Origin of the sequence: Microcoleus sp. AT8-B5, from assembly GCF_036705565.1 — a bacterium.
Taxonomy (GTDB): Bacteria; Cyanobacteriota; Cyanobacteriia; order Cyanobacteriales; family Microcoleaceae; genus Microcoleus.
In genome coordinates this window covers 185,263-242,933 of sequence record NZ_JAUBUY010000004.1, presented here as the reverse complement: position 1 = coordinate 242,933, position 57,671 = coordinate 185,263, and the positions used below count along the sequence as shown (strand labels likewise).

Sequence of the window (57,671 nt, the reverse complement as noted above, 5' to 3'; positions counted from 1 at the left end):
TCAAATTTTTTTTCACAGAGTTTGGAGCAGTCGAACTATTCTCAGCAGCAGATATGCTTGATTTACGGGAACTTGAGGTAACGACCTGCGGGCAAATTATCACTATTATATAATGCTATATTAACTAACTGATTCAGGAAATTTGCATCGTTTTTATCATAACTTAAAAATAATCCTCTGTCAATCCCCCAATCTTGAAGAGTTTGTTGCCAATTATGATATTTTTGTTCAGAGAATTCATCCGAAAGAGTTGTGACTTGAATGCAGAGGGGCTGCTGTTGGCGGCTACTAACGATCGAATCGGTTGCCATAGAAAGATCTGCAACATATCGATACAAAACAGTGCCTTGGCGATCGACTATTCGGGCTGCGATCGCACGAATCACGATATCATCACCCGGATCGAATTGGCCGGCCTTGAGTTTTTGTTTCCAGATGTAAAATTTGCGATCGTTTTCGCTCAGCCATTTAGGAAATAGATAGCTGTACCAATACCTTTCCCCCGGCGTCATTAACTCAAACGCGGCTTGCTGTTCTCTTTCCGAAGGTAGAGATTGAACTGCCAGCCAAACCTGAGAATCTCGGATAAGCTGCAGCAAAAAAGCCATCACAAATTTTTTAGCAGTTAGCGAACCGGGTTTAACATCTTTCACCCAGCGATTGATTTCATCCAATCTTCTCGCCAAACTCGGATCTATTGGATCTGCGGCGCTAATTAGGGAGTTGAGCTTATCCTTAATCTCTTGTGCTTGCAAACGACGACCTACTGTACAGACTAAAGCAGAATTGTTGACACCTCGATTTTATTATAGAACCGCGCCAAATTTTCACCGCTGATGAGGTTGAACGCATTAGACTTGTTGCAAAATTCAGAATCGGAAATTTTTAACCGCAGATCGACGCCAATTCACCCAGATGGGTATTGGCTGTGGCAAAATGTTTATTTTTAATTGTCCTGTGCCTCCGAACTCGAAAAAGTTGCTAGCAATAATGTTAAGTCATCATCGGTGCGTTCGGAAACGCGGGGCGATCGCAAAAATGACTCTAACTGCTGTTTCGCATCTTCTTCTTCTTTCCACTCGCCCGAAAACCGAAACAAAGGCGCAAAAAACGGCTTGTGCGGCGTGCCTTCTGGGATTTTGAGGGCTAGCATTTGCAACCCGTCGGAAAACACGGCTAAGTGCTGCAGTTTTTCCCGCAGTACCTGAAATTGCGCTGTTTCAATTGCATTCGGCGAAATCAAAAAGATAGTTTCGTTGATGTATTCGCCACAGGGGGGTACTGTCAGGGCGATCGCATTTCCTGCACTATCACCTGCTACCGCCGCACCGTCGCCGATTTGAGCAACGGCGATTAATTCCGGCGTAGCAACAACAGCAATTAAAGTGCAGGCTAAATCTCTCGCAGCCACTTCCCGCACTGCCGCTTCTGCTTCCACCTGCGCCCGCGCAACTTGCAGTGATGCTGTCAAGAATACCTGCCATTCATCGTCATTTTGAGGCAGCCTTTCCTGTTGCTGGCAAATCGTTTCGACAACCGCTTCCACAGCAATTTTTGCCCCAACTTCTGCGAGTGCTGCCGAGCCCGCACCATCGGCAACCGCTGCCGCTAAAACACCGTTTGGCAAGAGACGCCAGCAGTGGGCATCTTGACAAGGCTGCGATCGTTTTTCGTGGCTCGTACCTATCACCGATGCCGCTACAACTTGCCAATTAAAGGATGAATTCTGCATTAATAACTCTTTAACTCAAAACTTCGTAAATTCACAACTATGCAAAGTCTGGACGGGTTTATTTATCCCTAATTAGGTAGGGCGATGCACACCACACTTTACTAATTTGGTAGGGCGATGTACACCACACATTACCGCTTGTCACATACTAATGACCAATGACCAATGACCAATGACCAATGACCAATGACCAATGACCAATGACTAATGACTAAACAGTTCCCCATCCGGGTGGGGGCAGTGCTACTTGTTCATCAATTTTTGAGTGAGAAACTCTCTGCATACTAGCCGACAGCCAGATGAACATCTCTCTAAAGTCTAATCCTCTCAATTTTACAGGCGTGCGCTCGACAATTTGCGCGAGACGAGGAATATTAGCACCTTCCACTCCGACTGCAAAAAATGCCACGCGCTTGTTAATTTCTTCCTCTTTAATCCGCTGTGCTGCTATTTCCACAACATCGTCGGATTCACCTTGAGGTTCGCCGTCAGTAATCATAAATACCCACGGGCGGTAGTAGGTAATGCCGTTGTTGCGGTATTCCGATTTGCGGGCCGCAATGGTATCTAATGCTAGCTGAATGCCGGCGCCCATGTGGGTTTGTCCTTGAGCTGTCAGCAGTGGCGTCTCGAACTGGTCGGCGGTAACGAAGTCTTGCACGATTTTGATTTGATTGTCAAATGAAATAATCGCGACTTCGACTCGCTTTTTAGCTAGTTCGTCTTTAATTAGGTCATTCCTAAAAATTTCCAGCCCCTCATTCAAGGCATCTATGGGTGCGCCTTGCATGGAGCCGGAGGTGTCCAGCAGGAGGACGCAGGGACAGCGCGGCTCTGGGTTTTCGGCAAATTCTACGGCTTCGTCTAGTCTCATGGTTCGGGGTTGACCTGGGAGTGGCTCGATTTCTAGGTTTGTTACTTTCTACCCTAGCAAGTAGGTGACATATTTAACTCAATCTGCCCGCTGGCGATCGTATTTTACCATTTACGTGAATCGATTTTTGATTTTTGATTGTATATTTTAGATTTTAGAATTGGATGTCTGCCGTCAAAAAAACAAAATTCTTCCTGCCTGTGGTAATATAGGCTAATAGTATTACTGCAAAATAAGGATAAATCTTATGATTGCAACAGTCACACAGCAATTAACCTTTGACCAATTCCTTGTAGAATGTCCAGAAGATGGACGTTATGAACTGGTAAATGGAGAAATAGTAGAGATGAATTCCACAAGAAATCATGATGATGTTGCTAATTTCCTGTTATTTGGCTTCAACGATGAAATCCGGCGACTAAATTTGAATTATGTAGTCAACACTACAGCCGTTATCAGAACTGTAAGTAAAGCCGGCATCGAACAAGGGCGGAGACCGGATGTCAGCGTCATCGATCGCGATTTGTGGCGATCGAACCGTTCTGCTTATGCTGCAATGCGGGAACCAATTCAACTGGCAGTGGAAGTAACATCAACAAATTGGGAGGACGATTATATAGACAAATTGGACGAATATCGGCGCCTCGGAATTCCTGAGTATTGGATTGTCGATTATTTAGCAATTGGCAGCAGGGAATTTCTGGGAAATCCCAAAATTCCAACTGTATTGGTTCACCTTTTGGATGCAGATGGCAATTATCAAAGAAGCGCGTTTAAAGGCAGCGAACGAATTGTGTCGCGGACTTTTCCCGAATTAACGCTGACAGCAGAAGATGTGATGAATGTTTAACTTCGGTTAATCCAGCTACCCAGACTATTATCCCTAAAAAATTACTAAAAATATGAAATCTATTTCTGATAATAAACTTTCTAATCAAAAAGCTATTAGTCCTTGGAGTTACAAACCTTGGTGGTGTCAGCCTTGGTCGATTCTTTTAACTGGTACTAGCCTGATTAGCGGTAGTTGGTTTTTATTAAAAACTGTTTGGATAACGGTTTTAGTCGCGATTCCTTTATTAGCTTGGATGGGCTTTTTCTTGTTAGTTTGGCCGAGGTTGATGCTGTCTAGCGGAGTTTTGGATTCCGATGCAGATTAGGTTTTGGTGACGCGCACCTTATGTTTAGGGTAAGGTGCGCGGTCATTGGTGTGAACTTAACGTTAAACCCTCAGTCCGGCAGGGTTTGAAACAACAGCCTCAAAGCGAAAGTCCTCGCTATGAAGACTAATGAGTTCTTCAGTCCTCTTTGAGAGGACTTTCGCTATCAGACAGGGAATTCATTCCCTGGCGGACTGCCGGGTGAGCCGGAGGACTGGCGGACTAAAAGCTTCAGTTGACACTAATAGTGCGCCCTGCACACCCTACCTTTGAGTGTTTCCCAGTCTAGGCTTGCGGGTAATAGTCTTGAATTGCTTTTACTTCCATCGGGTGAGATTTGAGCGATCGAATTCCCGCTGCTGTCGCTTTGGCACCGGCTATTGTGGTAATAATCGGGATTTTGTAAGTCAAAGCTGTGCGGCGGATAAAGATTCCGTCGGCCCGGGATTCTTCGCCGGAAGGTGTGGTGATAATTAGTTGAATTTTCTCATTTTTGATCGAATCCAACAAATTCGGCCGCCCTTCGTGCAGTTTCAATTCCAAATCTACCTCTAAACCTTGCTCTCGCAAAACTTTGCGTGTCCCGTGAGTTGCGACTACTCGGAAACCCAATTCTAAGAATTCCTTGACAACGGGTACAACTGCTAGTTTGTCCCGATCGCGCATCGAAACCAACACGGTTCCAAACAGCGGCATCATTTGTCCAGCACCTAATTGAGCTTTGGCAAATGCTTTACCAAAATCGGTGTCAATTCCCATGACTTCGCCGGTCGATCGCATTTCTGGCCCTAACAAGGTATCAGTTCCTGGGAACTTAGCAAAGGGCAATACAGCTTCTTTTACCGAAACATGAGTGGGTATAATCTCTTCAGTAAAACCCAAAGCTTCTAGAGTTTTGCCAGACATGACTCGCGAGGCCATTTTTGCTAAGGGAACTCCGATCGCCTTGGAGACAAAAGGCACTGTTCGAGAAGCGCGCGGGTTAGCTTCCAAAATGAAAACTTCTTCCCCTTGAACGGCAAATTGAATATTCATCAACCCGATTACTTTCAGGGATTTTGCTAATTCTACAGTCCAGCGACGGATTGTTACCAAAGCTGCATCAGAAAGTGTTTGGTAAGGGATAGAACAAGCAGAGTCGCCGGAGTGGATTCCCGCTTCCTCAATGTGCTCCATAATACCGCCGATCGTCACATTGCCAGTAACATCGGCGATCGCATCGACATCAACCTCGATCGCATTCTCCAAAAACTTATCAATTAAAATCGGATGATCGGGTTCTACCAGCACGGCATAGGTCATGTAACGTTCCAATTCCGTATCGGAATAAACAATTTCCATGGCTCGGCCGCCTAATACGTAACTCGGTCGCACCACTACCGGATAACCTATGCGTTGAGCTACTATTAAAGCATCCTCAAAACTACGGGCCAAACCGTTAGCAGCTTGCTGAATATCCAACTCGCGCAGAATCTTTTCAAATCGCTCCCTGTCTTCAGCAGTATCAATGGAATCCGGCGAAGTACCCCAAATTTTTGTTTGTACATCGGGGTGATTTTCGAGGGCTTTTTGTAAAGGAAGCGCTAATTTCAGTGGGGTTTGTCCGCCAAACTGAATAATTATTCCCTCTGGATTTTCGGCTTCGATGATGTTGAGAACATCTTCTTTTGTTAGCGGTTCAAAATACAGGCGATCGCTCGTATCGTAATCCGTCGAAACCGTTTCCGGGTTCGAGTTGACCATAATTGTCTCAAAGCCATCTTCTCCTAGGGAATAGGAAGCGTGACAACAGCAGTAATCAAACTCAATTCCCTGTCCGATCCGGTTGGGCCCGCCACCTAAAATCATCACTTTTCGCTTGGTAGAAGGCAAAACTTCCGACTCCGGCGCGAGACTGTGGCCCACAGGCGAAACTTTCTTTTCTTCATCGCCCAATTCCCAAATAGCCGCACCCGCTTCGTAGGTGGAATAATAATACGGTGTAAACGCTTCAAATTCAGCGGCACAGGTATCGACTGTTTTGTAAATCGGAATGACGCCTAACTGTTTGCGGTAAGCGCGAACTTGATCTTCCGATGTTTTGGTGGCGTAAGCAATTTGGCGATCGCTAAAACCCAACTGCTTTACTTCAAACATTGTCTCTTTTGTCAACTGTTCCAACCGCGTTCGTTTCAAGAACTTCTCAGTTTCCAGCAATTCCTGCATTTTATCCAAAAACCAAGGATCGATTCCTGTAAACTCGAAGATATCTTCCACCGACATTCCCATCATCATCGCGTGGCGAACTGTAAAAATGCGATCGGGATTTGGCGTCCGCAATCCGGCGCGAATTTGTTCCAAACTCGGCAACTTTTCCGGTTTGTCGCAGCCGAAACCCGCGCGGCCTGTTTCCAATCCCCGCAGGGCTTTTTGGAAGGATTCGTTGAAGCTGCGCCCGATCGCCATTACCTCCCCAACTGACTTCATTTGCGTTGTCAGAGTCGGTTCGGAACCGGGGAACTTTTCAAAGGCAAATCGGGGAATCTTCGTCACCACGTAGTCAATTGTCGGCTCAAAAGACGCCGGAGTTTTCTTGGTGATATCGTTGGAAATTTCGTCTAGGCTGTAACCTACCGCTAATTTTGCCGCCATTTTGGCAATAGGGAAACCAGTTGCTTTCGAGGCCAAGGCGGAGGAACGGGAAACCCTAGGGTTCATTTCAATAACGATGAAATCTCCGTTGACTGGATTGACGGCAAATTGAATGTTGGAACCGCCGGTTTCAACTCCGATTTCGCGAATAATTTTCACCGAAGCATCTCGCAGGCGCTGATATTCTTTGTCTGTGAGAGTTTGCGCCGGGGCGACGGTGATCGAATCGCCGGTGTGGACGCCCATCGGGTCGAGATTCTCGATCGAACAAATAATCACTACATTATCTGCCAAATCTCGCATTACTTCGAGTTCGTACTCTTTCCAACCAATCAAAGATTGTTCGATCAAAATTTGCGAGACTGGACTGGCATCAATCCCGCCTTGTGCCATTTCTTCAAATTCTTCTTGATTGTAAGAAATGCCGCCTCCCGTGCCGCCCATTGTAAAAGCAGGACGAATAATTAACGGATAACTGCCGATTTGGTGACCAATGGCTTTGGCTTCGTCGAGAGTGTTGGCAATTCCCGAAGGGCAAACGGCGACACCAATTCGCGCCATCGCTTCCTTAAATAATAGCCGATCTTCTGCCATTTCAATTGCTGGCAATTTAGCACCAATCAACTCGACGTTGTATTTTTCTAAAACGCCATTTTTAGCGACGGCAACTGCTAAATTTAGCGCCGTTTGACCGCCCATAGTCGGTAAAATTGCTTGAGGTCTTTCTTTAGCGATGATTTGTTCGAGGATGGCCGGCGTTAGAGGTTCGATGTAAATGCGATCGGCAGTTTCCGGATCGGTCATAATCGTTGCCGGGTTGGAATTCACCAACACTACTTCAAAACCTTCTTCTCGCAAAGCTTTGCAAGCTTGTGTCCCTGAATAGTCAAATTCGCACGCTTGACCGATAACAATTGGGCCGGAACCAATGAGAAGAATCTTTTTTAAGTCTTGACGACGGGGCATAGGTTCGTAATTGGTAATTGGACAAGGTTGAGGATTAATTGATATTTTGCATCACTCTTAGAAACAGGCTTTCTAAGCTGTTCCCCCAAAAGCTTACTCAAAAAAGTGCAAGTTTTGTTGTTAATTTGAAATTGTGCACCATTCTCAGCCTTTTGGAAGCAGAACCTAGCAACTCCGGCCCACAGACACCCCCAGCTAACCAGAAATATTGATGAGAAAAGGGTGCAGTCGATCGGTAAATCAAGACTATTTTAAGTGTTGCGGTCAAATCGTGTTCTAAAATACACAATCCATTTATTCCGCCAGATTAATCATTGTAGGGACACTCCAAGAAGCCATTGGTGTCAACTTAACGTCAAACCCAATCACAGACTGTTGTTTGAGTATTAAATCTAGATCCCCCCTAGCCAACCCCTACTCCCCTTAAGAAGGGGGGGACAAGAGTCTTCTCAAAGTCAACCCCTACTCCCCAACAATCAGGGGGATTTAGGGGGATCTAGACTTAGCTAAAAGCTAGATTTATCAATGGTTTCAGGCGATTGTTGACACAACGAAAGACACGGTTTCCCTACCGTATTTCACCCTATTTTTAGGCTTTGCGCGATCGGCGAATGAGTACGCTTATAACTTGTCCCGGCTGTGCGCCTCGCTGGGGCGGACTCCAATCCCCGACGGCGGCAAATCCCAGTCGGTACAAGGTGTGGATGGTTTCTAACACGGCGGCGCGGGAACCGACAACCGTTATCCGCACGACTTCCTGTTCGGATACTGCTGAGTCGTCATTTGGACGCGCGGAAAAGTTATCGTCAGGCACGAATTCCTGTGACATAATATGATCTCCTGGTTTTTGGTTTTCTAGGAAAACCCAAAAACCCAGCCGCCCCGCACGTTAACACAGAGCAGGGCGGCTACAGAGAATGTTAGAATTCTCAATCAGCCTCCATACTGCTTACTCAGTTTGGCGGTAGCTGTCCATTGCTGCTGGTAACAGCTTTGGGCAGTGCAACTAGATTTTTGGGCGACGCGGGCCGCTTCCTCTGCAAGCAAAGCAACCTTAATTTCACAGCGTAGCCGCAGATGGGGGCCGCCGTCAATCGATTGCGCGATTTTAGATTTTAGATTTTAGATTGGGGTTTTCCTGCAACAACTTTATCGATTTTAGATTTTAGATTGAGATTTTCCTGCAACAACTCTCCGGTCTCTCCCACCCTCCCCTTTTCCCACTCTCCCCCTCTCCCACTCTCTCCTTCTCCCAGTCTCTCCCCCTCCCTCAATCCAACCTACTAAATGAGGGAATGCGCCGAGGAAGAGGTAAAATATGGAATCGTTCCAAAAGCTTAAAATCAAAAATCTAAAATACAGATATGCCTAGAACACAAGTGCGAATATTCCGTGCACCTGCTGCTTGAGGGCAGCCACATCAATTTTAGATTTTAGATTTTAAATTGTCCTCCAACAACTCTCCCCATCTCCTATGCCTAGAACTCCCAGCGAATATTCCGTGCACCTGCTGCTTGAGGGCGGGCACCGCGAAGAAGTGCGTTTCGCAACCCTGCAAGATTTTCAAAAATGGTACAGCAGTACGCTGGTGCCGAAACAAGATTCAAGAGAATTTCTTAACGTCCCGATTAAAAATATTCAAGGCGAATACATGGTAGTTCGGCCTACCAGTGTTCTCGCAATTCGCGTAGAACCGATATTTACTTCTAGCGTCGAACGATACGATGAATAAGGAAAATAATCAATTCAGTAGGGAAGATTGGAAATTGAGCAAGATTTTTCGCTATCAGCTATTAGCGATCGCCTGTTGCGTTTTGGCGATCGCTTTTTCGGTGCCCGCCGTTGCAGTTCCATCGCTGCAACCAATGAGTGTAAATCAATTACAAGCGAGTGAGTTGGAGTCGATCGCCTTTGACGCTCAAATCTGGGGCGAAAATGGCAAACCGGGCGATAAAGAATTGCTGTTAAGGTCGATCGACCACAGCCTCCGCTATCTCAATACATCAGCCGCCGCCAGCGCTTACAGCCGCTATCCAGTCGCAGGAGTTACGCGCGATCGAGTCCGCCGTTCCCTCGATCGATTCCGCCAATTAGTTGTCAGTTCCACAACCCCAGCACAACTTCAGGAATCTGTCAAGCGCGAATTTGTATTTTACAAATCCACGGGCAAAGACGGCAAAGGAACAGTAGCATTTACAGGTTATTTCGAGCCGACTTACGCAGCATCTCGGACGCCGAATTCCGAATACCGTTATCCCCTGTACCGGATGCCGCCAAACATGGCATCTTGGCCGAAACCTCACCCGACAAGATTGCAATTAGAAGGCGCAGATGCTTTGCAGGCAAGTAAAGGATTGCTGCGAGGATTAGAATTAGTTTGGTTGCGCGATCGATTCCAAGCATTTCTCGTGCACGTCCAAGGTTCTGCGAGATTGCAACTAACAGATGGTAGCGAGATGACCGTCGGTTTTGCAGGCAAAACCAGTCACAGTTATACAGGAGTCGGACGAGAATTAGTTAAAGACGGAAAGTTTACTTTAGAAGAGTTAACTTTGCCGAAACTAAGGGAATATTTTACCAACTTTCCCGCAGATATGAACAAATATTTGCCGAAAAATGAAAGCTTTGTATTCTTCCGGGATAGTAATGGAGCTCCAGCCACAGGAAGCATTGGAGTGCCAGTAACTGCCGAAAGGTCGATCGCCACCGACAAAGCTTTAATGCCCCCCGGCGCACTAGCATTAATTAGTACAAAACTCCCTTATCCGAATGGGGCGGGACAACTCGAACAAAATGCCGTGAATCGGTACGTTTTGGATCAGGATACTGGCGGCGCAATCAAAGGCGCGGGGAGAGTTGACGTATTTATGGGAACGGGGGATTTAGCGGGCGATCGGGCCGGTTATATCAACTCAACAGGAGAACTGTATTATCCGCTTTTAAAGTAGGAACAAAGCGAGTGGCCAGAAACCGGGTTTTTACAAAAAATATTCGCGATAATCCGCAGATTAGGAAAAAACCCGGTTTCTTCGATATTCACTCTATCTAGGTATTTGGTAATATGGGTTAGTTGGTTGGGTAGGGGCGGGTTTATCAATATTTGGGATGGGAATTATAGATTGTGGGCGAACCCGCCCCTACGGTATTTGATAATAAAATAATACATCTAAAATAGCAAAATTGGTAGGGCGGGTTAGCCGAAATTTATATCATCAAATAGCATAATTCATCAACCCGCACCCACCCATCCCAGATACTCAAACACCCGCCCCTTTCCCATCGCAGATACCGACAAACCTGTCCGCATTCGTATAAAATAGAAACAACCCAACCCATCCCCACAAATGCTAAACAAAATTTGGCAATTCCTCAAACGACTCATCCAGCGCCTATTAGGAACCGCACCCCCACCACCGCCGCCACCACCTGCGCCCCGCCCCACCCAAACTGACGCGGAATACGAGTCGAAATTCATGGAAATCCTGGAAGGGGTGAATGTCGGCTGGAGTCGAGGAGATGTAGCGGGATTCTTAATCGCAAAACGCCTTAAAGATGGTGAATTGGCTGCTTGGCTGCGACGGTTTGGGACTCGATTGTTAGAGGGGGAAAACCAGCAGGGCGGGCACGGGGGCACCGCCCCTACGGATGCGGTGGCATCGCTTCAGGAATTGGCGCAGCGGCTGGTTTTGTTAGGTAGAATTGGCAGCGGGGAATTGTCAGAGGTGGCGAGGAGAATTGGGCGGGAGATATTGACACGGTTTCCGCTGCCGGAGGTTGAGGAGGAGGAGACAAAGGGGATGGTAATTGAGGCGGTGTTTGTTGGGGATGGTTTGGGTTTTTCTGGGGAAGGGAACCGCAGAGGCGCTGAGGCTGCGGAGGCAGAATCGGAAGTTAATGTAGAGGCGAAAGCGTGGTGCGATCGAGGGAATGAGCAGTATAATTTAGGAAGATTTGAAGATGCGATCGCATCTTATACCCAGGCAATTGCTCTCCAACCAGACTATCACGATGCTTTGCACAACCGAGAGGTAGCGCAACGTAAGTTAGGCGAAATTAAATAGGCGAACTCGCTGGTATCCATAATTTTTGCTAGGAATTGCGATGGGTATGATAGTATTAATAATTAACCCATTTTTTGTCGCTAAGTATTATAGACTAAAATAGGAGTTGGAGGATTTAAATTATCACTACAAACTTACTTGGTAATGTGTACAGTCCGCACCTTAAAATATGTTTATCCTATGAGGATTAATCCCAAATCCTTGCATCCAAAACTCAAATCGAATGACACAAGTAATCGGCATTGACTTAGGCGGAACCGCAATTAAACTCGGCAGATTTAGCGAAGACGGCATTTGTCACCAATCCTTAACTGTTCCAACTCCTCAACCGGCAACGCCAGAAGCCGTTTTAGCTGCGATGACCGATGCTATTTTACAACTGAATCCGGTGGAAAATGCTGTAAGTGCGATCGGCATCGGCACTCCAGGCCCTGCAGACGCCGCCGGCCGCATAGCCAGAGTAGCAATTAACCTCAAAAACTGGCATAACGTCCCCCTCGCTGACTGGTTGGAAGCTAAAACCGGACTGCCGACAATATTAGCAAATGATGCCAACTGTGCCGGATTGGGAGAAGCTTGGTTGGGCGCAGGAAGGCACTTTAAAGACCTAATTTTAATAACTTTAGGTACAGGAGTCGGCGGTGCAGTTATCCTAGACGGCAAACTATTTGTAGGTCATCAAGGCGCGGCCGGAGAACTAGGATTGATTACTATAAATCCCGACGGCCCGGAGTGCAACAGCGGCAATCGCGGTTCTTTAGAACAGTACGTTTCGGTGCAAGCAATTCGCCGCGAAACGGGTTTGGAACCGCTAGAATTAGCAAATCTAGCTAAGTCGGAAGATGCCAAAGCTTTAGAATTTTGGCAAAATTACGGGCGCTATCTGGGTATCGGTTTGGCAAGTCTCATTTATATTTTGACGCCGGAAGCTATTATTATCGGCGGTGGAATTAGTGCAGGTGCAGAATTTTTCTTGCCGAAGGTTCGACAAGAAATTGAGCAACGTGTACTGCCGAGTTCTCGCGAGGATTTACAGTTATTGGTGGCTGAATTGGGCAATCAAGCAGGCATTGTAGGGGCAGCAAAATTAGCTTGGCAGCTTGTTCAATAGTTAAAATTTCAAAAAGCAGCGCAGTTTATTGCGCTTTTTTCATATCTAAACTTAGGGTGCAACCTAAGCACCTTACCCCAAAAAAAAATAAAATGAATGTTAGGATTTACTAAAAATAGTCTTCCTTCCTCCTTCATTGTTCATACTTATAACTAATGACTAATGACTAATGACTAATGACTAATGACTAACAACTAACGACTAATGACTAATGACTAACAACTAATGACTAATGACTGCTTCATGGCAGAGATTGTCCAGTGGTATTTTTAATGTATTCCTGAATTTCTTGATAAGTTTCCGGGTTGTTTTGGCGCAGGATAATAATATTAGTTGCGCTGTCCGGCAGGCAAAAGCTTAGCCGACCGTTCTGTTCGCAAGCAAAAGAGCTAATTCGACTCATATCGATCGCAAATTCTTTGCGGTCATAATGAATTTTAATCCACGAACCTCTCGAATTGCGATCGATGGTTTTTTTGAGGTAATCGAGAACTTGCTTGTAAGCCTCAGAATTGCCTTGGGGATTGAGGATAATCGGCTGACTGCTATTAGGCAGCCAAAAGGTGAGACGCTTGTTATCCAGTTCGCTAGAAAAAGCACTAATAGTGTCAAGGTCAATTATGTATGTACTTTTCTCATAAGTAATTTTGCTCCAATAAGCCACAAAGCCTCCTCAAACCTGTGTTTCCTGGTATTTTAGGATAGTTTGACAACTCATACCATTTTAGATTTTAGATTTTAGATTTTAGATTGGGCATGACTGATGACTATCGGGGTTGGGAAGTTGCCTAAAGTTACATTTTTTTTTACTGGTATCACCATTGAAATCCAAGCTAAAAAGTTAAGTAAAAATATCAGCATTTTTACCCAATACGCTTGGGTTAAAACTATTTATTCCGGGCGAGATCCCCCTAAATCCCCCTTCCCAAGGGGGACGCAAGAGTAAGTTCTTGTCCCACCCCCTACTCCCCTTTGTAGGGGCGGTGCCCCTGTGCCCGCCCTAGGCGCCAGGGGATCGAGCTTAACTGAACCGTATTGCATTTTTACCTTCTGCCTTCTCCCTTGTGGTACTAGCCCCCCAGCCCTAGCATAGGGGTTGGGGGGGAGGTTTTTCACTCGTTGAGAATGCTGCCCGATATCTAGTCCGATAAGTGCAACCCCTATCAAATCCTATTGGTCTGTTGGGCGGGTTTTGTAATGTCGATTGCCGGGGCGATTTGAATATTGTGTACTCTGAACCGCCCCTACAGACATCTAATATATCAGAACTAATCGATCGCACATGATATGAGATCAGTTTGCTGCAACTTTCTCGGCCACCAAGTCGCGATCCTCATCTTCTAAAACATCCTGCTTTCCCTGGATGCTAGCGGCCTGGATAAACCCTTGAAACAAGGGGTGGGGGGCGCTAGGTCGAGATTGGAATTCGGGGTGAAATTGGCAGGCTATGAAAAAGGGATGGTTGGGAAATTCGATCATTTCTACCAAGCGGCCGTCTGGAGATGTACCGGAGACTGCATAACCTGATTCTAAGAAAAGATTGCGGTAGGCGTTGTTAAATTCGTACCGATGGCGGTGCCGCTCGTAAATCACTTCTTTCTGATAAAGTTTGAAAGCTAGCGTGTCTGGGTTGACACGGCACGGATACAAACCCAGTCGCATTGTACCGCCCAAATCGACTACATCTTGCTGTTCTGGCAATAAATTAATTACCGGATTCGCTGTATCTGGGTTAAATTCAGCGCTGTTGGCATCCTCTAGTTGAGCGATGTTGCGCGCCCATTCAATCACAGCACACTGCATCCCCAAACACAATCCCAAAAATGGAATTTTGTGGTGTTTAGCATATTCGATCGCCGCTATTTTGCCGTCAACTCCCCGAACCCCAAAACCTCCGGGTACAAGAATGCCGTTGATACCTTTGAGATAATTATCGAGGTTTCCCGATTCTAAATCTTCTGAGTTAATCCAGTGTAAATTCAGGTCGCAGCCGATCGCAATTGCCGCGTGCCGCAAAGCTTCGACCACCGAAAGATAAGCATCGTTCAACCGCACGTATTTGCCAACTAAAGCAATATCAATTTTGTGATTGGGACTGTAAAGCCTGTTGACTAAAGTTTGCCACTGATGCAAATCTGGCTGGCGATGTTCGAGTTGCAGCAAATTGAGCGTTTGTTCCGCCAAACCTTCCTGTTCCATCATCAGCGGCACTTCGTAGATACTTTTAGCATCTTGAGCGGTGATGACACATTCTTCGGGGACGTTGCAGAATTCCGACAATTTCTGTTTCATGCCCAAAGACAGCGGGCGATCGCACCGACAGACTAAAATATCTGGTTGAATGCCGATCGACCGCAATTCCTTCACCGAATGCTGAGTCGGTTTAGTTTTCATCTCCCCAGCCGAAGGAATCCAAGGTATCAGCGTGACGTGCATATACACAACATTTTGCCGACCGACATCCTTGCGAAACTGGCGAATTGCCTCCAAAAACGGCAAAGATTCAATATCTCCCACCGTTCCGCCGATTTCCGTAATCACCACATCGGGATTGGTATTTTTTGCTACCCGGTGAATTCGATCTTTAATCTCGTTAGTAATGTGCGGAATCACCTGCACCGTGCTCCCCTGATACTCACCGCGGCGTTCTTTGTTAATCACCGCTTGATAAATGGAACCCGTGGTGACGCTATTGAGGCGAGACATGGAAGTGTCGGTAAAACGCTCGTAGTGCCCCAAATCCAAGTCAGTTTCCGCACCATCTTGCGTGACAAAGACTTCTCCGTGCTGAAACGGGCTCAGAGTGCCGGGGTCAACGTTAATATAGGGGTCTAGCTTCAAAATCGAGACTGAATAGTCCCGCGACTTTAATAGGCGGCCCAAGGAAGCACCGACAATTCCCTTGCCGATGCTGGAAACCACGCCACCAGTCACAAACACAAATTTGCTCATAGGATTTTCGACTTTAGATGTTTCAATGTCAGGTCAGACTCAAATGTGACATAGTTGACACTCCCGGTGCTAAAGCAGCGGGGATTCTTTGTTCGTAGACTCAACTTGCTTGCGACAGGATTTCTCCAGCCAAAGTAGAGGTCGAATCTCCCAAAGCGTTCGGGTCTTTGACCCAAGTTCCGGTATGCCCTACCGTACTCAAGGCTAATTTCAGGATATTAATCGCAGCATTCCAATCCCTATCCATAACGAACCCGCATTCACAAACATGGGTTCTTACGGATAGGGTTTTTTTTACGATTGCACCGCAGTTAGAACATTTTTGCGAAGTATATGCTGGATTGACGGCAACCGTCACCCGGTCAAATTTTACTCCAAAATACTCCAGCCACTTCCTGAATAGATACCAACCCGCATCATTGATCGATTTGGCGAGACAGTGATTCTTTACTAAGTTTTTAATCCTCAAATCTTCGTAGGCGACCAAATCGTTAGATCGGATTACGCAACGCGCCAGTCTCTTAGCGTGTTCTTCACGTTGCCTACTTATTTTGAGGTGTACTCTTCCTAATCGATTAATTGCTTTCTTGCGGTTGGCAGAGCCTTTCTTTTTACGAGAAACGCGGCGCTGTCGAAACTTTAACCGTTTCTCAGTGGTTCGATAAAACTGGGGGTTTGGTTCAGAGTGACCGTTAGAGTCTGTATAAAACTCTTTGAGCCCTACGTCCAAACCGAGTGTTTTACCAGTCGGCGTCGTATCTACTTCGTTTTCAGCACCGATCAAAAACTGAACGTAGTAACCGTCAGCGCGACGGATCAAGCGTACCCGTTTTATTTGATCGAGCTGGTAGAAGTTTAGATCCCACGTTCCTTTTAGTTTGAGCTTACCAATTCCTTTCTTGTCAGTGAAAGTGATTTGCTTGCGGGTTTCTGAAAGTTTCCAGCCGCTCACTTTATATTCAACTGAGCGACAGTTTTTCTTAAAAGTCGGATAACCTTTCTTTCCGGGAAGAGCTTTCTTGCAGTTGTCGTAAAACCGAGCAATTGCAGAATAAGCTCTCTCGACTGACGCTTGGCAAGCACTAGAATTCAAGGTTTTGACGAAAGGAAACTCTTCTCTGAGCGCAGTGCTGTGCCGATACAAGTCTTTTTGCCCAACACCTCGGTTATCCATCCAGAAACGGATGCACTTATTCCGAACGAACTGAGCAGTCCTAATTGCCTCGTCTATTGCTGCGTACTGATTTGGTTTTCCTTTCGCCTTGAATTCTAGAACGAACATCTTACGTGGAAAATCGCTACGCTAAGATACTAACACTAAGCCGTTCTAAAAGGATGGGGCTTTAGACCCAAGTTTTTGGTAATCCATAAGGGCAACCACGGGGGATTGCCCCCTACACCCATTTGACCAAATTATTGACGATTGTTATGTGCTTGCAACCAAGTTGTCAAATCTGACAAACTGGCAAAGTCTAATAGTGCCTCTCCTAGATTCTCTAATTGCTGAGCGGATAACTGAGCTATGCTGGTTTTGAACTCCGGCGACAGCACGCCGACACTGCGCTCCAACTGACGAACAATTAATGTCATATTTCCTTGTTTGATGCCTTGTTCGATGCCTTGTTCGATGCCTTGTTCAATGCCTTGTTCGATGCCTTGTTCGATGCCTTGTTCGATGCCTTGTCTGATTCCTTGTTCTATCCCGATTCTGGTAGCTTTGGTAATTGCACCGCGCTGGTCTTGAATAAAAATTTCTCGCCTTTCTAAATCCTCCAATTCATCAGGATCGAGATTTGCTTCATTGGCAATTGTAAAAGCTTTGCGGAGTTCCGGTACATTTCCCAACTCTTCCGGCACAGACCTTAACGTGCGAGCGGTTTTCATGAAATATATCCACTTGTCAGTCAGAGTCTCTAATTCTGCTAAAGTCTTGTCAAATTTGGGCAACTCAACAAAGACAAATTCTAATTCATCCGCCAAATACTCGACTAAGTTGTTTTTTTCTTTGATACAAAACCGCGAAATTACTGTTTCCAGATGCTCAAACATTTGGAAATCTGTAATCGTCAAGGCAATCACGGGATTTAACAGGTTGTAGTTTTCTCCGCTTTTTAATTGCACTGAGTAAGCTTTGGTAGCATTGTATAAAATCCGTTTCTCAAAGGATTCTACATTCAATACCTGCATTTCAACGATCGCAGTTTTGCTGCCACCAATTTTTGCTTTAACATCCAAGTAAGTATCTTTGACTCCTTTGATTTTGGGAGCTAAATAAGGGTCAAGAATTTCTAAATCTTCGATAACTGGCTGCGCTTCGTAGAGGATGGCATTTAAGAAGCTAATCAAAATGTCTTTGCTGTCAGCCGAGCCGAAGATTTTTTTAAATGCAAAGTCGGTTTTGGGGTTAATAAAATTCATGGCTTTTTCAATTTATTAGAGATTGAGAGGTTGAGGTTAGAGTTATTTAATTATTTAACTATCATACAATCTTCTAGGTTGGGTTCGCGGACGATCGCCCCAACCGACTTCACCCAAATACGGATGCAAGCCCACAGCAGTCTAGACAAAAGTTCCACTCCCCCATGAGCGCCTGTAGAGTTAATCTAAAATCTAAAATCTAAAATCAGCCCTACGCGCTCAGTCATTTTTCCCAAAAAGCTAACTGAGGAACGTTTCGGCAATGGTAAAGTCATGGTAAACAAAGCACCTCAAGTCTGCTAAAAAAAAACAGCTATGAAGTTTGTCTGCGTTCTATCCCCTCAACGGTTGCTTTGTACTGGTATCGCATTGCTCGCAGCCATCGAGTGTGGCGTGTGGCTCGCTCCCAATGGGGCGCGGGCAAATGCTCTTGGGGAAAATTATTCGTCTGTGTCGCCGAAAATCCTCGCTAGTAACGATGTTAATTGCAATGGCGGACGATCGCCCGAAACTCCCTGTCCAGTCGGCGGTTTGTTCGTCAAAACTCCCAACACGACGCCAGAACAAGTCTTTCCTCTGAAACAGACTGAAGTTAAAGCCAAAATAGCTGGCAATATCTCCCGCGTCGAAGTTGTTCAGAAGTTTGAAAATCCTTTTCCCGAATCTATAGAAGCTGTTTATGTATTTCCTTTGCCCGACGAAGCAGCGGTGGACGATATGGAAATTAAAATAGGCTCACGAACTATTAAAGCTGATATCAAACGCCGGGAGGAAGCTTTGGAAATGTACGAACAAGCCAGAAAGCAAGGCCGGAGTGCAGGTTTGTTGGAACAAGAACGATCCAATATTTTTACTCAGTCTCTGGCTAATATCAAACCGGGAGAAAAAATTGAAGTTACGATTCGCTACACCGAAAGTCTCAAATTTGTCGGCGGCGATTACGAATTTGTGTTTCCAATGGTGGTAGGGCCTCGCTATATTTCGGGAAATTCGACCGATGCCGATCGCATTAACCCGCCTGTTTTGCCTCCGGGAGCGCGATCGGGTCACAATATTGCTGTTTCGGTAGAAATAGATGCCGGAGTTGCGATCGGCGATGTCCGCTCTACTTCCCATCAAATTACAACTGACCGCAGGGGAAATATTGTGCAAGTCCAATTAGCCAATTCTGACACAATTCCCAATAAAGATTTAATTTTGCGCTATCGAGTGGCGGGCGAAAATACGCGCGCAACTGTCTTGACTCAATCCGACCAGCGGGGCGGTCATTTTGCTACTTATTTAATTCCGGCATTAAATTACAAAAATAATGAAATTGTACCTAAAGATGTCGTGTTTCTGATGGATACTTCCGGTTCTCAAAAGGGCGAGCCACTAGCAAAATCTAAGGAGTTGATGCGCCGCTTTATTCAAGGGTTGAATTCCAACGATACTTTTACTATTATTGATTTTGCCAACACTACGCAAGCGCTTTCAACTACTCCTTTAGCGAATACGGCAGAAAATCGACAAAGCGCAATTAATTATATCGAAAAGTTGCAGGCTAACGGTGGCAGTGAACTGCTTAACGGCCTTCAAGCAGTGATGAATTTTCCGGCGGCGGCTACGGGAAGGCTGCGGAGTATTGTATTAATTACGGATGGTTACATTGGTAATGAAAATGAAGTGCTGGCTCTGGTTCAGCAGAGTCTGAAACCAGGAAATCGACTTTATAGTTTTGGTGTTGGCGGTTCGGTGAATCGGTTTTTGCTCAACCGTTTGGCGGAAGTGGGAAGAGGCACTTCTCAAGTAATTCGTCAAGATGAACCGTCGGCAGAAGCGACAGAAAAGTTTTTTCGTGAAATTAATCGTCCGGTATTGACTAATATTCAAATTAGTTGGGAAGGAGTGGGGGAAAAACCGGAGATTTATCCGATCGCGCCCCCAGACTTGTTTGCGAGTGGGCCACTGGTTTTGTTTGGCAAAAAGGCCGATCGAACTAACGGCCAACTTCGCATCCGCGGCACTCTGGCGGGCGGCAAAGCTTACGAGCAAGTTTTACCGGTTAATTTTGCTCAATCCGGCGGGCGGCAGCGAGAGTCTACTTCCGTCGCAGCAACCGCTACGGATTTTGGCAATCCGGCGGTAGCTCAACTTTGGGGGCGATCGCGCATTAAAGATTTAATGAATCAAATGTTTGGTGGCGAGACTAAATCTCTGGTGGAAGCTGTGACTAATACTGCTCTGACTTATCGCTTGCTGTCGGAATACACGGCTTTTGTGGCTGTGAGCGAAGAAGTGCGAGTGGAACCAGATGGATCTCGTCGCCGCGTGCAAGTGCCTGTGGAATTGCCGCAGGGTGTCAGCTACGAGGGTATTTTCGAGTCGGGAGGGGAAGAGCCAACTAGGGGCGGCACTCGCAGCGTTACCTCGACTCGCAACTCGGCACCGGTGAGTCCAGCTCCTGCTATGGCGCCGCAGCAAGGTTACGGTGAGTTGCAACGCCCGAAGCCTTTGGCTTCTCGCCTCCAAGTAGTTAGCGTCGAAGGGTTGGATGCCGGGGCGATCGCGGCTTTGAGTCAATACCTGCAATCTGTTAATCTCCCGGCGGGGGTTAGCGGTGAAACGGTGTGGAAGTTATTGGTACAAGACGGCCGCGTTGCCCGATTGGCGCTCGACACTAAAACCTCGACGCTGCAAGCAACAGACGCCGTAGAAACTCTCAAGAGGGCCTTGAGTTCCTGGCAACCTCCTGCAGGATTCAAGGGCACGCTGCGCCTGAAGTTGCGAATTACAGGCGATCGTTAAGGAATGACTATCTATGTCAAGAAACATTAATTTTTAATTCAAAAATACCGAAACTGGGATCGCTACCGCGAGGAAGATATAAAATCTTTATTAAGAGATTGCCTTTAAACAGAAAGTGATGTTAATGAAATTTATACCGTTTGAGGCAAACGCTAAAACAGTTTCCTTTCTGAAACAGTTTCCTTTCTGAAACAACCTTAACAGTAAAGATTTCTGGATCGAAACCCCCCAATCATAGAAGGTATGATGCCCTATGGAAGTTAGCGAACTGCTCAACAATTACGAAAAAGGAGAAAGAGACTTTACTGGAGCCGACCTCAGCGGGAAAGACCTCAGCGGAGCAATCTTAATCGGAGTCAACCTTTCGCGAGCTAATCTTTCCGGGGCGAACCTCAGTAGGGCGTTTCTCACCAAAGCAACACTCAAAGATGCACAGATGCACAGAACAAATCTGAGTTTTGCCAAAATGGGTGAAACCCAACTCTCTGGTGCAGATTTGACAAAAGCTAATTTGAGTGGAGCTTTTTTGGTAAAAGCAAAAATGCCCAAGGTAAAGTTAAGCGGCGCAACTTTAACTGGCGCAAACCTGCGGGGTGCTGTGTTGTGGAATGCCAATTTGTGCAGCGCCGACTTGCAATTAGTTAACTTGCTGGGCGCGAATCTGACGGGAGCTAATTTTAAGTGGGCCAACCTTTACGGTGCAAGGCTCAATAGTGCAAAACTTTTTGGAGCTCAATTAACCGGAGTCAGTCTGCGACGAGCGCAGTTGACAGGGGTGAATCTTTGCGGTGTAGATTTGAGCGGCGTCAACGTGAGCGAAGCTAAACTCATGGGAGCTAATTTGGAAGGCTCGAATTTGGCGGGGGCGAATTTCAGCGCGGCTCAGTTGCGTGGGGTGAAGTTGGCGGGTGCAAACTTAACCGGGGCTAAGTTGAGGGGAAGTTGTTTGAGAGGGGCAAATCTGAATTGGGCAAAGTTGTCTCAAGCAGATTTGATGGCGGCAGATTTGAGCGAGGCGACGTTAATAGGAACTAATTTAGATAATGCTTTGTTGACGGGAGCTATTTTGCCGGAATCTACTAGGCGCTATTTTTCCTTAGCTGGGGCTGGCAGAGTCAATTCTTGGGAAGTTAATGAGATTAACGGTTGATTGTTGACTGTTGACTGTTGACTGTTGACAATTCCCGCATCCAGGATACCCGCCACGTGATTCATCTGTCCAGAAATAAAAAACCTGTATCCGATAAAGGATCCCCCGAATTTATCTCGCGCAAGTCAATGCTAAAATCGAAAATCGAAAATCTAAAATCGAAAATCTAAAATCGATTGACTGTTCACTGATTACTATGACAATTAATTTTGGGGTGGTGCTGGTAACTGCGGCATCGGAGGCGGAAGCGGAGAATCTCGCGAAATCTCTAATTGAAAACAAGCTGGCTGCTTGTGTGAGTTTGTCACCAATTCGCTCGATTTATAGTTGGCAAGGCGAGATTCATTCCGAGTCAGAGTGGCAGTTGCTGATTAAAACTGATTTGGCTAAATTTGAGGCTTTAAAAACAAAAGTTCAGGAACTCCATTCCTATGAAGTTCCCGAAATTATTGCTATTCCTATTATCGCTGGCAGCGATGCTTATCTCAATTGGCTGGGACAATCTTTAAGTTTGTAGTCAAGATTTTAGTCCTAAATTATCCAATGAAGAGGGACGGAATTCCCTACTAAAAATGGTCAGAAACCTAGGAATTATGACTGGTAGGGCCGATGACGCCGATTTTGTGGCGAAAACTTAGTTCGCCGCCGAACCAGCCTGTAACGCCCAGCAAAGTTGCTACGACGATCGATATTGCTAAACCTGTGTATACGATCGGCTCCGCCGGATTTTCTTGTCGCAATAGCAAGTTAATCAGGGTAAGTACCATAACCGCCACATTGCCGCCCATGTGCAACCAACCGGCACTGCGATCGCGCACTCTTTTAACTTTGAAAAAATCTAAAAAGCCCGTGATTGCGGCCAAAATCCCCGCAGCGAAACCCACACCCATCAGCCAAACCGAAGCTCTCGCCCAAAACGGATCGCTTGTCAGCCAATAACCGATGTCCGTGCCGGCGGCTCCTACTAAAAAGGCTACCGGAAAGATGACGATGATGGGGTGGATGGGATGGCCTGCAACTGAAAGCGTACTCGTAATACCGGCGTCGCGGTACTCTGTATCGTGACTTTCTAGAATCGGCGGAAGATTGGGATAGGGCGTACTATTTCTGGGATTTGTTTCCATGATTTCTACGATAACTTTTGTACAAAAAAACCCGTTTTTATTGGATTGAACTTAATCCCAAACCCGTTCGCCATTTTCGTCAACGCGGGCCTGCCGAATTACGTCAGAAATTTCGTCGGCGTCTTTGACGTGGTGCAAAGCTTTCTTTTCCCCGTCTGGTTCTTCGACGATTACATAAGTTGGAACTGTAACTGTATCTCCCACGATGTCGGGTACGTGGTCTACCGCTAGTTGCTGGGCTTTTTCTTCAATGGTTTGCGGTTGGTCGGAAATACGATCGCCCGGATTGACCGTGCGCTCCATATCTTTGCCTGGTTTGTCGATACTCATAAAAACCTCTCTGGTATTTCTAATTTTTTGCTGACTCTAATTCCTACTATTGAACGAAAAATATCTCTACGCAAACATCTCCCGACGGGTGGAAGTTTCAGTTAGGGCGATCGCAGACAGCCTCTTCCTGTAGGTAGAGGTTTTTCGATTTGTTCCGAAAAAACTAAGCTAAAATCTAAGCATGATATTTTCCTTCCCTTTGAGTTGCCCATGAAAAGTTACGATTGGATTGTTGTCGGCGGTGGCATTACGGGTGCGTCACTGAGTTACGAACTGGCAAAAAAAGGTTTTGCTGTGCTGCTTTTGGAACGAGATGCTACCATGCAAAATGCTACTCGTTTTAGTTATGGCGGCTTGGCTTATTGGTCGGGAACGACTGATTTAACTCGGCAATTGTGTCGGGAAGGTATCGAACGCCACCGCCATTTATCGGCCCAATTAGATGCTGATACTGAGTTTCGCGAGTTAGATTTGTTGCTGACAATTGATGCGGGCAATGATGTAGAAAAAGTGGCGGCTAATTACGCGCAATTTGCGATCGTTCCGCAGCTTTTGAGTGTTGCAGAAGCTGGCGAGTTGGAACCTTTGTTGAATAAAAGTGCGATCGCCGGAGCTCTGACTGTGCGTCACGGTCACATTTCGCCGACTGCCACAAATAAAGCTTATTGTCAAGGGTTTCTGCGGTTGGGAGGAACTATAGAATTTGCTGAAGTAATTGGGTTTATAGAAGAGGGAAATCGGATTTCGGGAGTTAAGACGGTACAGGAAAGTTATGCCTGCGAAAATACGGTTATTTGTGCTGGAGGTTGGAGTCGGAGTTTACTGAAAGCCGCTGGTGTTTCTGTGGGAGTTTATTTTACTCGCACGGAGATTTTGGAAACTGCACCTGTGGATTTGAAACTCAGAACTTTGGTGATGCCTGCGGTATTAAAACGTTTTGAATTGGAAGCTGAATCGAGTAGAAATGAGGTGGATTTTCTTTGGGATGAACCTGGTAAAGAGTTGCTGTCACCGATTTTAGATTCGGGTGCCATTCAATTTAATGATGGCAGTTTGCGGATCGGGCAATTGTCGCGCACTTTGAGCGATTTGAATGCTAAAGTCGATCGAGAAACCAGCGAAACGGCAATTCGTGCAGGAATCGGCAAGGTTTTGCCTGATTTGGCAGGTTTACCTGCAACTTGGCACGAGTGTAGTGTGGCATTTAGCGCTGATAATTTGCCTGTAGTGGGGCCGATCGCCGATCGCCCTGGATTGAACGTTTTTTCGGGTCTCAGCAATCCTTTGGCTATTGTACCTGCTTTGGCTGAGCGATTTGCTAATTGGGCGGGGGGAGAAGAAGATAGGGCGATCGAGCTTTTGTCTCCCGATCGATTTGCTTAAAAATGATATCATGTCCGGCCTGATTGAGACTTGTATGAATTTTGTAGGGGCGGGTTCACTAACAATAATTGCCTATAATCTACAATCTCATAAACCCGCCCCCCCGATACTTTTATCTCCTCTCAGTTGAATTGTCCGCGATGAAATTCTGTCGCGTGGTGGGGGCGGGTTTATGTAGATTGTTAGTCTGGATGATAGATTGTTGGTGAAACCCGCCCCTACAAGTATTGTGCTTATTTTACCGGACATGACTAATGACTACTGACGACTGACTACGGACTACTGACTACTAACTAAAAAAGGCAGGGCGACAATAAATGTAGTACCTTTGCCGATCGCACTTTCCACACTTATTGTACCGCCGTGCAGGTCAACTATGTGTTTGACAATGCAGAGTCCCAAACCCGATCCTTTAATGTTGCCTACATTAGCACCCCGTTCAAACTGCTGAAATAGTTTTTCTTGATATTCCGCTGTCATCCCAATTCCCTCATCTCGAACGCACAAAATTATTTGTTGGTTTTCGCAGCTTAACTCTAAACTGACATTGCCACCGTTTGGAGAATATTTAATGGCGTTGGAAAGCAAATTAGTCAGAAGGTGGTGCAGTAGTTTGGCGTCAAGATTGGCGTGCAGCGGATTTGTGTGACTGCGGAAATGTATTAGGTGTTTGTCGGTGACGATAGGTTGCAGTTCTTCTAAAATAGAATTGCATAAATCCGTCGCATTAATCGGATTTAAATTTAAGGAAATTTTGCCTGATTCGGCTTTGCTAAGCATTAAAATATCTTCCAGCAACCCACTCATATTACTGACGGCTTTTTTTATGCGATCGACATTTTTATGGGTGGTTCCGGCGCTTCTCTGCAAGTCGCTATCTTCTAGCATTTCCGCCGATAATTGTATGGTAGTTAAAGGAGTGCTTAAATCGTGGTAAGCCATTGAAATAAAGCGGGCTCTATTTTCGCTTTTTTCTGCTGCTAACGCCATTAAATTTTTCAAACTCACTGCTTCTTGATGTTTGCTCAGTGCTATCTTGATAGTGGCGTGCATTTCTCTTTCTTTAAAAGGTTTGAGCAGGTAGCCGTAAGAACCCGTATTTTCGGCTCGCTGCAAAGTTTCGTCGTCAGCATAGGCAGTTGTATAGATAATTGGTATATCTAATTCTTGATTAATTATTGCTGCTGTTTCTATGCCGTCAATGTCGCCTTTGATAACTATGTCCATTAAAATTAAATCTGGTCTTAGTTCGCGGGCGCGCTGGATGGCATCCGCTCCAGAAGAAACGATATCGGCAATTTGATATCCCAATTTTTCTAATTTAGGGGATAAGTTTTTAGCAATTAACAGTTCGTCTTCGACAATCAAAATCTTAATTGGTTTTTCGACCAAGCTCATATTGTTACAATCTTTGAAAGTAGTTTAACTCGTTAAATTTTAAGTGAAAGGATGTACCAACTTCTCTGGATATTTCGATTGTTCCTTCTAACTGCTCGGTTAAAGTGCAGACAACTTGAAACCCCATCGAGTGAGTTTTCCGAAAATCTAAGTTTTGAGGAAAGCCAATGCCGTTGTCCTTAACTAAAAGGTTGATTTCTCGATCGCCCGTTTGATAGCATTCTACACTAACTGTACCAGTTGTGCCATCAGGAAAAGCGTGTTTTAGCGTATTTGAAACCAATTCATTGGCAATTAAACCGCAGGGAGTAGCAGTTTCAAGATTTAGGGATATTGGCTCAGCTAATACCTGCAACTGAATTCGGTTGTTGCTAATATTGTAAGAGTGAAACAAGTTACTTACCAAGTCTTCGAGATATTCGCCAAAATTAATTTGCGCTAGGTTAGTCGAACGGTACAGTTTTTCGTGAATCAGAGCCATAGAATAAAGGCGATTCTGACTTTCTTCAAACATTTTGCTGACTTGGGGGTCGGCAACTGTGTTCGATTGCAATTCTAACAGACTGGCAACTACACAGAGGTTGTTTTTGACGCGGTGGTGAATTTCTTTGAGCAAAATTTCTTTTTCTCTGAGGGAGTTTTTCAAATTTGCTTCTGCTTGTTTGCGATCGCTCAGTTCAGCTTGCAGTTGCTGGTAAAGTAGAGATTGCTGAATCGCGATCGCCAATTGATTTACCAACTGCTGAAATAAATTGATTTCCGATTCTTGCCACTCACGAGGGCGATCGCATTGGTGGGCTATTAGCAATCCCCAAATTTGGCTGTGCTGAATAATCGGCACTACTAACTTGGCCCTAACTTGAATCTGTTTCATAAACTGGGCCATACAAGGTGTAAGGGAGGGATCATCTAGTTGGGAGATCGCACAAATTCGCCCTTGCAAATAAAGCTGAGAACTTTGGGCCGGAAAAACCTCTTCGCCAAAACATTTATCCACCAGTTGGCTGCATCCTTCTGCAACGGCTTCAGCAATGACTCGCCCGCCATTTTCGGGTAAAAGTTGATAAACCAAAACTCGATCGGCTAATAATACTTGCTGGAGTTCGGCAACGGTAGTGTTGAGAATTTCCTCTAATTGCAAAGACTGGCGCACACGACGGGCGATCGCCTCCACAAGCCTTTCTTGCTCGAACTGCTGCCCCCTAGCGAGTTCGGCATATTTAGAATTGCTGATATCCGCGGCATAACCAATAATTTCGATCGGAACACCTCTGCTATCAACCAATAGTTTGAGTTCCGTCCTTAGCCAGCGGTAACTTCCGTCTTGGTGTAGAAAACGATACTCGCAAATGCAATTTTTTTCCTCAGACAAATCCGAAAAATTTACTAAAAATTGTGGCCGATCTTCAGGATGAATCCGGCTCGACCAAAATTTACAATCTGCTAACAATTCTTGGGGGTCGTAGCCAACGATTGTCTGAACGTTGTCGCTGATGTAAGTAGTACAAAAGTCCCCCATCGGTGCGGCTGTAAAAATTACCGCCGGATTAGAACCCAGTAAAAATTGCAGGCGTTCTTTTAACTGCTGAAATTCCATTTCTGCTCGCTTACGATAACTGATATCTTCGATCGCCCCCATGCTGTAGAGAGGAATGCCCTCGCGATCGCGGATCAGCGTCACCGTCAAGTTTGCCCACATCAGCTCGCCATTCTTCTTAATCAAGCGTTTTTCCCTTTGGAAGCGAGAAATCTTGCCACAGATCAACTGCTTGACTTCCTCTACATCTGCGTGTAAATCTTCTGGATGCGTGAGTTCACTAAAAGTCGTGCTAGCCAACTCCGAATCGCTGTAGCCCAACATCTGGCGGTGAGCTTCATTCACTTTGATCGTGCGGAAGTCGCGCACGCTTGCCAAACCAAGCGCGATCGGAGCATCGTCAAATAAGTTGCGAAACTTTTCCTCGCTCTTTTGCAGTGCAGCTTCTGCGTGTTTGCGAGCGGTAATGTCTCGGGCTACCCACATCACCCGATCGAGCTCCAGGGGCGAAATACTCGCATCAAACCAAAATAATTTGCAGCCAATTTCCATGCTGTATTCAACTCTGTGGGTTTGCCCAGATGCCAATGTTTGGCGAATGTGGGCTAGGGCAAAATTAGCTTCCGCTTCTGGGAAGATTTCGGCGAGGGTTTTCCCCAGCACTTCAGGAGCCGGTTTATACAGCAGTTCGGGAGCCGTGGGGGCGATTTTGAGGTAGCGGCCGCTTGTGTCGAAAACCAGCACGATATCCGTCATGGCGTTAAACAGCGCCACCAGTTCGGCTTCGGAGTTTTGGAGTTTTTCTTCGGTCAATTTGCGATCGGTAATGTCAGTGTCAGTGCCAGTCAGGCGGAAAGCCCTGCCAGAAGCCGATCGAATCGCGCTGCCGCGGGCTAGTATCCAGCAGGTGCTGCCGTCTTTACGCACCATCCGGTGTTCTACTTCATAAATTTCTGTCAAACCTTCTAAATAAGCATTTACTGCTTGGGCGACGGCAACTCGATCGTCGGGATGAACGTGAGATGCCCAATTTTCCATGCGGTTAGGAATCTCTGTGTCTTGATAGCCCAACAAAGCTTTCAAAGAGGGAGCAATGTAGATTTCATCGGTTTGCAAATTCCAGTCCCAAACCCCCACTTTGCCGGCCGATACTGCCAGTTCGTACCATTGTGTCCGCTGCTGCACTCTCAGTTCTAACTCTGCATTGAGCTGCTGCAAAGCGATTTCTGCTTGTTTGCGATCCGTGACATCCCTGCCTGCAGCTTGATACTCGACGATTTGTCCGCTCTCGTCAAATATAGCCCGATCGATCCACTGGTGCCAGCGAATTTCCCCGCTCGGCAAAATTACTTGGTGCTCGCAGGTAAAAATAGGGTTGTCGGGAGACACAGAAGTATATTGCTGTTGAAAAAATTCTCGGTCTGCTTCTGGCAGCAGCGACATGAAGCATTTGCCTAGTAAGTCGATCGGCTGCACGCCGAAATAACGGCAATAAGCTTGATTGACAAAAGTTATTTTACCGTCTGGGAGGTAGCGGCAAATCAGTTCGGTTTGGTCTTCCACAATCGCCAGGTAGCGCGCCTCGCTCTGCCGCAGGGTATTTTCGGCATTTTGGCGATCGCTGACTTTTTCTAGTTCACAATTGCCCTCTAACAGTTCGCATTGTTCCTGGAGTTTTGCCACTTCTTGGTGCAGTGCCTCGCTCCAGCTATACATTGCTGGACGAATACTTTTTTCACTGATTAAACCTACTGGCTGACCCAGTTCATCTACAATTGGCAAGCAATCAATCGAGTATTGACAAAATAGCTTGAATGCGGTAGTAATATCTGTAAATTCTGATTCTTTTAAAACAATTAAATTCCGCGTCATTGCGTCGGCAACTTTCATGCCTTGCCATCCATATTCGGTCGCAGCTAAGTTGAGCACATCTTCCGGGCTTAGCAGTCCGACTAGCTGATTTTTATCGACAACTAAGACGCAACTAATAAATGCTTTTACAGTTTCGTTTGAGTCGGGAAATGCAGGTGAATTAGGCAGTGGGCAATGGTTGTTCGTCCGACGCATCAGGGCGATCGCCTCTGGGAGCGAAGTTGAGGGCCCAACCATCACAGGATGGCGATCGACAGCTTCGTCGGGCGATCGTAAATTGACCGACAAATTAGCAAGTTCCATTAGTCTTGGTGAAAAAGTATTGTTAATTAACTTTAGCAACACTTGTAGTCATCAGCCAGATGACTGATGACTGATGACCGATGACCTGCCTTATATTCGGCCAAGGAGCAGATAAGTTTTCATTGCCCCTTTGCCCTTAACTTCAATAGTTCCCCGCTCCTGAAATACATATTTGTGTTCCAATAACTTATAAGTAGTTTCGCTCACTTGAATCCGCCAAGGCAAACCGTGAGATTCCATGCGGGAAGCAATATTTACTGTGTCGCCCCACAAATCGTAAATAAACTTTTTTATGCCAATTACTCCAGCCACAACCGGGCCGCTGTGAATGCCGATGCGGATGCTAAAATATTTATTATGGCTAGCATTAAATCGGGCTATTTCTGCTTGCATATCTAGCGCCATTTGGGCGATCGCCTCTGCGTGGTCTGCCCTGGGTTCAGGGAGCCCTCCAACCGCCATGTATGCGTCGCCGATGGTCTTGATTTTCTCTAACCCATGCCGTTCGCACAAAAGGTCAAATCCTGAAAAAATCTGATTCAGAAGATCCACCAGTTCGATCGGATTCATGACGGCAGACAAAGCAGTAAACCCCACAATGTCAGCGAACAAAACAGTCACTTCTGGAAAGTATTCGGCAATAGTAGTTTCGTTTTGCTTGAGGCGTTCTGCTATTGCCTTGGGCAAGATATTTAACAGCAGCTTTTCTGATTTTTCTTGTTCTTCCCGCAGGGCATCTTCTGCTTGCTTGCGTTCCGTAATGTCATGGTAACTCCAGACTCGGCCGATAATTTTATCTCCCAACCGCTGCGGTTGCGAATAGCGTTCAAAAAATCTGCCGTCCTGAAATTCCAACAAGTCGTAACTTTCGGCTTCTGGCTGATCGTAAAGCGATTCTATTCTCTCTTGAAATGTTTGGGCGTCTTTGAGTTGATTCAGGAAAAAGGCGATCGTTGTGGCGTCATTTCGGAGTGCCATCACTTCGTTAGGTAGGCCCCACATTTCCACAAATTCTCGATTGAAAGTGACTATTTTTCCGCTCCTGTCAGTAGCTAAAATACCGTCAGCAGTAGAATCAAAAGTTGCTTGCAGCAGGGATACAGATTTTGCTAGGGCGTCCTCGGCCATTTTTCGAGCAGTAATGTCTCGCAAAATAGCGCGAATCGCTACTAGCGAACCTTCCGCAAATTTACAGCTTATGCTGCCTTCTAGCAAAATTTGTTCGTGATTTTTAGTAATAAATATTGTTTGAATAGAGTCAGGATACAATGTATTTTCATTGACCGTTTTTTTGGTAATAGCTTTATAGAATATATCCAGAGACTCAGGCGAGCTGTTCGGATGAATGATATCAAAAACAGTCATTTGAGCAATTTCTGCTTCGGTGTAGCCCAGAGTTTCCCGCCAAGCCCGATTTACATACAAAAAATGACCGTCCGCTCCTATACTTTGAATTAAGTCAGTAGCATTTTCAAATAAGTCTCGCAGTTGTTCTTCGCTTTCCCGCAAAGCTATTTCAGCTTGCTTGCGCTTAATGAATTGACCAATTTGGCTACCGATTGTTGCCATGGTTTGGAGCAATTCTTCATCAAAACACTGCACTTCCCTGCTGAATAAAATCATCACGCCCAAAACAGACCGGGCCGATTGTTCCGCCTCGTAGCCACCCAAAATTGGGAAACCAAAAGCTCCGTGCAGCCCTTCTTCAGCAGCGATTTCTCGGCGCAGACAACTGTCACTTTTTGTGACATCTGCAATCCACTGAGCTGAACCGCTAGCCCAAACGAAACCGGGCAATCCTTCGCCAAATGCACAGGTCATTTGTTCGGTAAATTCTGCAAATTTGGGGATCGAAAGTGAGCGTTTTGTCCAACTGGCGACACAGCGAAGCAAATTGGGAGCGGAAACCGCAGTTATTCTCTTAGTTTCTGACAGCAGTTTTTCCCCGGATTCTGGCATCCAAAGTTCGACGGTATCCCATCCCAAGCTGTCGCAAATTACAGGGAGAATTGCTGCTATAGCTTTTTTGATTGTTTCGGATGCCGACAGGATGCGAGTAGCGATGTACTGAGTTATTTGTCGCTTGCGGGCGCGCTGTTTATCTGTGACATCGCGGCCGATGTACACGAAATCTTGAAGGGTGGGCAAAGAACTAGAAATGCCTTGAATGTCAGTCGAAATAGCCGTACAGGAAAACGAAACTGTTAGTTTTTCTCCGGTTTTTGCCGTGCAAATTACTTCGGCATTAGTTTGCGATTGTTGAGGCTCATCTGGGCTAACTGCTTGCAAAGAGGAGCCAAAAGCAGCAAGAGCGTCTATTTGCTGGCCTACTAATTCTGATTCGCTGTAACCGAACAAATCTTGAGCCGCTTGATTGACTTTTTTAATCTTTCCCGATGCTGTTGTTACCAATAAAACTTCGGCCATTGAAGTAATAATTTTTTCAACATAATTATTAGTAGCGGCTAAGGTACTCAATAAAATATCCATTTCATTGGTAGCTTGCACTAGAGTTTGTTCTAAAGCCATCCTGTCGCTTACGTCTTGAAAAAATATAATTAATCTCTGATAATTTTCGTCATTGCTAAACTCCACGATATACATATCAAAATAAAGCCGCGAACCATTTTCTAATAGTCGCGTCATCGCTTTTAATTCAAAATTTGGCAAACGTTTTTCAAAAATATCGATTAAAATTTCTTCAGTTCCCACTAATTCGGGAAAGGGAATGCGAACATCGTTGCCGGCGACTACTTCCTCGGGACAGTCGGCAAACTGCTGCACTTGTAGAGAGATTTCTTGGATAAAAAAGTTTTTATCCAGTGCTAGGTACTCCAAGTGGTGGGGAACTAACAGTTTTTTTAACAAGGTTTTCATGTGAGATTTTTCTTATTGAATGCGCCCTAGGGATTGAATTATCTAAAATCAATCTATTTATCTCTGTTTATTAAATGGAATTCTGACTAAAAAGGTAGTGCCTAGCCCTATCTCGCTGGAAAACTCGATTTGACCTCCATGCAAATCTACACACTGCTTGACTATGGATAAACCCAGTCCTGTACCGGGTATTTTTTCGACATTTTTGGCTCGATAATAAGATTCAAAGAGTTGTTCTTGGTCTTCGAGAGGAATGCCAATGCCTGCGTCTTTAATTTTAAATGTGGCTTCTTCATTATTCTGACAATTTAATTCAAAATAAATATTGCTGTCGAGGGGCGAATATTTGACTGCATTTGACAGCAAATTTGTCAAGATGTGTCGCAGCAATTTGGGATCTAGTGCGGGCAACTGTTCCGTTTCCTGTAAGTTGGTATCATCTTTTTTCGCTGGCGTAACTAATTCTTGATAAATAAAGTTAATTGTATGATTTTTCCCATAACTAATTTTAATGAATTCTACTAACTCGCTGCAAAATTTTTTTAAGTCAACTGGTGCGGGATAGAATTCGAGTTTTCCTGCTTCGGCGCTGCTGAGCAACCGCACGTCATCTAATAGCTGAGCCATTTGTTGAGATGCTGATTTAACGTGTTGCAGGTATTGTTGTTTTTCCGCGTGGGTGATATCGTCGCCGTAGTCTTGGAGGATTTTAGTAGCAAATAATACTGTACTTAAAGGATTGCCAAATTCGTGAGCAATCATCGAGAAAAAACGAGATTTTACCTGTCTGAGTTCTTGCTCTTTTGCCAAAGAGCGGCGAATTTCTATTTCTTGTTGTTTGCGTTCTGTGATGTCCCTACCTATATAAATGAAATCGTAAAGTCCCTCTAATTCTGTCTGAACTGCCGAACAGGAAAATTCTACCCAAATTTTTTCTCCTGCTTTAGTAGTGCAGACTATTTCTAGTTCTCTACGTAGCTCTTTTTGAGACAAAATATATCGGTGGCGAGCTTGGTAAATTAATGTTTCTTCGACTACTATTATGGACAGGGGGTTGCCGATTAATTCTGCTTCGTTATACCCAAATAACCATTGGGCAGATTGATTGATTTTTTTGATATTTCCTAATGTTGTTGTCACCAACAAAGCATCACCCATCGAACGAATAACTTTATCTATATAATCTTTAGAAGCGGCTAAGGCACTAACCAAAAGATTAGCTTCATTCGCCCTCTGAATCAACGATTGCTTCATGACCATCTTTTCGGTGGTATCTTCAATCAAAATTAGCAATTTACTTGGGACATCTTCTTGTTCTTCTTCATATTTGATAGCCAACATATCAAAGTATAAAGGGCGGTTTGGGTCGGCAAACCGAGCGATACCTTTGACTTCAAAACCGGGCAGCCGTCCCATAATGATGGACATGAGGATATTTTCAATGCCAATCAGTTCGGGAAAACTCAGGCGAGCATCTGCACCGGGTATAGCCTGGCCCGGAATATCAGCATAATGCTGCACTTCGGCGGAGGTTTCCTGAATGATGAAATGGTGATTTACTAGAAAATACTGTGTTTGTCGCGGGCCTAACAGCTTTCTTAACAGGAGGTTCATACTTGTTCTACCATTGTGTAAGCTAGTTTGTAGAAAATTTCGTCAACGTCTTTGCCTGTTTTAGCAGATGTTGTGTAAACTCCTATTACTTTGTCTTGACTTATCGAATGGGACATTTCCACTAGCAGCGCCAATTTTTCCTCGTCAATCAAGTCTACTTTGTTCAAAGCGACGATAATTGACCCTTTAGGATTGACTGAAGAAAAAAGCTGAATGTGTTCGGAGATTCGCTCAACTGTTTCGGAGCGGCTGACATCGGCAACGATTAAAACGCCGCTAGCTCCCTGCAAGTAAGTCGGTGCTATTCCTTTGAATTTTGTATGCCCTTCTAAGTCCCAAATCAGCAACTTTGCAGTGACGTTTTCCCGCTGTTTTATCCCTTCTAATTCTACGATTTTGCTGGAAATTTTTACTCCTACTGTGGAGAGGTATTGGTCGCTGAATTGCCGATCGACAAAACGGCGGATTAGGCTAGTTTTACCCACGCCGAAATCCCCAATCATGCACATTTTTTTAGATATAGTAACTGACATAATTAGTTGCTGTTTATGGTCTTAGTTATTGGTTCAAATAGCACACATCTGCTTAAAAGTAGCGGTTGATTGGGTTCCAAGCCGGAAGGAGGATGTGGGCTGCCAATCGCGACAAGGCGCTTGGGGTCAGCACCTTGCCGCACTAAAGCCTCTTGCACTGCTGTGGCACGCTGGAGTGACAACCGTTGATTTGTGGCAAGTTCCCCAGTTCGATCGCTGTGCCCAATTATCTTAATATGTTTTTGAGGATATTGATCCATGAAATTTTTGACACTGGCGATGATTTCTCCGTATGTAGGGTCTAATTTTGCCGTTCCTGGCTGGAAGTAAATGCGGCTTGTAATTTTCAGCGGCTCTAATTTAATTGTGCTAATCACCGATTGAACACCGGGAATTTGCTTCAGGGACTGAGCTATTTTCTGTGCGTCTGCACCATCTCTAACGCTACCCTCTACTGTCACTTTACGATCGCCATACCGCGTAGAAATAGAAAGGCCCTCTTTCTGATTCAAAACAGCGGTAATCCGCTGTACCTCAGCCGCCGTCAAAACTGGATCTGGGGGGACATCTACAGCTAGAATTCTATTATCTAATTGCAATTTCGGTGCAGTTGATGCGGCTATTTTTGCAGCTTGTGCCCGCAATTCTTGATTTGGCAACTTTCCGGTTAGCTTTAAAGTTTTGCCATCAACTGTAACATCTAAGCGGTAAACTGCTAATTGGGGAGTGGATGCTAAAGCTGCGATGGCATTTGCTTCGAGGCGACGGTAAATGTTGCTGCGATACTGAGAAATTCCCCAAGGTACTAAGATTAAGCTCAGGGCGGCTAAACTGATAGCCGCTAGGGCGATCGGGGGTTTTGTTGATTTTTCCCTTTGCAGCGGGTCGAATAAACTTTTTATACAGGGGTGCAGCGAATCCGGTATAGTACCGGGGTCGCCGTTAAACTCGTGAATTACTTTAGCATAATTAAGGATGAGATTACTAACTGTTTGCCGCAGTTTGTTGATGAAAGACTGTGGCGGTTCTCCTTTAATCACGACTGCCATGTAGCAATATCCCGCTACTTCGAGCATAATTTTTGAGTCGCCGTATTCAATTTGATTTAGTTCGGAAACTTCTCCGGGCTGCACGATGCACTCGTTAACAAAGCTGCGAATAGCGGTGAGCATTCCTGCTACCATTTCTGATTCTAACTGGTAGCTTTCTGAGTTTTGAAATTCGGAAATTATCAAGCCTGATGCTTTATGAATTAAGAATGCTGCTTGGACGGTAAAGGGTATTGATTCTTTGAGGATTAATTCGGCTTCGGAGACTCCTTGTACTTTGGAGCGAATTTTGCGCTGAACTCCTTCAACGCTGAGGGCGTTTGACACTTTTTCATTGATTGTCTTGATAGCTTCTGCCATGTATCGGGAAATAGTATTGCCAATTACGGGATAGAGGGCATCCACCATTGCGTCGCGTTCGAGTTCAATTTGGGCTGTAATCGCTTTGCCCATTTCCGGGGCGAGGGCTTGAGCGATCGACTCTTGGTCAAGGCGAATTTGCTCTTTAATTGCCAGACCAATTTCTGGGGCGATCGCCTTAGCAATATCCGCTGGCGAATTAACTATTTGTTGAGCAAGTGCGTCGGGAAGCAGCTCAGCTATTGCCGCACTCATTGCCGACTTGTTTTCGACAGTTTTTGCCCTAATCACTTCGTCAATAATCGGCACGATCGCCTTAACAACTTCTTCCCTGGAATCGGCGACTTTGCGACTGAGAATTTCTGCGATCCAAGGTAACATCAACTCAATCAACTCTTGGGGATCGTAGATTTGGTGCTCCAATTTTCCTAATTTATCGTCGATTGTTGCCATCAGGTGGCGCACACCCGGCAAATCGTTTTCTGCCAGCAGATTTTTGACTTGCTCGATATCTGATATTTTTGAGCCAAAAATCAGATTTTGCAGCGTTTCCATCGCGCTGTCTGCTTCATTTAAATCCTGTTTAATTTGACCTAATATTTCTGCTGGCTGCGATCTCGTTGTCGGCTGTTCTACCAAGTTTGGCATCGATTGAAGCGAAGAAGCAACCACCGGATCTAAATATGCAGTTGATGGTGGATCTGAGACTTTGGAAAATATGGGATTATGGGAAATTTCCGAGGATTTTGACTCGGAATCGGTTGCGGAAACATCTTGTTGCGGATGGAACCCCTGGGATTTTTGAGCCTCTACGTAATGTAGAGAATCTTTTATTGTCAAGTTAGACAATGCTTCGACAGGCTGTGATTCCTCCTCCAAATCCGGCTGGGCGATCGCGGAAACATCTATAGTTTTAGCTGAGGAATAGTCTTTTTCCAGTTCTGAAGTGTTGAGTTTTTGAGTAGCGAATAGCAAACTTTTGAACTCATCTTTAACATCCCACGAATCGCCAGACTCCGGTTGGTGAGATCCAGTTTCGGGTACACTCGCTGCAACTTCCTCTGGCGCTTGCTCAGAAATACCCAACAAATCCATCAACCCGCCGAGGGCCCCAGCTTGATTATTTTTGTCGCTGCTGTCATCTTCGGGCTCTGCATTTTGCTGGTTGGAGCCTGCAATAATTTTGAGATCGACTAACAGATTCAGCAAGGGTTCTAGCTGGGTTGCTGCATGGGAAGCAGACTCGTCAGGTTGAGAAACAAAACCCTCTAACTCATTTTCGTCAGCCGGATTTTCTTTCGGTAAAGCCATGCGTTATTATCCGTTATGGTGGCGCTCCGGCAACAGAAACTCGGTATTTAACTTATTATCCGCAACGCCTTTAAGTTCGGGGACAAATTCTGTTCCTTTGAGCCTCATGCCGAGTTCAAACAGAATTTCTGCCATGTCGTCTCTAGAAACTTTAACATCTCTGAGCATAGAAAAGCGACGATCGAGTTCTTCAAAAACCTGTGTTTTCAAAGTGCGGGTTTCTTCAGATAGTCGCTCTCTGGTTTGGGAGAGTTCGTCACGCAGCGAACTGGTTTGATTGTCTATAGCCTCGTCGAGGGCTTCCATGCTGCTGGAGAATTTGCGGTTAATGCGATCGACTTGCTGGCGGATGTCTGCGCTTTCTTCTTGGGTGTTTGAGGTGAGCGATTTAACTTTCTTTTCTAGCGAATCAACTGCAGCCCTCATTTCTCCTGAAAGAACTGTTTTTACTTGTTCGATGCGAGTTTGCATATCTTGCTGCATCATCGACAAGTCGGAATCTATTTTATCGAAGCGATTATCGTATTCTCTAAGCTGCGCTCCGAAAATTATATCGCGAATCTGGTCGATATTTCCCAGCCGTTCGCGCATTTCTTCTTTAGTTATTTCGGCCATAATACCTGGAATCTCCGGAGATGGTGAGTTTAAGAACTGTGCTAGTGATTTACTACCGTTGTTGGTGGCACTAGCTTTTTTGAGTGGGCGGGCTTTTATTGTTTGAACTCTCACCCCTGCGTCGGGGATGGGATTTTTTAGAGTCTTGACTCTAAATATCCTGAGATTCAAATTTTTGAGCCTGGTCTTGTCACCAAAAATGGCGGTTGGCTATCCTTGGCTTGCAGCAAGCTCATAGAAGCGTTGATTTTGCTGCTATACAGCACAGCGGGTAGGTTTTAATGTCTTGACTGACATCCTCAATCATATCCCATCTTGACAGTGCCTCATACGACAGCGGTGGAGTCCCGGCAAAAAGCAGGCGGGCGCGCTCCACGTGCCATTATATATAATATATAACTCAAAACCTGCACCGATCGATCGCCGATCGGCTCGGAGGGATGCTGCCTTTGAGCAGAAAGCACTTAGGAGCGCGAATTAAATAATTTACACAAGTTTTTGGGGAGTAGGGGTTGGGCTTATAGCCCGCCCTTTCTGGACGGGCGGGACGCCCATCCCACAAGAACCATCACGCATTGTAAGTTATTTAATTCTCATTCCTTATAAAGTCGAACTCGGCCGAGCTCTCCCCCTCGAATCCTCTTCTCCTGCGATCGCCCTATAAAAATTCATAGGGCCCGATCGACAGCGATCGGACCCAATAATATGAGAGCTTTGTTTTTTCTAACAAACGAGATGTGTTTCCGGTGGAGAACTTTTACTTACTAGGGTTTACAACTTGTGCAGCTTTACTGTTAATCCGCAACTACAACTACGTCTGACTCGACTGCGGTTTGGCTTGACTGCTCGATCGGCAGTTCGCCACTATTTCAAGTTGTGTTCGGTTAATTTCTGCTGCGCCTGGGAATCTAGACCGGAGACACCATGTCTATATCCTCGAACTTTCTTTCTAAATATAGCGACCTCCTTTCTCTTCCTGTCCCGGTGTCTATTATTAAGTTAGCATGAGCTTTCCGAGGAGTAAAGCACTATTTGCAAAACTTGATAGGTCTTTACATTACTAAGTATAATGATATGAATATCCAAATAGATGTAAGTTAGCACTCACGCACTCGCCCACAAAGAAACCGGGTTTTTTCACCGAGATTGAGGATTTTAAGCAAGTATTTTGGTTGAAAAACCCGGTTTCTGGACACCCGTGCAAAAGTCCTATAAATTCTATTGTTGCTACATCTTTACATTCTTAACAGTTCTTGTCATGACTATTTCTCCTAAGTTTCTCAGTGGTAGCCAAATCCGCCAAACATTCCTCGACTTTTATGCCCAGCGAGGACATAAGATATTGCCGAGTGCTTCTTTGGTGCCCGAAGATCCGACAGTGTTGCTGACGATCGCCGGAATGTTACAATTCAAGCCGATATTTCTCGGACAGCGCACCGCCGAATCACCGCGCGCCACCACTTCTCAAAAGTGCATCCGCACCAACGACATCGAAAACGTCGGCCGCACCGCCCGCCACCACACGTTTTTTGAGATGTTGGGTAACTTCAGTTTCGGGGATTATTTCAAGAAACAGGCGATCGCCTGGGCGTGGGAACTTTCCACGGAAGTTTTCGGTTTACCAGCGTCGAATTTGGTTGTTAGTGTTTTCCGAGAAGATGACGAAGCTTTTGCAATTTGGCGCGATGAAATTGGTATTCCGGGCGATCGGATTCAGCGCATGGGAGAAGATGACAATTTCTGGCAATCCGGCCCGACAGGCCCCTGCGGCCCGTGTTCGGAGATTTACTATGATTTCCACCCAGAAAGAGGCGACAATATTGACCTCGAAGATGATAGCAGGTTTATTGAATTCTACAACCTGGTTTTCATGCAGTACAATAAGGATGCAGAGGGCAATTTAACACCGCTGCAAAATCAAAATATTGATACTGGGTTGGGACTGGAACGGATGGCGCAAATCCTCCAGAAAGTCCCCAATAATTACGAAACAGATTTGATTTTTCCGATCATTCAATCGGCGGCAGAAATTGCCGGGATTGATTACCACAATAGCGATGAAAAAGTCAAGATTTCGCTGAAAGTAATTGGCGATCACATTCGGGCTGTGGTGCACATGATTGCGGACGAAATTCGCGCGTCGAATGTGGGTCGGGGTTACATTTTGCGCCGGTTAATTCGCCGGGTGGTCCGCCACGGGCGACTGATTGGAATTCAGGGCGAATTTACGGTGCGGGTAGCTGAAAGTGCGATCGCGCTTTCGGAAGCTGCTTATCCGAACGTGCGGCAGCGGGAAGCTCAAATTAAGGCGGAATTGGCAAGGGAAGAAGCGCAGTTTCTCAAGACTTTGGAACGCGGAGAGAAGCTGCTGGAGGAAATTGTCGATCGCACAAAACAGCAAGCAAACCAACAAATCAGCGGTCAAGATGCTTTCACTCTTTACGATACCTACGGTTTCCCCTTAGAACTGACTCAAGAAATTGCTGAGGAACAGGGAATTTCTGTGGATTTGGACGGCTTTGAAGCCGCGATGGAGGAACAGCAAACTCGCGCTAAAAATGCTCGCCAAACAATCGATTTGACTGTGCAGGGTTCTTTGGATAAGTTGGCTGAAACAATCCAGGGAACTGAGTTTGTCGGTTATGCTGAATTGTCGAGTTTAGCTGAGGTGGAAGTTATCTTAGTTGACGGCAAATCTGTGGAAGAAGCAGCCGCAGGCACTGAGGTACAAGTTGTTTTGAACCAAACACCGTTTTATGCAGAATCCGGCGGACAAATTGGGGATAAAGGTTATTTGAAAAGCGGAGATAATGGTGATGGTTTGTTAGTAAGAGTTGATGATGTGAAGAAGGAATCAGATTTCTTCGTGCATTTCGGCTTTGTGGAACGGGGAACGCTGAGAGTTGGCGATAGTATTACTGCGAAGATTGACAATAGCGGTCGCCGCCGAATTCAAGCCAACCACACAGCAACTCACTTATTACAATCAGCTTTGCGAAAAATTGTGGACGATTCGATTTCGCAAGCTGGTTCGCTGGTATCGTCTGAGAGATTGCGGTTTGATTTCAATTCTCCGCGCGCTGTCACAGCAGAAGAGTTGCAGAAAATTGAGGATTTAATTAATAGTTGGATTGCTGAGGCCCACGCTGCGGAAGTTGCGGAAATGCCGATCGCCCTTGCGAGAGAAAAAGGCGCGACTGCGATGTTTGGCGAGAAGTACGGCGACGTGGTGCGGGTTATCGATTTTCCCGGCGTTTCGATGGAATTGTGCGGCGGAACTCACGTCAGCAATACCGCAGAAATCGGGCTGTTTAAGATTGTTTCGGAAGCGGGGGTAGCGGCGGGAACTCGCAGGATTGAAGCGGTTTCCGGTCAAGCTGTTTTGGACTATTTGAATGTGCGGGATAAGGTGGTGCGCGATTTGGGCGATCGATTTAAGGCGAAACCTGAAGAATTGCCGAACCGGATTACTAATTTGCAGAATGAGTTGAAGGATACTCAGAAACATTTGGCTGCTGTGAAGTCGGAATTGGCGATCGCAAAATCCGACCAGTTGCTGAGTGCGGCGGAGGCGATCGGCGAATTCAAAATCATTGTAGCTCAATTGGGAGATGTGGATACAGAAGCGCTGAAAACTGCGGCGGAAAGATTGCAGCAAAAGTTAGGAAATGCTGCGGTTGTTTTGGCCTCAATTCCTGAACCGGATAAGGTAAGTTTGGTGGCTGCTTTTAGTCCTGAAGTCAATAAGAAAGGATTGCAAGCTGGCAAGTTTATCGGGGGAATTGCTCAAATTTGTGGCGGAAAAGGCGGCGGGCGGCCGAATTTGGCGCAAGCTGGGGGACGCGATGCAAGTAAGTTGCAGGAAGCCTTGGAAAGTGCTCGCAATTTGTTAGTTGAAGGGTTGGGTTAATTACTCGGATCAGGTGATTTCGGGGAAACTGTAGGGGCGGGTTCACCAACCATAATCGTCAATAATCGACAATCTCAAAAACCCGCCCCCACCCACTAAGAATCATCATGTACATAGTCCTCGTAGGGGCGGGTTCACCAACCATAATTGCCACAAATCGACAATCTCAAAAACCCGCCCCCACCCAACGAAAAATACCAACCTACATTTTCCGATGCGATGAAAATTCCAGGTTGATGTGGGTTATCGGTGGTGGGGGGCGGGTTTATCTAGATTGTTAGTATTTGTTAGATATTGTTGGTGGAACCCGCCCCTACAAAATCTGGGTAAAAGTATTGTACAAAAAACTCGGGTTTTTCCCCACAAAAAATGTACAATATCCCAAACATGGGTAGTGCATCGAAAGGGCGATCGCATTTTATCAAGCAGCTAGTGAAGTTTACACCCGCCCTGCTTTCCCGCAACAATGGGCGATGACTCAAAATAATTTGGCAAATGCTTACCAAGATAGAATCAAAGGAGAACAGGGTGAGAATACAGTTGCCGCCGCCATAATCCCGGTTCCGGGCGGGTGATTTGCCCGCCCCAGAAAAAGATTAGCCTTAATATTGAGGTACAGACGGGTCTACTTCTTGACTCCAAGCAGTAATTCCGCCCTTAACATTAATCCCCTCAATTCCAGCTTCCTTCAAAATGCCCAAAGCCTTCGCAGAACGCCCGCCCATTTTGCAGTGTGCAATCAAGCGATGCCCGTTCAACAATTCCTTGACCTTAGCAACACCTGCGCCCTGTTCGATATCCGGCAAAGGAACCAAAACCGACCCAGGAATTTGACAAATTTGATACTCATTGGGATTGCGAACATCCAACAATACAAAATCCTTGGCACCGCTGTCGATTAACTCCTTAAGTTCCGTCACAGTCATCTCAGGAATTTGCGTTTGCTGACTTGCTTCCTGCGCTTTAGCTTGAGGAATGCCGCAGAATTGTTCGTAATCAATTAACTTTTCAATTACCGGGCGCACTGGATTAGGCCGCAGTTTCAATTGGCGGAACGTCATATCTAAGGCATTGTAAAGCAACAGTCGGCCGCTCAAAGTAGTGCCTTGACCCAAGATAATCTTGATAGCTTCCGTTGCTTGGATAGACCCGACAACTCCGCACAAAACGCCTAAAACACCGCCTTCGGCACAAGAAGGAACCATCCCAGGAGGCGGGGGTTCCGGGTACAAATCGCGATAATTCGGGCCGCCTTCGTAGTTGAAAACTGTTGCTTGCCCTTCAAATCGGAAGATGGAACCGTAGACGTTGGGCTTGTTTAAAAGCACGCAAACGTCGTTCATCAAATAGCGAGTCGGGAAATTGTCCGTGCCGTCAATAATGATATCGTAAGGAGTGGCAATGTCGATCGCATTTTCCGAACTAACGCGAGTCTCGTACAAATCTACTTGGCAAAAAGGATTAATTTCTAAAATCCGATTTTTAGCCGACTCAATCTTCGGTTTCCCAACCCAAGAAGTGCCATGAATTACTTGCCGCTGCAAATTAGAATGGTCTACAACATCAAAGTCTACAATCCCAATGCGGCCAACACCGGCTGCGGCTAAATACAGCAGCAGCGGCGAACCGAGGCCTCCCGTACCGATGCAGAGCACGCTGGCAGCTTTGAGACGCTTCTGTCCATCCAATCCAACTTCTGGCAGGATCAGGTGGCGAGAGTAGCGTTCGTATTCTTGTTTGTTGAGCTGGATCTCCTCCAGATTAGGATTTAGCATGATATTGTGTGTAGCGCAGATTTTGAATTACATCCTATCTGAATCTTTCGCATTTTTACCTGTTTGTTATTTTTACTAATTATTTCTTAATCTCAGTCGGTTCCTGTGCGAGAATTTCCTCTGCTTGAAAGTTCCCCTCTCCGTCAAGACTCCAACTGCGGAGGTCTTCCCAACAGCCTTGTCGGACGGACACAATGATATAAGAGTATTCCGCCCACGCCAATGCCCGATCGCACTCTGAGGGCACTGCGGGACAATCCGTGTGAGAATGATATATACCGATAATATCCAGACTGCGATCGCGCCCGTGTTTCATCGCCCGCAACATATCTTCGGGCTTAATAGCATATCTGCGTCTTTCTGTCAAGCCTTTTTCTTCAGGCCAATTCTCCTGGGCCTGTGCACTCCAAGCATTCTCAGTCGGCCAAACTTCTACCAAAGTTTTAACATCGCCAGTAACTCGACCGAGCAACAAACCGCAGCATTCTTCAGGATAAGCGCTTTCGGCGTGGGTACGCATGGATAAAATATGAGAGTCGGAAAGTGCGATCGGCTGCATGGGATTTTATTGTAAAGTGCGATCGGGCTTTTTTTTAAACGAACCGCGAAGACGCGAAGGACACGAAGGAAGAGAAGAGAAGGGAAAAGAAAGAACTCACAAAAGTAACATAATTAATTACCTCACTTAGATATCTAAACGTTAGATTTTTCAGTTCTTTCTCACTCTTCTTCTCTGTGTCCTCTGCGCCCTCTGTGGTTCAAAAAAAAATGTAGGGTGAGCCGCAGCGCACCTTACGGATGAAGTTAATTAATGCAATCAAGTCGGAGTTTGCTGCAACTCGGGCCGCTCATCTGGAACGATCGCACCTTCGACAGGACACACCTGCAAACAAATACCGCAGTCAATACAGGTATCAAAATCAATCCAAAACCAATCAGTACCCTTGACATTTTTGCCAGGGCCGGGGTGAATGCAAGCAACCGGACAAGCGCCGACACAATCAGCAATTCCCTCGCAAATATTCGTAACAATAGTGTGTGCCATAGTGTTCTCTCAAAAGATTTTAGTTAGATAGGGGATTAGCAATTAGTAATTGGCAAAACCTGATCTCAATCAGCAGGATACATAATATCATATCAGGTGATTTTTAACCAATTACCAATTACCAATTAGCCTAATTTACCGTTTCAATTGTTGGCAATCCTTCGGCATTTACCCAAGCAATTTGAGCAATTCGTCGATCGCGCGCGAATTCCCGCGCCGCCTCCTCTGTCTCCCGACTCTCCAAATCTATTTCCACCCGAACTAGGTGACTAGAGTCTCGGAGTTTGCGAGCGTAAGCAAAGGCCGCCGCCCCAGCTTCAGGAGTTAGAGGCACAACCAACCAGTCGCTAGCGGGCGTCTGGGTGGGCAATTGCCCCTCTGTCAGCAAAACTTGGTGCAAATCTTCAATATTCAGACAAAACCCGATGCCGGGGGAATTTTGCCCTTGGGGATCGAACAGTCCCAACAGTTGGTCGTAGCGTCCCCCTTGTCCTAAAACTCGCTGTCCTGTCTTGCTGCTGCTGACAACTTCAAACACAATTCCAGTGTAGTAGTCAAATGTTTGAATTAAACTCAAATCGAGGTGAATGTGGGATTTGAGATTGGGAATTTTTGATTGACATTGGTGCAGCAATTCGATCGCCGATTTGAGATTATTTAACGCGGCTTGCTGGGGCAAATCTAAATCCAGCTTAGCAACAATTGGCAACACCTCTTCTGGGCGGCCGCGCAAGTCAAATAACAGCAGAGCTCTTTCTCGCAATTCCGTTGACAGCGGCAAAGTTTCCAAGGCAATTCGATCGAGATTGGCGATCGCCCCCCGAACTTTCTGGCGCACGTTTGGCGGAAACGGTTCCAGCAATGTCGCAGTCAAGCCCGCTTCTCCCAAAACCAAATGCCAGTCATCAATTTCCAAGCTCTGCAAGCACTCAGACAGCAGCAGCAGCACTTCCGCATCCGCAACCGCCCCCCCCGCGCCGAGGAGTTCTACCCCAGCTTGATAGAACTCCTGTTGCCCGCCTGAGCCAGTATCTGGGCCTTTGCGGAACACGTTAGCGTTGTAGTAGAGGCGCTGAGGCTGCCAGCGAGTCCCGGCCATCCGCATTGCAGCCGCGCGGGCGATGGATGCTGTCAATTCCGGCCGCAAACCAAGTTCTCCATCCTCGGCGTCTTGCAGTTGAATTAAGGTCGATCGGTCGATCGCGCCCCCAGCCATCAATGTCTCCAGCCTTTCTAGAGTAGAGGTAATAATCCGGTGATAGCCCCAGCGGTGAAAAACCTGCTGTAAGCGCCGTTCGATCGAAATTTTTTGAGCAACGTCAAGGGGCAATAAATCTCTTGCACCCGATGGGGGTTGGTGAACCATATCAATTTTAGATTTTAGACTTTAGATTTTAGATGGGGCTTAGAAGCTTAGCTTTATGGACGGTGTTAAAGTCGAACCAGGCAAGCTTAACATTCGACTTTAACAAATTAAGGTGTCATCGGAATTTTAGATTTTAGATTTTAGATTTTAGATTGGGCTTAGAAGCTTAGCTTTAGGGGACGGTGTTAAAGTCGAAGCAGGCAAGCTTAACATTCGACTTTAACAAATTAAGGTGTCATCGGAATTTTAGATTTTAGATTTTAGATTTTAGATTGGGCTTAGAAGCTTAGCTTTAGGGGACGGTGTTAAAGTCGAACCAGGCAAGCTTAACATTCGACTTTAACAAATTAAGGTGTCATCGGAATTTTAGATTTTAGATTTTAGATTTTAGATTGGGCTTAGAAGCTTAGCTTTAGGGGACGGTGTTAAAGTCGAAGCAGGCAAGCTTAACATTCGACTTTAACAAATTAAGGTGTCATCGGAATTTTAGATTTTAGATTTTAGATTTTAGATTTTAGATTGGGTTCAGAGGCTTAGCTTTAGGGAACGGTGTTAAAGTCGAACCAGGCAAGCTTAACATTCGACTTTAACAAATTCAGGCGTCATATCCTTTTCGTTTCCATCGAAATAATCATTTTCCCCGTCAGTGCGATCGTCCCGTTCTTTCTGGAGCATCCGCGATCGCGGGACGATCGCACTGACAGTATAATTCCGATGTCACCGGATTTGATATCACCAAGTCTTGATTGTTTGGCTCGATCACACTCGACTGCTGAGCTGTTCACCCGTTTCTCAATATTCAAGACTCACAACTCACAACTTCTCACTTCTTCTTCCCGCCAAACAAACTTGCAAAAAATCCTGGTTTTTCATCACCTTTTTTTGCCTTGGCGGAAGCTTGTTCCAGCTTTTTCTTAACCTCCAAAGCCGTCGGTTCTTCTGGATTTGACGCCAAAGCTTTGTTCATCTCAAGTTTTGCCATTGTGGCTTGATTTTGTTCAAGGTAACACATTGCTAACATAGCGTGAGCCTTGCTGTGTTTCGGGGCACCCTTCAGGACTTCCCTCAACTCCAAACTTGCTTTAGCGTAATTTTTGCTGTCCATAAATCCTTGAGCTCGGCGGCAATAAGCTTCGATCCGCGGGTCGTCTTTGTCCGGGGGTAGATTTGGGGGTAGATTTGGGGTTGGGGTTGGAATTGGGGTTGGGGGAATTGGGGTTGGGGGTGGTGGCGGAGTTGCAATGCCAATGCGCTCTTTTCGCAGCAGGTAAACCATGTTAAGTTCGCTAATTTGATCGATCGCCTCTTGCGTTTCCTTAACTGATTCGTACTGCTTGAGAGCGAGTTTGCTAACTGCTGTTTTGTAAGCTTCTTCCCAATCTTTAGCGGTAGCTAACTGTTTGGCTGCTTCGCTTTCAATTTGCATTTTCGCCTGTTCTTTAACAACGCGCTTGGCGATGGCTGCTAATAGCAGGCTGTATTCTTTGCGATCGCTTTCCTTAGAGAATTTATTGTAAGCCGGATTGACTACTTTTGACAAAAATTGGTTAGCCCAATCTTTATCGGCTTGGCTTTCAAAAGAGCAAGTATCCGAATGCAACCGGCGGGCGATTTTCATGTAGCGCTTGCGGATGTCGTTAAACTCGGCGTCTAAGGGAACTCCCAAAATTGCGTGCTGATCTGTAAAGTCATACTTGAACAGCCCTTTTGTCATTTCAAAAGACATAACTTTTACTCTTCCTTTCCTGGCTTTGTTAGAGTCGATAGGGGCATTTCTACCCCTACCTCTCCTTCAGAACCGGACATGAGACTTTCGCCTCATCCGGCTCCTTGATATCTTCATCCTTTGTTAAGGATACAATTCAAAACGGATTGTTACAATAGTCCTTGTTGAGAGAACCGTCATTTTCCGTTTTTGTGTCGTGGCAGTGTTTATGTAGAAGTTGGAGGTTTTTGTACTCATCCTTACCGCCTAATGAGCGAGGTTGGATATGGTCAACTTCTACAATGTCTGTAGGTGTGAAATACAGACCACAGTGGGTACATTTACCTTTTTGTGTCTTAAGCAGTGTTGCCACTCTTTTTGGTGTTTCCGGGTATTCTCCGCGTCTCTTGCTCCAGTAAATCCAGTTACCATCGTAAGGCGTTGCGTTACCCTTCACTTTGGCGTGCCTTACAATAGGCGTTGCTTTGTGTTGGACTAATTCTAAACCTTCTTCTGTGCTGAAACACCAATTTCTGTCGCCTACTGTTCGCCAGTATTTGTCTTTATTGATGCTACCTTTTCCCCGTCTTCTCGCCCATGCTCTTAGTTTGTCATAGGTAAGACTGTCTACCTTGTTAAAGGTATCTTTACTTACTACTGTTGAGTAATAGTTTGACCATCCCCTAATTATTGGATTCAGCCGACTAATTAAAGCGACTTGGGGGGCGGTGTTATGGGTGTCTATCACTTCTGCAATTTTAGCCAGATGGGCTTTGACTTTGGGCTTAGACGGGGTGATTAATGTTGTAAAACCTAGCGGTATTCCTACTGTATTTTTAGCACTTCGATAGTTGCCTACCTTGTGTTGTTGTACATGGAATCCTAAGAACTCAAACCCAACATTTCCATTATATTCGTTGAGGGTGTGGGTTAATTTTGTTTTACTTGGCTTCAATTCTAAGCCAACATCACTTAACCATTCTGCAATTATTTTCTGACAGGCTAGTATTACTTCAATGTCTTTGTGAATAATCACAAAATCATCGGCGTACCGGATTAAACTTAAAGAACCTCGTTTATCTTTTTTACTGATTCCGTAGTATCCTTTTGTTAGCGTTTCCGCATATTGTTTGACCCGTTCTTCCATTCCATGTAAGGCAATGTTAGCCAAAAGTGGAGAGATGACCCCACCTTGTGGTGTGCCTTCTTTGGTCGGGAAGATTTCACCTTGGTCTAATACCCCACTTTTAAGCCAGGACTTAATTTGTGTTCGGAGTCCTGGATAGGTATTGATTTTGTCAAGTAATGCTTTGTGATTAATGCGGTCAAAACATTTGGAAATATCAGCGTCTAGCACATATTTAGCTTTGTATCTGATACTGTCAAAGATAGCTCCAATCGCATCGTGACATGACCTACCGGGTCTAAAACCGTATGAGTTTGGCTCAAATTTTGCCTCCCATTCTGGCTCAAGTGCTGCTTTCACAACTGCTTGTAAGGCGCGGTCGTACATTGTAGGTATTCCTAATGGTCTTGACTCATTAGTTCCTGGTTTTGGTATCATTACCCGACGAGTCGGTTGAGATTTACCAGTTATTTTGAGTTGACTTACTAGCTTTAATCGTTGCTTTGGGGTTAACAATTTTATGCCATCCACACCTGCTGTACGCTTGCCAGTATTGTCTTGTGTTACCCGTCGTACCGCTAGAACCTTATTAGACCATGAATTAATCAAGGTCTTTTGAAGCTTCCGAACTGCTTTAACATCGCCACGCTCACTTGCTCGATAGATACGTCTTTGCAACTTAAATGTCAATCTTTCGGCTTTTCGCCAATTGATTTGATTCCATTCCACCGTCGGGTTGTCCCGCGTTTTAGACTTATTCATTGCTACTAAGTTCCTATCCTTGAAGTTACCGTGTACCCGTCTGCATATCTCTGTCATTACAACAGAGCATTGGCTTCTGATACAATCCCTCTCTCATATATTGTTCGTTAGCTACTTACTGGATAATAGACATGATTCCAGAAATATATAAGAGTTACTTCGTTCCAAATACACATTGTTTGAGTTTTTAGTGCGATGCTATCCACCGGGTTTATGGGCGGTGCTTATAGGTCAAGTGTGAAATTGCCTATGCCCTAGCCTTGCCTTTTGGCTTGGTCTTAATCAGTCTTTACCGTGTTTTTTCAACGGGTTTATTCTTGATTTAGCCATTTGACCATCTGAAAATTACGATGGTTCAGACACATCTTTGCTTTCGCTACACATGAACTCGTGCTCGACAGTTACCAGTTTCGGCTACCAGTAGTTCTTGTCTTTTATCCCCGCTTTACCCTATTGGTTGCTACCCAACAAAATAGGGGATATGCTTTTACCGCTGCACTTGCGGACTAGGACTAGGGACTTGTGAATCCTGCACCTAGATGTGTATTCAGTTATACTAACCAGTTGGTTAGGCTAACCTTCCCTGAGTATTGCTACCCATTTGGGTTAAACGAATCGCACTCACTATTCTTTAATGTAGCTTGAGTCAAGGGGTTCTGACCCCCGTACTACCCCCGATCTATTGCTGGGAGGTGCTACTTCCAAGAAGATAAGGGAGGAACGGCTAGCAGTGCGCCGCTGAGTTCGGCGTGTATTTTGCCGTTTGTGGCCAAAATCCGACCAGAGTTCATCTCAAAGGCACTACCGTCATAAGCTGTAATTTGACCTCCGGCTTCGGAGACGATGAGTACACCTGCTGCTACGTCCCAAGGGGCGAGTCCCCGTTCCCAGTATCCGTCCGATCGCCCCATCGCGAGGTGTGCGAGGTCTAGGGATGCGGAACCGCTGCGTCGCACGCCTTGGGTGAGGTGGGTGAGGTGACAGAATTCGGCATAGTTATTGTCGGCTGTTTCGCGCCGATCGTATGCAAAGCCAGTGACTAGCAAGCTGGTTCTCAATTCTGGGATTTGGGAAACTTCGATCGGCGATCGGTTGCAGGTTGCTCCCAATCCTTTGCCTGCCCGAAACAATTCGTTATGAAAAGGGTCGTAAATTACTCCGATTTGTGGTATGCCGTCGATTAAAAGTCCGATCGACACGGCCCAAAAAGGATATTGGTGAGCATAATTTGTTGTGCCGTCCAAAGGGTCGATCGCCCACAGGTATTTGCTGCTAGCATCCCCTAATTTGCCGGATTCTTCGGCGAGGATGGCGTGGTGGGGTACGTGGCGGCCGAGAATTTCTAAGATGACGGCTTCTGAGGCTTTATCAGCTTCTGTGACTAAATCGCCCGATCGGCCTTTTTCTTGAATTTTTTCTAATTTTCCGCAGAAAGATTGCAGGACGGAACCGGCGGCTAGGGCTGCTTCGGTGGCTATTTCTAAGAAGTTTTGCAGTTGATTGTCAGTCATTTGTTAGTTGTTAGTTGTCAGTTGTCAGTTGTCAGTTGTCAGTTGTTAGTTGTTAGTTGTTAGTTGTCAGTTGTCAGTTGTCAACAATTCCCAACTGACCGAAAGCATCCACGATACCCGCCACGTGATTCATCCGTCCAGAAATAAAAACCTGTACCCGATGAAACTTGCCGAACGTATTTATCGGTGGGGTCAATGCTTCAATCTAAAATCTAAAATCTAAAATCTAAAATCGATTGACTATTTCCGATTTTGTTGGCGGAATTCTGCGGGAGTTTGGCGCAAAGCTCGTTCTGGATTCCACAGGCCTTTACCCATGAGTCTCGCCCATTCTTGAGCGTTGATGAGTCGCTGCTGGTATTTGGTGTTGGGCGATCGCACCCAGGCCAGGGCATAACCTTCTTTGACTAGCTGTTCGTTGAGCAAATTTTTATCTTGCCACAAGTAGGCTAGTTTGCGATCGAACTGGTCTTTCTCTTCGATGTCTGATTCTAACAATACCTGTTTTCCCCTAGTTAGCTGTTCTAGTCTTTGTTTGGCTGCTTCTCCCCAAGGCTGCTGTTTTAAATCCGGCGCATCAATACCAATTAGCCTGATTTGTTCTAATAAGGCTATTTTGTCGGCTGTACTGATAACTTCGATTGTTTGGCCGCTGATGGCCCTTTCTACTTTGGCGATCGTACCTTGGGGCATTTCTGGTTTTTGGCAGCTAGCTAGCCACAGACAAAGGGCGATCGCAAATAACCGATAAAGCATGGATAATTGGTAGTTGATAATTTATCAAATTGCCTTATTCTTCATCCAACGGCAAACCAGCTTTAACTTTACCTTTGCCGAAGTAGCGGCCGAACTGCAGTTCGTACACTTCGTCTTCGTCTTGCGTCTCTACCTCAATGTTGGAACGGGGATAGCTGACGCACAGCAGGGCATAACCTTCTTTTTGCAGTTCCACAGACAGCCCCATTGCTTCTGGCTGGTGCAGTTCCCCCGACTTGACGCGCACCGCACAGGCGGTACAAGCGCCGTTGCGGCAGGAAAAGGGCAATTCTACTCCTTGGTTTTCGGCGCTTTGCAGGATGTAGCGGTCTTCGGGTACTCGCACGGTGTGGCGATCGCCTGTCTGTCTGTTATGAATTTTAATTGTGTAAGAGTGAGTCATGGAATTTTAGATTTTAGATTTTAGATTTTAGATTGGGGTTTGGCGGGCAAACTCCTTTAGATGAAGGGGTTTGCGACATAGGTAGGAGAATCCAAGCCGGCTCGTTTGACACCCTATCCACATTAAACAGTAAATTTATGCCGTTACCCCTTCCCAAATCAGATTTGTTCTGTTAATATAGTTTAGCTGTGGCTAAATGAATTAATTTAGCCCTGGAGAGGTGGCCGAGCGGTTGAAGGCGCACGCCTGGAAAGTGTGTTTAGGGCAACTTAACGAGGGTTCGAATCCCTCCCTCTCCGTTAATCAAGCTGTTTAGGCAAAAAAAACAGCTTGCAAAAAAAATCTCTGATATGAGATAAATAGTTTGATTAGAGCGAGATCCCTTGAATTCTTTGAGAAAAATCAAGGGATCTCGCTTGTATATTTTTGAGGGTAAATTAGGGCGATCGCGCCGAGAATAAACACCCAGATATAATGCCAATAGTAGAAAACCATAGTGACCTACACCAATCGCCACCGTTTGCAGCAAAGCGTCGCTTTCTGCTGGCTCAATTACTGTTTGAATATCAGTCGGGTAATTTTAGATTTTAAATTTTAGATTTAAGATTGAGGTAACTTATATCGAACTTAGCATCAGCGAGATTTGCCCCTCTGAAAGAAGTACCCTCAGCATTTCCAATCTCTCGAACCATAGCGGAGAAAGACACAAACGCAAACCAAAGATACAGCAGCGACAGCAAACCGAAACACATACCCCAAAACAGTTTGTGAGTGCTCAGAAAAGCGCTCGCCGTTGCACTGAACAAAAAAGCCGCTGCGTAAGTCGCCACACTTCCAGCCGATGCGATCGCCACCTGTGCAAATTGGCCACGAATCCGGGAATTCACAAAAAACATTAACACCCCGCCGATCGACATTCCAGCAAGAGCAGCCTGGGAATTATTATTAGTTGCAGTGCCAGCATAGAAAAATCCCAACAAAGCTCCTGATAGAATAGCAGAAATTGTTCGTGCCAATCTACCCGCTTTTGAGGTTTTTGGCTGTTTGCTGGCGATCGCCGAAGCGAAGCCAGCAGCGCTCAAAACCCCGTACAGCAACAGAACAAAAGGCCAACTGCCAGAGCCCGGTAATTGTCCTTGAGATCCCAAAATCAGTCGAGTCAGAACATCGCCCACAACCAAACAAATCGCGATCGCCCCAGCACTCAAAACAGCTATCTGTCGCCTAGAAATCCCGATTTTCGCACCGACAAAATTCGCACCCGCTAACTGAGCATTTCTAAAATTGCAGCCTCGAACATCCGCACCGCTGAAATCAGCACCGTTAAGAACTTGTCCTTGGAACGATCGGTTTCGTAAAATTTGATTGCTAAAATTATTGGAATCCGAATACTTCATATTAGTACAGGATGCTTAAAAATATATAAATCTGTCAGTGTTCCCATCCCCTATCTAAAATCTAAAATGGTATGACTTATCGACCCACCCTCAAACAAACTTGGCATATTCTCGGTCTCGGAATATTGCTCGCACCAATACTACTCTACAACATTCCCTACTTTTTGCGTCCCCAACAAACAAACGAAGCCCGATCGCTCTTTCAAGGGATAGCCTACCGCAGGGAATTTCGGACTAATCCGCGTCCCACCCTAATTCACATTGTTAGCATCGACCTAAAAGCGCCGGGAATAGGAATTTTTGTCACTCCCGGAAATCCAACACCCGATTTAACAGAAACCAATGCCCGCACGGCTACTGAATTCCTGAAAGAATTTAAATTGCAATTAGCAGTCAACGGCAACTTTTTTTATCCCTGCATCGAGAAAGCACCTTGGGATTACTATCCCCGCAGTGGCGATCGAGTAAATAATGTCGGACACGCCATTGCCAAAAGCCAAGCTTATTCTGAACCCAATCCAGACTTTCCCGCCCTTTGTTTTGATGCCAAAAACCGCGCTCAAATAATCGAAAACGGCACTTGTCCTGCGGGAACAGCCTATGCCGTTGCCGGAGATACTTTGCTGGTAAAAAATGGCCAGCCCGTAGCACAAAGTCAGGAAGAACGCAAGCAGGATAAACCCTATCCCCGTGCAGTCGCGGCGATCGACAAAACAGGCGATAAGTTGTGGTTAATTCTGGCAGACGGCAAGCAGAGGCTTTACAGTGAAGGGCTGAAATTGAGTGAAATAGCTGATATTTCGATGCAGTTGGGAGCGGAGACAGTGCTGAATTTAGATGGCGGCGGGTCGGTAACTTTTGCAGTAGCATCGCCGTCAGGAGCGAAACTGTTGAATGCTCCGATTCAGAATAAAATTCCCATGCAGGAACGTCCAATTGCCAATCATTTGGGATTTTATGCGCCGGAGAATTAGGGTTTTAACTGGCGCTTTAATCTCCGAAAAATGGGGTTAAAAATGATTCTATTGTATACTGCGCCCCAGCCGCGGCTTGTAAAAAATCGGATTTTAAAACCTATTTAAAAAATAAAGATGCCTCCGCATACTCAAATAAATAGGGTACTGATTGCCTTAATTACTAATACAAAACCTCGCTTAAATACCCACAAAAATTCTGATTCAGCAGTGAAGTTTTTTTAAATCTGCCCCAAATCCGGGAATAATTGCTAAAATTGTAAAGAAACGTAACAAAAATTTATAATTGGCTTATGAAAATTGCCGAAGCCGCTAACTCTTTGTCAAGGTTCGGAACCGAGGCAATTTCTCATTTAGTGGAAGCTTTTCGCCGCGATGACAATTGGCTCGTCCGCCGCAGCATTATGGCTCCGCTGTACGAAATGCAGTGTCCTGATGCAGTATTTGAAATTTGTGCGATCGGTCTTGGCGACGAAGATTTACCAGTTCAGGAAGCAGCAATTGACGGATTGGGTGTGCTGGCAAATACCCCGAAGCAAGAACAGGCATTGCAGCAATTATTAGCTCTAGTAAGTTCGGATAACTGGGGAATTCGGCTGCGAGTTGCTCGCGCGCTGAGCAAATTTGACCAACAATAATGGGATTCAAGCCCCGTCCTTCTAGGACGGCTTTATTTATGGTAAGCTAGTTGCCGTAGGGTTTGTCCACGTCAAATGAGAGTTTTAGAGTTCAAAGCTAAAGGGAAAACAACTCAATACTCAGCAATAGATGAGGCGATTAGAACTGCTCAATTCGTCCGCAACAAATGTATCCGTTTTTGGATGGATAATCGCGGCGTAGGGCAAAAAGAGCTGTATCGCTACAACACCAAGCTGAGAGCTGAGTTTCCCTTTGTAAATACTTTGAACTCTCACGCTTGCCAAGTTGCTATTGAATGGGCATATTCCTCAATTGCTCGATTCTACGAAAATTGCAGGAAGTCTATTCCCGGAAAGAAGGGATATCCAAAATTTAAGAAGAATTGCCGCTCGGTAGAGTACAAAACTTCTGGCTGGAAGCTTTCCCCCGATAGACGCTCAATCAATTTCATTGATAAGAAGGGCATTGGTAAACTTAAACTTAAAGGGACGTGGGACTTACACTTCTACCAACTAGACCAAATAAAGCGGGTTAGGCTAGTGCGTCGTGCCGATGGCTACTACGTTCAGTTCTTGGTGAAAATCGAAACTGGAAAACTAGACATTGAGCCGACAGGTAGAATTGTTGGATTAGATGTAGGAATCAAGGAGTTCTACAGCGATAGCAATGGTCATACTGAGCCTAACCCTAAATTTTATCGAGCAGGCGAGAAGCGTCTAAAGTTTCGACAAAGACGTGTTTCTCGTAAAAGAAAATGCTCTGCCAATCGTAAACGAGCCATTAATAGACTAGGACGACTACACCTCAAAATAAGTAGGCAACGTGAAGAATATGCCAAGAGACTGGCACGTTGTGTAATCCAATCTAACGATTTGGTCGCCTATGAAGACTTGAGGATTAAGAACTTAGTCAAGAACCATTGTCTTGCCAAGTCTATTAATGATGCGGGTTGGTATCAGTTCAGGAAATGGTTAGAGTATTTCGGGGTTAAGTTTGGCAAGATAACCGTAGCGGTCAATCCTGCCTACACCTCTGAGGAATGCTCTAATTGCGGCACGTTAATCAAAAAATCCCTCTCTATGAGAACCCACACTTGCCAATGCGGCTTCGTCTTAGACCGGGATTGGAATGCTGCTATTAATATCCTGAAATTAGCCTTGAGTACGGTAGGGCATACCGGAACTTGGGTCATAGATCCGAACGCTTCGGGAGATTCGACCTCTACCTTGGTTGGAGTAATCCTGCTAGGGCAAGTTGGGTCTATGAACGAAGAATCCTCGTGCCTTTAGGCCCAGGAGTGTCAAAATCCTCAAGCTCGCGCTGCTGTGAGCTATTTGGCAAAAGATCGAGATCATCGGGTTGCAGGTGCGACTTTGGAAGCTTCGCTTTAAAACAACGGCTTACAAGCTCAACTGTAATATCTGCCGTATCGTGCCGAAAAAAACCCGGCCGAGGGAATGTTTAAGCGGTTCTACGGCGAGGAATGGATCGAAGAGTATATTCACGAATTTTTGTTCAATTGGGAACAGAAGCTGGCACAATTGGTAAGTAACAAGAATTAATTTTAATAGAAGCTTCAGCCACTACACTTATTAGTGTAGGTTGGCATGAGGAAAATGCCAATGGTCAAAAAAAATCGCAATGTAGTTAGTTCCAATTCAGAAAGTAAAGTCAAAGTCGGACTTTCGCTGACTTCTTCTAGTGCCGATCGATTAAACGTGATCGCTCGCAAGCTCGGAATATCAAGGTCGGAACTCCTAGAACGCTTGGCACAAGGCGCTCTGGATATTTCTAAGGACAAGACGGAAGTTACTGTCACTTGGAAAAAAGGTGAAGAAACTGAGGTAGAGGCAGCCCCCTTGCAAGGGGAAACAGCCGAAGAAAGCGAAGTTAATGACGCTGTAACGGCAGAAACTCTATCGGACTCGGTGATTGTAAAGCCAAATCCGATGCCAGAAAGTTACGAAAGTTTACAGCAGCAGTTGAGTGAACGCGAAAGTTCGATCGCTTCTTTACAGCAGCAACTCGCTACCGAAAAGCAAAATCTCGAAAGCCAATTAGCCGAAACAGTAGCGAAGTCAAGTTACGAAAGTTTACAGCAGCAGTTGAGTGAACGCGAAAGTTCGATCGCTTCTTTACAGCAGCAACTCGCTACCG

At 45.6% G+C, this 57,671-nt stretch carries 45 protein-coding genes and 1 tRNA gene; 17 read left to right on the top strand and 29 right to left on the bottom strand.

The features are described from left to right. Nucleotides 1–62: 62 nt before the first annotated feature. From QUB39_RS05065 to QUB39_RS05055, 3 genes are all read right to left on the bottom strand, one after another. Nucleotides 63–755 carry a hypothetical protein gene (locus QUB39_RS05065; RefSeq protein ID WP_333207914.1) on the bottom strand — a complete coding sequence of 231 codons (693 nt, stop codon included), beginning with the start codon at nt 753–755 and terminating at the stop codon, nt 63–65. A gap of 191 nt (nt 756–946) precedes the next feature. Then, on the bottom strand, nt 947–1,732 hold the full coding sequence (locus tag QUB39_RS05060) for a PP2C family serine/threonine-protein phosphatase (protein ID WP_333259486.1): 786 nt from the start codon (nt 1,730–1,732) through the stop codon (nt 947–949). 211 nt (nt 1,733–1,943) lie between these two features. Then, nucleotides 1,944–2,606, bottom strand: a complete 663-nt coding sequence (locus tag QUB39_RS05055) for a VWA domain-containing protein (protein WP_333054290.1) — start codon at nt 2,604–2,606, stop codon at nt 1,944–1,946. 247 nt (nt 2,607–2,853) lie between these two features. Between QUB39_RS05055 and QUB39_RS05050 the strand changes: the two genes are divergently transcribed. Both QUB39_RS05050 and QUB39_RS05045 read left to right on the top strand, forming a co-directional pair. Beyond that, a complete protein-coding gene (locus QUB39_RS05050; protein ID WP_333259489.1) occupies nt 2,854–3,456 on the top strand; it encodes a Uma2 family endonuclease in 603 nt (200 codons plus the stop codon). Between the two features lie 52 nt (nt 3,457–3,508). Further along, nucleotides 3,509–3,763 (top strand): DUF6737 family protein, encoded by a 255-nt coding sequence (locus tag QUB39_RS05045; protein WP_333054293.1) that lies wholly within the window; start codon nt 3,509–3,511, stop codon nt 3,761–3,763. 285 nt (nt 3,764–4,048) lie between these two features. Here QUB39_RS05045 and carB read toward each other — a convergent pair whose 3' ends face one another. After that, nucleotides 4,049–7,360: a carbamoyl-phosphate synthase large subunit gene (gene carB / locus QUB39_RS05040; protein ID WP_333054411.1), complete on the bottom strand. Its 3,312-nt coding sequence runs from the start codon at nt 7,358–7,360 to the stop codon at nt 4,049–4,051. A 589-nt stretch (nt 7,361–7,949) separates the two neighbouring features. Further along, nucleotides 7,950–8,189, bottom strand: coding sequence for a hypothetical protein (locus tag QUB39_RS05035; protein ID WP_333054294.1), 240 nt, complete (start codon nt 8,187–8,189; stop codon nt 7,950–7,952). Nucleotides 8,190–8,834: 645 nt separating this feature from the next. Here QUB39_RS05035 and QUB39_RS05030 point away from each other — a divergent pair. The 4 genes from QUB39_RS05030 (at nt 8,835) to QUB39_RS05015 (ending at nt 12,532) form a co-directional block, all read left to right on the top strand. After that, complete coding sequence (locus QUB39_RS05030) at nt 8,835–9,092, top strand: hypothetical protein (RefSeq protein ID WP_172192361.1); 258 nt, start codon at nt 8,835–8,837, stop codon at nt 9,090–9,092. Next, nucleotides 9,085–10,308, top strand: coding sequence for a murein transglycosylase A (locus tag QUB39_RS05025; protein ID WP_333391616.1), 1,224 nt, complete (start codon nt 9,085–9,087; stop codon nt 10,306–10,308). The genes QUB39_RS05030 and QUB39_RS05025 overlap by 8 nt, the downstream gene beginning before the upstream one ends. Before the next feature lie 396 nt (nt 10,309–10,704). Then, complete coding sequence (locus QUB39_RS05020; RefSeq protein WP_333460637.1) at nt 10,705–11,421, top strand: tetratricopeptide repeat protein; 717 nt, start codon at nt 10,705–10,707, stop codon at nt 11,419–11,421. A 223-nt stretch (nt 11,422–11,644) separates the two neighbouring features. Next, nucleotides 11,645–12,532 carry an ROK family protein gene (locus QUB39_RS05015; RefSeq protein WP_333054299.1) on the top strand — a complete coding sequence of 296 codons (888 nt, stop codon included), beginning with the start codon at nt 11,645–11,647 and terminating at the stop codon, nt 12,530–12,532. Between the two features lie 241 nt (nt 12,533–12,773). On the opposite strand, the gene QUB39_RS05010 is transcribed toward QUB39_RS05015, so the two are convergent. The 4 genes from QUB39_RS05010 to QUB39_RS04995 all read right to left on the bottom strand — a co-directional run bounded on the left by QUB39_RS05010 (nt 12,774) and on the right by QUB39_RS04995 (nt 17,902). Further along, on the bottom strand, nt 12,774–13,196 hold the full coding sequence (locus tag QUB39_RS05010) for a hypothetical protein (RefSeq protein WP_333149438.1): 423 nt from the start codon (nt 13,194–13,196) through the stop codon (nt 12,774–12,776). Nucleotides 13,197–13,825: 629 nt separating this feature from the next. Next, nucleotides 13,826–15,484 carry a CTP synthase gene (locus tag QUB39_RS05005; RefSeq protein ID WP_333207921.1) on the bottom strand — a complete coding sequence of 553 codons (1,659 nt, stop codon included), beginning with the start codon at nt 15,482–15,484 and terminating at the stop codon, nt 13,826–13,828. Nucleotides 15,485–15,584: 100 nt separating this feature from the next. Beyond that, on the bottom strand, nt 15,585–16,766 hold the full coding sequence (locus QUB39_RS05000) for a transposase (protein WP_333054304.1): 1,182 nt from the start codon (nt 16,764–16,766) through the stop codon (nt 15,585–15,587). Between the two features lie 131 nt (nt 16,767–16,897). Then, complete coding sequence (locus tag QUB39_RS04995; RefSeq protein ID WP_333054306.1) at nt 16,898–17,902, bottom strand: Rpn family recombination-promoting nuclease/putative transposase; 1,005 nt, start codon at nt 17,900–17,902, stop codon at nt 16,898–16,900. A 315-nt stretch (nt 17,903–18,217) separates the two neighbouring features. Between QUB39_RS04995 and QUB39_RS04990 the strand changes: the two genes are divergently transcribed. From QUB39_RS04990 to cutA, 3 genes are all read left to right on the top strand, one after another. After that, the gene (locus QUB39_RS04990; RefSeq protein ID WP_333207922.1) at nt 18,218–20,689 is read left to right on the top strand and encodes a VIT domain-containing protein; all 2,472 of its coding nucleotides are present in this window, start codon (nt 18,218–18,220) and stop codon (nt 20,687–20,689) included. A 253-nt stretch (nt 20,690–20,942) separates the two neighbouring features. Further along, on the top strand, nt 20,943–21,839 hold the full coding sequence (locus tag QUB39_RS04985) for a pentapeptide repeat-containing protein (RefSeq protein WP_333054310.1): 897 nt from the start codon (nt 20,943–20,945) through the stop codon (nt 21,837–21,839). 196 nt (nt 21,840–22,035) lie between these two features. After that, entirely contained in the window at nt 22,036–22,356 is a 321-nt protein-coding gene (cutA, locus tag QUB39_RS04980; RefSeq protein WP_333207924.1) for a divalent-cation tolerance protein CutA, read from the top strand. A gap of 67 nt (nt 22,357–22,423) precedes the next feature. On the opposite strand, the gene QUB39_RS04975 is transcribed toward cutA, so the two are convergent. Together QUB39_RS04975 and QUB39_RS04970 are read right to left on the bottom strand one after the other, a co-directional pair. Then, the gene (locus QUB39_RS04975; protein WP_333207926.1) at nt 22,424–22,963 is read right to left on the bottom strand and encodes a DUF2231 domain-containing protein; all 540 of its coding nucleotides are present in this window, start codon (nt 22,961–22,963) and stop codon (nt 22,424–22,426) included. Between the two features lie 51 nt (nt 22,964–23,014). Then, on the bottom strand, nt 23,015–23,293 hold the full coding sequence (locus QUB39_RS04970) for a hypothetical protein (protein ID WP_333207928.1): 279 nt from the start codon (nt 23,291–23,293) through the stop codon (nt 23,015–23,017). A gap of 210 nt (nt 23,294–23,503) precedes the next feature. Between QUB39_RS04970 and QUB39_RS04965 the strand changes: the two genes are divergently transcribed. Continuing rightward, complete coding sequence (locus QUB39_RS04965; protein ID WP_333207930.1) at nt 23,504–24,676, top strand: FAD-binding oxidoreductase; 1,173 nt, start codon at nt 23,504–23,506, stop codon at nt 24,674–24,676. 279 nt (nt 24,677–24,955) lie between these two features. On the opposite strand, the gene QUB39_RS04960 is transcribed toward QUB39_RS04965, so the two are convergent. From QUB39_RS04960 to QUB39_RS04930, 7 genes are all read right to left on the bottom strand, one after another. Continuing rightward, complete coding sequence (locus QUB39_RS04960; protein ID WP_333207932.1) at nt 24,956–26,074, bottom strand: ATP-binding protein; 1,119 nt, start codon at nt 26,072–26,074, stop codon at nt 24,956–24,958. A 4-nt stretch (nt 26,075–26,078) separates the two neighbouring features. After that, nucleotides 26,079–29,786: a PAS domain S-box protein gene (locus QUB39_RS04955; protein WP_333485018.1), complete on the bottom strand. Its 3,708-nt coding sequence runs from the start codon at nt 29,784–29,786 to the stop codon at nt 26,079–26,081. Between the two features lie 90 nt (nt 29,787–29,876). Beyond that, nucleotides 29,877–32,663 carry an adenylate/guanylate cyclase domain-containing protein gene (locus QUB39_RS04950; RefSeq protein WP_333054324.1) on the bottom strand — a complete coding sequence of 929 codons (2,787 nt, stop codon included), beginning with the start codon at nt 32,661–32,663 and terminating at the stop codon, nt 29,877–29,879. A gap of 57 nt (nt 32,664–32,720) precedes the next feature. Then, entirely contained in the window at nt 32,721–34,277 is a 1,557-nt protein-coding gene (locus QUB39_RS04945; RefSeq protein WP_333054325.1) for a PAS domain-containing sensor histidine kinase, read from the bottom strand. Next, a complete protein-coding gene (locus QUB39_RS04940; RefSeq protein ID WP_333054326.1) occupies nt 34,274–34,810 on the bottom strand; it encodes a Rab family GTPase in 537 nt (178 codons plus the stop codon). The genes QUB39_RS04945 and QUB39_RS04940 overlap by 4 nt, the downstream gene beginning before the upstream one ends. Nucleotides 34,811–34,812: 2 nt before the next feature. Next, nucleotides 34,813–37,530, bottom strand: coding sequence for an OmpA family protein (locus tag QUB39_RS04935; RefSeq protein WP_333259505.1), 2,718 nt, complete (start codon nt 37,528–37,530; stop codon nt 34,813–34,815). Between the two features lie 6 nt (nt 37,531–37,536). Next, nucleotides 37,537–38,145: a hypothetical protein gene (locus tag QUB39_RS04930; protein ID WP_333054328.1), complete on the bottom strand. Its 609-nt coding sequence runs from the start codon at nt 38,143–38,145 to the stop codon at nt 37,537–37,539. 1,258 nt (nt 38,146–39,403) lie between these two features. Between QUB39_RS04930 and alaS the strand changes: the two genes are divergently transcribed. After that, nucleotides 39,404–42,055, top strand: a complete 2,652-nt coding sequence (gene alaS, locus QUB39_RS04925; RefSeq protein ID WP_333485017.1) for an alanine--tRNA ligase — start codon at nt 39,404–39,406, stop codon at nt 42,053–42,055. Nucleotides 42,056–42,657: 602 nt separating this feature from the next. On the opposite strand, the gene moeB is transcribed toward alaS, so the two are convergent. From moeB to QUB39_RS04875, 10 genes are all read right to left on the bottom strand, one after another. Next, nucleotides 42,658–43,830 (bottom strand): molybdopterin-synthase adenylyltransferase MoeB, encoded by a 1,173-nt coding sequence (gene moeB / locus QUB39_RS04920; protein ID WP_333054332.1) that lies wholly within the window; start codon nt 43,828–43,830, stop codon nt 42,658–42,660. A gap of 79 nt (nt 43,831–43,909) precedes the next feature. Beyond that, a complete protein-coding gene (locus QUB39_RS04915; RefSeq protein ID WP_333207937.1) occupies nt 43,910–44,389 on the bottom strand; it encodes a M67 family metallopeptidase in 480 nt (159 codons plus the stop codon). A 258-nt stretch (nt 44,390–44,647) separates the two neighbouring features. Further along, on the bottom strand, nt 44,648–44,875 hold the full coding sequence (locus QUB39_RS04910; RefSeq protein ID WP_333054336.1) for a ferredoxin family protein: 228 nt from the start codon (nt 44,873–44,875) through the stop codon (nt 44,648–44,650). Nucleotides 44,876–45,005: 130 nt separating this feature from the next. Next, nucleotides 45,006–46,241, bottom strand: a complete 1,236-nt coding sequence (locus QUB39_RS04905; RefSeq protein WP_333054338.1) for an ATP phosphoribosyltransferase regulatory subunit — start codon at nt 46,239–46,241, stop codon at nt 45,006–45,008. Nucleotides 46,242–47,064: 823 nt separating this feature from the next. Further along, nucleotides 47,065–47,967: a tetratricopeptide repeat protein gene (locus QUB39_RS04900; RefSeq protein WP_333054340.1), complete on the bottom strand. Its 903-nt coding sequence runs from the start codon at nt 47,965–47,967 to the stop codon at nt 47,065–47,067. Nucleotides 47,968–48,103: 136 nt separating this feature from the next. Further along, nucleotides 48,104–49,834 (bottom strand): group II intron reverse transcriptase/maturase, encoded by a 1,731-nt coding sequence (ltrA, locus tag QUB39_RS04895; protein WP_333054342.1) that lies wholly within the window; start codon nt 49,832–49,834, stop codon nt 48,104–48,106. A gap of 695 nt (nt 49,835–50,529) precedes the next feature. Then, on the bottom strand, nt 50,530–51,345 hold the full coding sequence (locus QUB39_RS04890; protein ID WP_333207940.1) for an inositol monophosphatase family protein: 816 nt from the start codon (nt 51,343–51,345) through the stop codon (nt 50,530–50,532). Between the two features lie 73 nt (nt 51,346–51,418). Continuing rightward, entirely contained in the window at nt 51,419–51,541 is a 123-nt protein-coding gene (locus tag QUB39_RS04885; protein ID WP_333181264.1) for a hypothetical protein, read from the bottom strand. Between the two features lie 44 nt (nt 51,542–51,585). Further along, the gene (locus QUB39_RS04880; protein WP_333054346.1) at nt 51,586–52,101 is read right to left on the bottom strand and encodes a thermonuclease family protein; all 516 of its coding nucleotides are present in this window, start codon (nt 52,099–52,101) and stop codon (nt 51,586–51,588) included. Between the two features lie 34 nt (nt 52,102–52,135). Continuing rightward, on the bottom strand, nt 52,136–52,504 hold the full coding sequence (locus QUB39_RS04875; RefSeq protein ID WP_172186552.1) for a 2Fe-2S iron-sulfur cluster-binding protein: 369 nt from the start codon (nt 52,502–52,504) through the stop codon (nt 52,136–52,138). Between the two features lie 214 nt (nt 52,505–52,718). Here QUB39_RS04875 and QUB39_RS04870 point away from each other — a divergent pair. Next, nucleotides 52,719–52,803, top strand: a tRNA-Ser gene (locus QUB39_RS04870). Between the two features lie 288 nt (nt 52,804–53,091). Here the strand turns inward: QUB39_RS04870 and QUB39_RS04865 are convergent. Further along, nucleotides 53,092–53,901 (bottom strand): pentapeptide repeat-containing protein, encoded by an 810-nt coding sequence (locus QUB39_RS04865; RefSeq protein ID WP_333207942.1) that lies wholly within the window; start codon nt 53,899–53,901, stop codon nt 53,092–53,094. 71 nt (nt 53,902–53,972) lie between these two features. On the opposite strand from QUB39_RS04865, the gene QUB39_RS04860 reads away from it, so the two are divergent. The 5 genes from QUB39_RS04860 to QUB39_RS04840 form a co-directional block, all read left to right on the top strand. Then, nucleotides 53,973–54,875, top strand: coding sequence for a phosphodiester glycosidase family protein (locus QUB39_RS04860; protein WP_333207944.1), 903 nt, complete (start codon nt 53,973–53,975; stop codon nt 54,873–54,875). Nucleotides 54,876–55,168: 293 nt separating this feature from the next. Then, complete coding sequence (locus QUB39_RS04855) at nt 55,169–55,513, top strand: HEAT repeat domain-containing protein (RefSeq protein WP_333207945.1); 345 nt, start codon at nt 55,169–55,171, stop codon at nt 55,511–55,513. Nucleotides 55,514–55,588: 75 nt separating this feature from the next. Then, entirely contained in the window at nt 55,589–56,803 is a 1,215-nt protein-coding gene (locus tag QUB39_RS04850; RefSeq protein WP_333207947.1) for a transposase, read from the top strand. A 132-nt stretch (nt 56,804–56,935) separates the two neighbouring features. After that, the gene (locus tag QUB39_RS04845) at nt 56,936–57,076 is read left to right on the top strand and encodes a hypothetical protein (protein WP_333208011.1); all 141 of its coding nucleotides are present in this window, start codon (nt 56,936–56,938) and stop codon (nt 57,074–57,076) included. Nucleotides 57,077–57,136: 60 nt separating this feature from the next. Then, nucleotides 57,137–57,671 (top strand): ribbon-helix-helix protein, CopG family (locus QUB39_RS04840; protein ID WP_333207948.1); only part of this gene is annotated, 535 nt, incomplete at its 3' end.

What these genes read in the sequence shown, in the direction of transcription:
- QUB39_RS05060 (WP_333259486.1), bottom strand. Translation starts at nt 1,732, where the DNA reads ATGCAGAATTCATCCTTTAATTGGCAAGTTGTAGCGGCATCGGTGATA.
- QUB39_RS05055 (WP_333054290.1), bottom strand. Translation starts at nt 2,606, where the DNA reads ATGAGACTAGACGAAGCCGTAGAATTTGCCGAAAACCCAGAGCCGCGC.
- QUB39_RS05050 (WP_333259489.1), top strand. Translation starts at nt 2,854, where the DNA reads ATGATTGCAACAGTCACACAGCAATTAACCTTTGACCAATTCCTTGTA.
- QUB39_RS05045 (WP_333054293.1), top strand. Translation starts at nt 3,509, where the DNA reads ATGAAATCTATTTCTGATAATAAACTTTCTAATCAAAAAGCTATTAGT.
- carB (WP_333054411.1), bottom strand. Translation starts at nt 7,360, where the DNA reads ATGCCCCGTCGTCAAGACTTAAAAAAGATTCTTCTCATTGGTTCCGGC.
- QUB39_RS05035 (WP_333054294.1), bottom strand. Translation starts at nt 8,189, where the DNA reads ATGTCACAGGAATTCGTGCCTGACGATAACTTTTCCGCGCGTCCAAAT.
- QUB39_RS05030 (WP_172192361.1), top strand. Translation starts at nt 8,835, where the DNA reads ATGCCTAGAACTCCCAGCGAATATTCCGTGCACCTGCTGCTTGAGGGC.
- QUB39_RS05025 (WP_333391616.1), top strand. Translation starts at nt 9,085, where the DNA reads ATGAATAAGGAAAATAATCAATTCAGTAGGGAAGATTGGAAATTGAGC.
- QUB39_RS05020 (WP_333460637.1), top strand. Translation starts at nt 10,705, where the DNA reads ATGCTAAACAAAATTTGGCAATTCCTCAAACGACTCATCCAGCGCCTA.
- QUB39_RS05015 (WP_333054299.1), top strand. Translation starts at nt 11,645, where the DNA reads ATGACACAAGTAATCGGCATTGACTTAGGCGGAACCGCAATTAAACTC.
- QUB39_RS05005 (WP_333207921.1), bottom strand. Translation starts at nt 15,484, where the DNA reads ATGAGCAAATTTGTGTTTGTGACTGGTGGCGTGGTTTCCAGCATCGGC.
- QUB39_RS05000 (WP_333054304.1), bottom strand. Translation starts at nt 16,766, where the DNA reads ATGTTCGTTCTAGAATTCAAGGCGAAAGGAAAACCAAATCAGTACGCA.
- QUB39_RS04995 (WP_333054306.1), bottom strand. Translation starts at nt 17,902, where the DNA reads ATGAATTTTATTAACCCCAAAACCGACTTTGCATTTAAAAAAATCTTC.
- QUB39_RS04990 (WP_333207922.1), top strand. Translation starts at nt 18,218, where the DNA reads ATGAAGTTTGTCTGCGTTCTATCCCCTCAACGGTTGCTTTGTACTGGT.
- QUB39_RS04985 (WP_333054310.1), top strand. Translation starts at nt 20,943, where the DNA reads ATGGAAGTTAGCGAACTGCTCAACAATTACGAAAAAGGAGAAAGAGAC.
- cutA (WP_333207924.1), top strand. Translation starts at nt 22,036, where the DNA reads ATGACAATTAATTTTGGGGTGGTGCTGGTAACTGCGGCATCGGAGGCG.
- QUB39_RS04975 (WP_333207926.1), bottom strand. Translation starts at nt 22,963, where the DNA reads ATGGAAACAAATCCCAGAAATAGTACGCCCTATCCCAATCTTCCGCCG.
- QUB39_RS04970 (WP_333207928.1), bottom strand. Translation starts at nt 23,293, where the DNA reads ATGAGTATCGACAAACCAGGCAAAGATATGGAGCGCACGGTCAATCCG.
- QUB39_RS04965 (WP_333207930.1), top strand. Translation starts at nt 23,504, where the DNA reads ATGAAAAGTTACGATTGGATTGTTGTCGGCGGTGGCATTACGGGTGCG.
- QUB39_RS04960 (WP_333207932.1), bottom strand. Translation starts at nt 26,074, where the DNA reads ATGAGCTTGGTCGAAAAACCAATTAAGATTTTGATTGTCGAAGACGAA.
- QUB39_RS04955 (WP_333485018.1), bottom strand. Translation starts at nt 29,786, where the DNA reads ATGGAACTTGCTAATTTGTCGGTCAATTTACGATCGCCCGACGAAGCT.
- QUB39_RS04950 (WP_333054324.1), bottom strand. Translation starts at nt 32,663, where the DNA reads ATGAAAACCTTGTTAAAAAAACTGTTAGTTCCCCACCACTTGGAGTAC.
- QUB39_RS04945 (WP_333054325.1), bottom strand. Translation starts at nt 34,277, where the DNA reads ATGAACCTCCTGTTAAGAAAGCTGTTAGGCCCGCGACAAACACAGTAT.
- QUB39_RS04940 (WP_333054326.1), bottom strand. Translation starts at nt 34,810, where the DNA reads ATGTCAGTTACTATATCTAAAAAAATGTGCATGATTGGGGATTTCGGC.
- QUB39_RS04935 (WP_333259505.1), bottom strand. Translation starts at nt 37,530, where the DNA reads ATGGCTTTACCGAAAGAAAATCCGGCTGACGAAAATGAGTTAGAGGGT.
- QUB39_RS04930 (WP_333054328.1), bottom strand. Translation starts at nt 38,145, where the DNA reads ATGGCCGAAATAACTAAAGAAGAAATGCGCGAACGGCTGGGAAATATC.
- alaS (WP_333485017.1), top strand. Translation starts at nt 39,404, where the DNA reads ATGACTATTTCTCCTAAGTTTCTCAGTGGTAGCCAAATCCGCCAAACA.
- moeB (WP_333054332.1), bottom strand. Translation starts at nt 43,830, where the DNA reads ATGCTAAATCCTAATCTGGAGGAGATCCAGCTCAACAAACAAGAATAC.
- QUB39_RS04915 (WP_333207937.1), bottom strand. Translation starts at nt 44,389, where the DNA reads ATGCAGCCGATCGCACTTTCCGACTCTCATATTTTATCCATGCGTACC.
- QUB39_RS04910 (WP_333054336.1), bottom strand. Translation starts at nt 44,875, where the DNA reads ATGGCACACACTATTGTTACGAATATTTGCGAGGGAATTGCTGATTGT.
- QUB39_RS04905 (WP_333054338.1), bottom strand. Translation starts at nt 46,241, where the DNA reads ATGGTTCACCAACCCCCATCGGGTGCAAGAGATTTATTGCCCCTTGAC.
- QUB39_RS04900 (WP_333054340.1), bottom strand. Translation starts at nt 47,967, where the DNA reads ATGTCTTTTGAAATGACAAAAGGGCTGTTCAAGTATGACTTTACAGAT.
- ltrA (WP_333054342.1), bottom strand. Translation starts at nt 49,834, where the DNA reads ATGAATAAGTCTAAAACGCGGGACAACCCGACGGTGGAATGGAATCAA.
- QUB39_RS04890 (WP_333207940.1), bottom strand. Translation starts at nt 51,345, where the DNA reads ATGACTGACAATCAACTGCAAAACTTCTTAGAAATAGCCACCGAAGCA.
- QUB39_RS04880 (WP_333054346.1), bottom strand. Translation starts at nt 52,101, where the DNA reads ATGCTTTATCGGTTATTTGCGATCGCCCTTTGTCTGTGGCTAGCTAGC.
- QUB39_RS04875 (WP_172186552.1), bottom strand. Translation starts at nt 52,504, where the DNA reads ATGACTCACTCTTACACAATTAAAATTCATAACAGACAGACAGGCGAT.
- QUB39_RS04865 (WP_333207942.1), bottom strand. Translation starts at nt 53,901, where the DNA reads ATGAAGTATTCGGATTCCAATAATTTTAGCAATCAAATTTTACGAAAC.
- QUB39_RS04860 (WP_333207944.1), top strand. Translation starts at nt 53,973, where the DNA reads ATGACTTATCGACCCACCCTCAAACAAACTTGGCATATTCTCGGTCTC.
- QUB39_RS04855 (WP_333207945.1), top strand. Translation starts at nt 55,169, where the DNA reads ATGAAAATTGCCGAAGCCGCTAACTCTTTGTCAAGGTTCGGAACCGAG.
- QUB39_RS04850 (WP_333207947.1), top strand. Translation starts at nt 55,589, where the DNA reads ATGAGAGTTTTAGAGTTCAAAGCTAAAGGGAAAACAACTCAATACTCA.